The sequence below is a fragment of the Microbacterium sp. Ag1 genome (genome assembly GCF_001005635.1).
Taxonomy (GTDB): Bacteria; Actinomycetota; Actinomycetes; order Actinomycetales; family Microbacteriaceae; genus Microbacterium; species Microbacterium oxydans.
The window spans coordinates 55,240-111,274 of the sequence record NZ_LBCR01000022.1 but is presented as its reverse complement, the minus strand read 5'-3'; the positions used below and the strand labels follow the sequence as shown (position 1 = coordinate 111,274).

Genomic DNA, 56,035 nt, shown 5'->3' with positions numbered 1-56,035 from the left:
GGGTTGCAGACGACCAAGCCTGGTGGAGTCTTCGCGGAGAACGTACCCGTTGGAGGTGAACATGTGGATCATCCTGATAGATCGGAGTCTGCGGTGGAATAGACTCCAATGAGGAAGGACTTGGATTTTCGTGCAGAATTGGGCGCTGTACACACCTCCCCTCTCGCTCCTCGCCGATCATGGCCTGGCCTGTCTCGGCGGCGGGGAGTTCTCCGGCACGCCGACCGCCGTTCGCGGCCGAAAGCTCGACTCCTACGCGTTGGTATTCGTCAGCGCGGGTACTGGCCACTACGAGGATCCGACCGTCGGCACGATCGAGGTCACCGGCCCCGCGCTCATCAACGTATTCCCCGGACGCCCGCACGGCTATTGGACCACCTCCACGTGGAGCGAGCATTGGATTCTCTTCACGGGAGCTACGGTCAACGTCTTTGAAGGTATGGGGGTACTCGAGCGCACGGCTCCGGTGCGCGGTCTGCAGAAACCGCCGGGCACGCTGGACGAAGATTTCGCTCGGTTGCGTGCCGCGCTGGAGATGCCCGGCTGGCGCGGGCAATTGCGCGCCTCATCAGTCGCGCAGCAGATCATCGCCGCCGCGGCGGACAACCCCTTCACCGAGGATCGCTCATTGGCTAGCGCGCTGCAGGCGGATGCCGGACGCGACCTCAGTCTCGCCGACCGCGCGCGGCTCGTGGGACTGTCGGTGACAGAGGTGCGCGAGCGAGTGCGTCGCGAGACCGGAGTCACCCCGCACGAACTGATCATCAACACTCGGATAGAGCGAGCAGGCGACCTGCTCGCCACGACAGCACTGTCCGTCGAGGCGGTGGGGCGCAGCGTAGGCTACGACGACCCCGCATACTTCTCCCGGATCTTTCGTCGGCGCATCGGGGTCGCTCCGTCGGTTTTCCGGGCGCAACATGGGCGCGTGAGCTGATCGAGCGCATCACCAGCGCCCGTGCCGGCGCTCCCACTCGTCCTCGACCGTGCGCCGACGACCTGCGACGATGCCCGCGGGGATGGAGGCCACGAGCACTCCCGCGACGACCAGCAGCGGAACCTGCCAGCCCGCGGTGGTCTCGTGGAGGAGCCCGACGAGCAGCGGGAAGGTCGCCGCGATCCCGTAGCCGATGCTCTGCACGAAACCGCTCAGCGCCACTGCGCTCTCCGGAGTGCGGGCGCGGATGCTCAGCAGCACGAGACTGAGCGGGAACATGATGGCCGTGAGGCCGAAGATCGCCACCCAGAGCGGCAGAGCGACGGTCGGGAAGAGCAGCAGCCCGAGAAGGCCGACCAGTCCCGCGGCCACTGCCACGAAGAACAGGGGCCTGGTGGCCTGGAAACGCACCACGAGCACGGGGACGAGCATCGAACACGGCAGACCCACCAGAGCGAACAGCGACAGCAGGAACCCTGCCGTGGCCGGGGTGACGCCGCCGATGTCGACGAGCATGGTGGGCAGCCACGCGAAAGCGACGTACGCCATGGTGGACGAGGTGCCGAACACGAGAGCGAGCGACCAGGCCAGCGGCAGCCGCCACAGCCGCCCGAACGCCTTCGGGTTGGCGGACTGGGTCGTGATGGGTCCGGTGGATGCGGCCACCGCGTCGCGGACGTCGTCAACTCCGTCGGTCGGATCCGGGACCAGCAGCTCCGTGGTCATCGCGCGGTCGTCGGGCTCGGAGTGTGAACGCACCAGCAGCGTGATCCAGGGAACCAGAGCGAGAGCGGCCACCACCCCCCACATGCCGAGCGACACCCGCCAGCCGAGACTGTCGGCGACGGGAACCGCGACCAGAGGTGGCAGGAACGTCGAGACGGCGAGCGTGGTCGAGTAGGCCGTCATCATGACGCCGAGACGGTCCGCGAAGTACTTCTTGACCAACGGCGGCAGCAGCACGTTGCCGGAACCGACACCCGCGAACACGAGAGCGGTGGCCGCGAGCAGGCTCGTCGAGTCCTGCGCGACGCCGCGCAGGAGCATGCCGGCCGCCATCAGCGTGATCGCGGCGACGGCCATCCGCTCCAGACCGAACCGCCGCTCGAACAGGGGCGTGAGCAGACCGAAGATCGCGAAGCACACCGGAGGCGCGGCACCGATCAGACCGATCACGACGGGCGAGACCGGGAAGTCCGCGGCGACGTGATCGATGACCGGCGACAGGGAGGCGACCGCGGAACGCAACGAGAACGCCACCAGGACGATCCCCACGAGTGCGAGAGCCCGACCCTGCCACAGCGGTCGTGCGCTCGGCATCGTCATGAAGTCTGCGACCCCTCCACCCAGGCGAGATACTCGTCGGAGACCGTGCCGGTCACATATCGGCCGTCGAAGCAGCTCATGTCGAGATCCGTGAGCACGGAACCCTCGGTGATCGCGGCCTTGAGGTCTTCGACCTCCTGATACACGAGATGGTCGCAGCCGAGCTCGTCGGCGATCTCGGGGATCGTGCGTCCGTGGGCGATGAGCTCGTGACGGGACGGCATGTTGATCCCGTAGACGTGCGGGTGCCGCACGGGCGGTGCTGCCGACGCGAAGGTGACGGAGGCGGCTCCGGCATCCCGCGCCATCTGGATGATCTCCTTGGAGGTCGTTCCCCGCACGATCGAGTCGTCGATGAGGAGCACGTTCTTGCCCTGGAACTCGGTCGACATGGCGTTGAGCTTCTGGCGGACGCTCTTCTTGCGCACCGCCTGCCCCGGCATGATGAAGGTGCGGCCGACGTAGCGGTTCTTGTAGAAGCCCTCGCGGTACTCGATGCCGAGCTTGCGGGCGACCTCCATCGCGGCGGGGCGCGAGGAGTCGGGGATCGGCATGACCACGTCGATCTTGTCCATCGGCACATGCTTGGCGATCGTGTCGGCGAGCTTGTCGCCCATGCGCAGACGCGACTCGTAGACGGAGATGCCGTTCATGACGGAGTCGGGGCGGGCGAGGTAGACGTACTCGAACGCGCAGGGCGCGAGCGTCGCGGCGGTGGCGCACTGCTGGGAGAACAGCTCGCCGTCGTTGGTGATGAAGACGGCCTCACCGGGCTCGACCTCGCGCACGACCTCGTAGTCGCCGTTCTCGAGCACCAGCGACTCGCTCGCGACGACCCACTCGTCCTTGCCCTCGGCCCCTGGGACGGTCGAAGGACGACGGCCCAGGATCAGCGGGCGGATGCCGAAGGGGTCACGGAAGGCGAGCAGACCGTATCCGGCGATCACCGCGATCACCGCATAGGCGCCCTCGATGCGCTCGTGCGTGCGGGCGACGGCCTCGAACACCCGCTCGGGGTCGAGGTCGACGGTCGAGGTGGTGTTCTGCAGCTCACCCGCGAGCACGTTGAGCAGCAACTCGGTGTCGCTCGAGGAGTTCAGGTGGCGACGGTCGCGCTTGGCCATGTCGGCCGTGAGCTCACGCGTGTTGGTGAGGTTGCCGTTGTGGATGAGGATGATGCCGTACGGCGCGTTCACGTAGAACGGCTGCATCTCCTCCTCGTTCGAGGCCGTGCCCTTGGTGGCATAGCGCACATGACCCAGACCCACGTTGCCGAGCAGGGCGCGCATGTCTCGGGTGCGGAAGGCCTCGCGGACCATGCCCTGTGCCTTGGCGTTGTGCATCACGCCGTTCGCCTCGGCGGTCGCGATGCCCGTCGCATCCTGGCCGCGGTGCTGCAGCAGCAGGAGTGCGTCGTAGATGTCCTGATTGACCGGGGCAGAGCCCACCATTCCGACGATGCCGCACATGGGCTCTTACTTCGCTCCGTCCGCATAGGCGCCGACGAGGCGCACTGCTCCACCATCGACGCCCTTGGCGCCCTGTTCGAATTCACCGGCTGGACGCGGGCCGAAGCCCACGGTCCCGACCTGCCACGAGGGCATGCCCTCGGCGTTCAGAGCGGCGATCGCGGCGTCCTTCTTGTCCGCGGCGACCACCGCGAGGAATCCGATGCCGAGGTTCCAGGTGCCCTCGGCAGATTCCAGCGTGGAGCCGGCGATGTCGCTGAGCACACGGAAGACCGGACTCGGCGACCAGCTGCTGCGGTCGACCTCGGCCCAGCTGCCCTGCGGGAGCACGCGGGCGAGGTTCGCCGCGATGCCGCCGCCGGTGACATGGCTGAGCGCGTGGACGCCGCCGGACAGCTGCTCGATCAGGCGCAGCAGCGGAAGCGTGTACAGGCGGGTCGGCTCGAGGAGCGCCTCGCCCCACGTGGTTCCGAAGTCAGCGGCGTTGTCGCCGTAGGAGATGCCGGCACCGGTGATGATGTGCCGCACGAGGGAGTAGCCGTTGGAGTGCAGTCCGCTGGAAGCCACGGCGATGACCGCGTCGCCATCCTGCACGCGGTCGGCGCCCAGGATCGCATCCGCCTCGACCACACCCGTCGCCGCCCCCGCCACGTCGTAGTCGCGCGGTCCGAGCAGACCGGGGTGCTCCGCCGTCTCGCCGCCGACCAGAGCCGTGCCGGTCGCGGAGCATGCCTCGGCGATGCCGCGCACGATGTCGGCGATGCGCTGCGGATAGACCTTGCCGCACGCGATGTAGTCGGTCATGAAGAGAGGCTTCGCGCCCACCACCACGATGTCGTCGACGACCATGCCGACCAGGTCCTGGCCGATCGTGTCGTGCTTGTCGATGGCCTGCGCGATCGCGACCTTCGTGCCGACGCCGTCGGTACTGGTCGCGAGCAGCGGACGACGGAAGTCGCGCAGCGCGCTGGCGTCGAACAGGCCGGCGAATCCGCCGACACCGCCGAGCACTTCGGGGCCGTGCGTCGCGCGTACGGAGGACTTCATCAGCTCGACGGCGAGATCACCTGCAGCGGTATCGACGCCGGCTTCGGAATAGGGGTTGGTGGGGGAGGCAGCCACGCCCCCAGCCTACCGCCCGGAGCAGGCCACTCTCTCCGCGAAGTCCGACCCGGCCTCGCCAAGCGTCCACCCGAGTTCTCACCCGACGACATATGAACCCGGAGAGCCGCCGCCGTCGACCGTCCGCCTACGATGGGGCCATGGCAGACAAGCCGCAGTGGCTCATCCGCGAAGACGCGAGCGTTCCGGTGCTCGTCGCGCTCGCACTGCGGCAACAGCTCGGGATCCGGGTTCCCGAAGACCTTCCGAGTCTGCGGGAGCTCGCCGTCCGCGCCCCCGATGCCGCCGACGCCTCCCCCGATCTCGAAGCGCAGTGGCGCCATTACTGGGACATGACCGTGGAACCTCGCGCCCACCCCTCGGATGTACCGCTCGAACTCATCGACGGATTCGACACCCTGGTCGCGCTGCCCGCCCGCGGTGCGGAGGAGCTCATGGCGGCGATCGCGCCCCAGGCGACGTCGGCCCTGCTGTATGCGCGTGCCGCGCACGACAGGTACGTGACCTCGATGAAGAGCCATACCGGCGGCGATGCCTACCGCGCGTATGCGAGCGCGATCGCGGAGTTCGAGCGCGAGGTCGGCCGCCGGGCCCACTCGTTCGAGCTGAACGTGCAGGTGCTGCCGTTCTCGCAGCGCGGTATCTGGTGGATCGGCGCTCTCACGGTCGCCGTGACCGATGGACTGCGCCGCGATGTCGTGGCATTCGACGCTGCGATCCGTCCGGTGATCGCCGAGTTGGCGTAGCGGTCAGTCCTCGTCGACGACGGTCTCGCGGTCGACCCGCACGACCCGGTCATGGCGACGGGCGAGACGCTCCAGGATCAGGCCGACGACGCCCCCCAGGGCGATCCCGATCGGGACCGTCCACAGCAACAGGAAGCCGAACACCTGGCCGGGCGGGTAGACGATGTCGAGGGCCTGCGACTCGACGAAGCTGCCGGTCCAGGTGAGGATGCCGGCCGCGATCACACCGACCACGACGCCGATGCCCATGAGCACGCCGTACCGCGGCACGCGGCGCACGGTCGCTTCGACGGTCTGGTGCGAGTCGGTGGGGGTCATGTCTCCATTGTCCCACCGACGACGGCCGCCGTGCACCGGTGTCACGAGCGGCAGAACGGCCCTCCCCACGTCTGCTGCGGGGAGGGTCGTTCCGTGTCACCGCGATCAGACCTCGGTGGTCGTCTCGGCGGTCTCCGCCACCCGGTTGCGACGGGCGATGAGCACACCGCCGGTCGCAGCGAGGGCGACCACGACCAGACCACCGACGATCCACGGCCACACCGGAGCACCCTCGGCGTCGGCGGGCTCGTCCGCGGCAGTCACCACCGCAGTCGCCTCCGAGTCGGATTCCGGCTTCTCCGCCTCGACGCCGCAGTCCGCGCCGACCGGGATGACAGCCGTGACCGGATCGAGCTCCTCCCCCGCGGCGTAGGTGCCGAAGGCTGAGGCCCCGGCCTCGGTCAGCGTCGTGGGGATCGCGTCGAGCGTCAGCGCGCCATCGACGACTGCGGCATCACCGAGGGCGAACTCCGCGAGGCGGACCCCCTTCTGATCGATGCTCTCCCCGCCCTGCGTGGTGCCGGTCACGTCGAAGACGAGGTAGCCCTTGTCTCCCGCGAGTTCGACCGCCGCGTTCGCGAGTGTCGTGTTCAGCGCGCCGTCATGACCCGTGAAGGTGATGCTGCCGCCGAAGGTGATCAGGCCGGCGAGGCTCTCGTCGTCCAGGGATCCCGCCCCGTTCCCCCACACGTAGTCGGGGTACTCATAGGTCACGTCGGTCAGGGTCCAGCCCCCCTTCGCGATGCCCTCGATGTAGGTGCGGAACGACTCCTTGTAGCCCCACTTGAGCGTGGCGCCCTCCACCGTGCAGACGCCGATCGCCGCCGTCGCCCGGTTCAGGGTGAACACCAGACCACGGTTGACGGAGCCCTGGAACGTGAGCGTGTGCTCGCCGTCCTCGAGTGCGGCGGGAAGGGCACCCGACCAGGTCGCGACACCGTTCTCATCGGCCGCCACCGTGTCGAGGAGCACGGGGGTCGAGTACACGACGACCTTGATCCCCTGCTCGTTCGCCCGGAATCCGGATGCGGACACCGTCGCGGGCTGCCCCGCGGCGAGTGCGGCCAGAGCGGCCTCGTCGGCCTCGATTCCCGCGGTCGCCGGCGGGGTCGGCGGCAGCGTGACCTTCGGCTTCACGACCGCTACGGCGACCGTGCCGCTCGATCCGGCGGGCGCTGAGGCGACCGAGCCGATCGTGAAGGTCACCGGGTTCAGTGCCGTGCCGTAGCCCGAGAGCACCCGATCGCGTCCCTCAGCGGTCAGCGCCGCGGGAGCCGCCGTGTAGGTCACCGCGCCGTTGGCAGCGACGCGCGCCGCCCCGGACAGGTCGAGCGTCGCGAACGGCACCTGCGCGCCGCCACTGGTGACGTACAGAGTCGCGGCGTTCGTCGAGGTGATGCGGATCGACGGGTTCGAGACCGTCACGTCCAGCACGCCCTGGTGTCCGGTGAAGCGCACCGATCCGCGGTACACGACGCTGCCGAGACCGGTGTTCACGTCGAAGTCGCCCCCGACGGTCTGGCCGAACTGGAACTGACCGCCGGAACGGGTCGCGCCGTCGGAGACCGCGATGGACCCCTTCGCGATGTTGCCCGTGATGTAGTCGGTGAACGACGAGGAGATGGCCCAGCGGAGGGAGCCGCCCGGAACGCTCGCCGCCGGAGCGGTCGGCGTGACCGGTGTGCCCGGTGTCTCCGGTACTTCAGGGTTCTTCACGTCGAGCAGGGCATCCCACTGCGCCGGCGTGATGGTCACGGTGGAGCGCGCGTAGATCGTGCTCGCATCGGGCATCGAGTGCTGCTTCCACACGATCACCTCGTACGACTTCGTGCGGTCGAGGTTCTTCGCCGCGGTCGTGAGGTCGACCGCGAAGGCACCGAACGTGACCTTCTGCACATACTGCATCGCGAGGAAACCGCCGTCGGCGCTCACCTCCGCCTCGGTCCCGGCCTCGATCAGTGCGACGTAGGCGCCGGGGATCTCGCCGAGGTTCGTGGCTGCGGCGTTGACGGTCAGGCCGTCCTTCGCCGTCGCCGTCTTCACCGTCGTCGTCGTCGTCGGCCCCGCAGGGAACAGCGTGTCCCACTGCGCGCCGGTCACCGTGACGGTGCTCCGCCCGTAGATCGTGCTCGCATCGGGCATCGAGTGCTGCTTCCACACGATGACCTCGTACGACTTCGCGCGGTCGAGCGTGTCGGTGGCTGCGGTCAAGTCGACCGAGAGCGCGCCACCAGAGATGCTCCGCACGTACTGCATGGCCAGGAAGCCGCTGCTGCCGGTGACGTTCGCCTCGGTGCCCTTCTCGATCAGCGCGACGTAGGCGCCGGTGATCGCGCCGAGCTGGGAGGCGGAGGCGGTGACGGTGAGCCCGCCGCTCGCGCTCGCAGATTTCACCGTCGTGGTCACGCCCGACGCGACACCGTAGTTCAGGGCGACGCTGCGCTCCTGATCGGCGTTGACCACCCCACCGGCCGCGTACGTGTAGACACCGTACGACCCCGGCGTCGCCGCCGCATCCTTCAGCGTCAGCGTGGTCTGGAACGTGCCGTCGGCCGCGATGTCGACCCACTGCGCGCGGATCGCGCCCTGGTACTGGGCGGGGACCTGGTTCAGCACACCTTCGGCGAGTGCCCAGACCTGCGCGCCGGACGATCGCGTCGAGGAGGCGGCACCGGCGGACGGCTGCCACGTAGAGGCGAAGTTGCCGAAGACCACGTAGGTGCCCTGGGGGAGGTGCTTCGGGATCGGCACGCCACGCCCCTCGGTGCCGAGGTTCGCCGTCGGGTCGTAGCCGGATCCCTTCACCACGACCCTGTCGCCCGCCTTGAGCGGCACCCCGGCAGCCGGAGTCGTGCCATCGGCCAGGAACACCTCGATCGCGGCGGATACGGGGGCCGGCCGCAGAATCTCCCACTGCGCGTCGGAGATGGCGATGGTCGAACGCGCGGAGATGGTGCTCGCATCGGGGTTCGAGTGCTGCTTCCACACGATGACCTCGTACGACTTCGCGCGGTCGAGCGTGTCAGCGGCAGTGGTCAGGTCGATCGTGAAGACCCCGCCCGAGATCGGACGCACCCACTGCATGGCCAGGAAGCCGCTGCTGCCGGTGACGTTCGCCTCGGTGCCCTTCTCGATCAGCGCGACGTACGCGCCGGTGATCGCTCCCAGCTTCGAGCCGGATGCCGTGACGGTCAGGCCGTCCTTCGCAGTCGCTGACTTCACGACCGCGGAGACGGCCGGAGCCTCGGTGTAGTTCAGGGCGACGCTGCGCTCCTGATCGGCGTTGACCACCCCACCGGCCGCGTACGTGTAGACACCGTAGGAGCCCGGCGTCGCCGCCGCATCCTTCAAGGTGATGGTCGCCTGGAACGTGCCGTCGGCCGCGATGTCGACCCACTGCGCGCGGATCGCGCCCTGGTACTGGGCGGGGACCTGGTTCAGCACACCTTCGGCGAGTGCCCAGACCTGCGCGCCGGACGATCGCGTCGAGGAGGCGGCACCGGCGGACGGCTGCCACGTGGAGGCGAAGTTGCCGAAGACCACGTAGGTGCCCTGGGGGAGGTGCTTCGGGATCGGCACGCCACGCCCCTCGGTGCCGAGGTTCGCCGTCGGGTCGTAGCCGGATCCCTTCACCACGACCCTGTCGCCCGCCTTGAGAGCGGCGCCTGCGGCCGGCGTGGTGCCGTCGGCGAGGAAGACCTCGATCGCCGCAGACTTCGGCGAGGTGCCCGGATCGGTGCCGGGGCCCGTACCGGGGCCGGTACCGGGGTCGGCACCAGGATCCGTACCGGGGCCGGTGCCAGGATCCGTACCGGGGTCGGTACCAGGATCCGTACCGGGGTCGGTGCTGGGGTCCGTACCGGGATCGGTCGGCACGGGACCGAACACGGCGTCCCACTGTGCGGACGAGATGACGACATCGCCGCGACCGTAGATGGTGGCGTCGCTGGGGTTCGAGTGCTTCTGCCACACGAGCACCTCGTAGGACTTCGTCCGATCCAGCGATCCGGCCGGTGCATCGAGCGTGAACGAGCTCGCGCCGGCGGCGACGGTCGGCATCACGAACGCGGCATACCCGCCCCCGCCGCTGAGTCCCGACTCCGTGCCCTTGATGATCAGCGCGGCGTACGCGCCTTCGACCTCGGGCAGGCCGGCGGCCTGCACTTGCACGCTCACGCCGGAGGTGGCTGCCGACGCGACCGTGGCGGTGACCGCAGCGCCGGCCGCGTGCGCGGGCGGGACGATCACGGCGCCGGCGGCGACGAGGAGAAGAGAGACGAAAGCGGCGAGCAGCACGCGTATGCGGGTGCTCACCGAGGGTGCGGGGGCTGTGGTGTTCACGGTTCTCCACGGCTCCGGGCGCACCGAGAAGCAGGCGCGCCGGCGGTGCCGCAATGCAGTCGGGCGAGGAAGGAGTTTGGTTAGGCTTAGCTAAGCAAGCCGCCGGTCCCGAGCGTAGAGGTGCGGATCATCGCGCGTCAAGTTTTAGGATAGCCTTGCCTAATGCGTCGAGTTCCCGCCCTCCTCTTCGTCGCCGTTCTCGCCCTCGGGCTCACCGCCTGCGCAGAACCGGAGGCCACCGCGGCACCGGCCTCCGTCGCCGATGACGACTGCCCGCAGGCATCCGTCCCGCTCGCATCGCTCGACCTCATCGACGACGTGCGCACGCACGAAGGCCCCTCGACCGCCTGCCTGTCGAGCCACGCGATCGAGCCCGTCGACGACGACACCGCGCCGAAGCTGCCCGTGGCCGTGACTGACAGCGAGGGTCACGAGGTCGAGATCACCGCCGTCGACCGCATCCTCCCGATCGATATCTCCGGCACGATCGCATCGACCGTCTTCGCCCTGGGACTCGGCGACCAGGTCGTCGGTCGCGACGCCTCCACCGTCTTCGCCGGTACCGAAGACCTTCCCGTCGTGACGAAGACCGGTCACACGCTCAATGCCGAGGCGATCCTCGAGCTGGCCCCGACCGTGGTCCTCACCGACACCACGATCGGCCCGAAGGAGGTGCGTCAGCAGTTGCGCGACGCGGGAATCGCGGTCGTCGTGATCTCCAGCGACCGGCGACTCGACACCACCGACGAGCTGGTGACCGAGATCGCCGCCGCTCTCGGTGTGCCGAGCCGCGGTGAAGCACTCATCCAGCGGCTGGATGCATCGGTCGACGAGACGCTCGCGGAGATCGCAGAGGTCGTTCCCGCCGACGAAGCCGAACGCGCACGGATGCTGTTCCTGTACGTGCGCGGCAGCGCGAACGTCTACTACATCTTCGGCGAGGACTCCGGAGCCGATTCGCTGATCGATGCCGTCGGCGGTGTCGACGTGGCGGCCGAGATCGGCTGGGAGGGCATGAAGCCGATGACCGCGGAAGCCCTGGTCGCCGCACAGCCCGACGTCCTCGTGATGATGACCGACGGCCTGGAGTCGGTCGGCGGCATCGACGGACTGATCGAGCGGATCCCCGCCGTGGCAGAGACCCCCGCCGGAGCGAATCGCCGCGTGATCGACATGGCGGACAGCGAGATCCTCAGCTTCGGTCCACGTACCGCCGACGTGATCGGGGCCCTGGCTCGCGCCCTCTACGCCCCCGAGCCCGCGACGTGACCGGCGAGGTCGTCACCCCGACCCCTTCGAGGCACCGGGGTCTGCGCTTCGCGCTGGTGACGGTCGGCCTGATCGTCGCGCTCGCCGTCACCTGCATCGTGTCGATCACGAGCGGACAGTATGACCTCTCCCCCGCATCGCTGATCGGAGTGCTGCTGCGCGGTGTCGGCATCGACACCGCGTGGGCGCCGACGGCTTCCACCGACTACGGTGTGATCTTCAATCTGCGGATGCCGCGCATCGTGCTCGGGCTCCTCGTCGGCGCCGCTCTCGCCGTCTCGGGTGTGCTCATGCAGGCGATCTTCGGCAACCCCCTCGCGGACGCCGGTGTCGTGGGGGTCTCCTCGGGCGCAGCGCTCGGCGCGGCAGCGAGCATCACCTTCGGGCTCGCGACGTTCGGCATGTGGACCACGCCGACGTTCGCGTTCCTCGGGGGGCTGGTCGCAGTGTTCTCGGTGTACTTCATCAGTCGGTCCGGTGGTCGCACCGAGGTCGTGACCCTGCTGCTGACGGGCATCGCGATCAACGCGATCGCGGGCGCCGGTATGGCGTTCTTCACGTTCCTCGGCACCACGTCGACGCGCGAGCAGATCGTGTTCTGGCAGCTGGGATCGCTGAACGGCGCGTTGTGGTCGAACATCCAGCTGGTCGCACCCCTCGTGCTTATCGGCGTCGTCATCGCGCTGGTCGTGGCACCGAGCCTCGACCTCTTCGCCCTCGGCGAGCGCACCGCCAGGCACCTCGGCGTCAATGTCGAGCTGCTGCGGATCGTCGTCATCGTGACCGTCGCGCTGCTGGTGTGCGCGGCGGTCGCGTTCGCGGGGATCATCGGCTTCGCCGGGCTCGTGGTCCCGCACCTGATGCGCATGCTGATCGGGCCGGCCCACCTGCCGCTCGTGATCTCCTCGGCGCTCGGCGGCGCGCTGCTCATCGCCGTCGCCGACCTCGTCGCACGCACGGCCGTCCCGCTCGCCGACCTGCCGATCGGGATGATCACCTCGCTCGTGGGCGGCCCGTTCTTCCTGTGGCTGCTCGTGCGCACGCGCCGCCGCTCGGGAGGATGGGCATGAACGTGCGGCTCCGCGGCGCAGGGCTCACGGTTCGCGTGGGCGAAGGACGGATGATCCTCGACGACGCCTCCATCGAGATCCACCGCGGAGAGATCCACGCCCTGGTCGGGCCGAACGGGGCAGGCAAGTCCACCCTGTTCGGAGTGCTCGCCGGAGACGTGCCGGCTCACGCAGGGACGGTCGAGCTCGACGGGCGGTCGATCGACCGGATCAAGCCGCGCACGCTCGCCCAGCAGCGCGCTGTCCTCCTGCAGGAGAACACCGTCACGTTTCCCTTCAGCGCCGAACAGGTCGTGCGCATGGGGCGTACTCCGTGGGCACGCACACCCGCGGCCGACGAGGACGACGAGCTGGTGTCCGCAGCGATGACACAGACCGAGGTGACGGCGCTCGGATCGCGGGCCGTGCCCTCACTGTCCGGCGGCGAGCGCGCAAGGGTCGCCCTCGCCCGCGTGATCGCCCAGGCCACCGGCGTCCTGCTGCTCGACGAACCGACCGCTGCTCTCGACCTCAAGCACCACGAAGACGTCATGCGGTTGATCCGGGGACTCGCTGACACGGGGATCGCGGTGGCGATCGTGCTGCACGACCTCAACGCCGCACTCGCGCACGCCGACCGCGTCACCTTGCTCACGGGCGGCCGTGTCGCGGCGACAGGCACAGCGAGCGAGGTGCTCACTGCCGAGCGGATCGAGCAAGTGTACGGCCAGGCGGTCGACGTGTTCCCCCACCCCACGACCGGTGTGCCGCTCGTGGTCGCTCGGCACTGAACCCTGCGGGGCTAGGACTCTTCGCGAAGCGAGCGGATCATGCTTCTGAGGATCTTCCGCGCTCCCGTCTGCTCCTCCTGCGTCATGCCGGACAGCATCCGGACCTCGACGGAGCGGACGGCCGCGGTCGCCGTCGCGAGACTTTCACGGCCGCGCTCGGTGAGGCGGGCGGGGAGGGTCTTTCCGACAGGCGCTTCCGACGGCCTGGTGACGAACCCCTCGCGTTCGAGCGCCTGGAGCAGGACGTTCATCGACTGCCTCGTCACGAATGCGCCCCGTGCGAGATCGGAGTTCGACAGGCCGGGCCGCTGGGAGAGCAGTTCGAGACAGGAGTAGTGGGTGATGGTCATGCCGAGTGGACGCAGCACCTCTTCCATCGCGGTGCGGAGAGCGCTCGATGCCTCCTTCAGCAGGTAGCCCAACGACGTGTCGAGGTCGATGCCTGCGCGGTCTTGACTCATGTCAGTATTCTGACATACACTCGCCTATGTCAGAAAACTGACACAAAGCGAAGGATTCTCCCATGCCCGTCACCGGCCCCGACTTCATCTCCCTGCAGGCGCGCGACCTCGCAGCCTCCCAGGCGTTCTACGAGCGCTACCTCGGCCTCGTCCGCTCTCCCGCAGGCCCTCCCCACGCCGTGGTGTTCGACACAGCCCCGATCGCATTCGCGCTGCGTGACATCGCACCGGGCACCGACCTGACCGGCGTAGCCCAGCCCGGCATCGGCGCCGCCATCTGGCTGCACGCCACCGATGTCCAGGCCATCCACGATGCACTCCTCGCCGACGGACACACGATCGTCGCGGAGCCGATCGACGGCCCGTTCGGCCGGACCTTCACGTTCGCCGACCCCGACGGGTACCGGATCACCCTCCACGACCGCGCCTGACTCCCCGCCGCGTGCCTGCCCGCCGCTACGCTGGAGGATCGCCCACCGGAGGATCGATACGCCATGCCGTCTGCATCCGAACTGCTCGACATCGCCCTCTCCGCCGCCGCTGCCGGCGCCGCAGTCCTCGCCGAGGCGGCAGACGAGCGCGATGCATCGCCCGACGCACTCGGCCTTCGCACGAAGGGCACTTCCGGCGATGTGGTCACCGAGATCGACCTGCGCGCCGAACGCGCGATCCGCGCGGTGATCGCCGAACACCGCCCCGACGACGAGGTGTCGGGCGAGGAGTACGCGACTACCGGCACCGGCTCCGCGCTCCGCTGGTCGATCGACCCGCTCGACGGCACCTCGAACTTCGTGCGCGGACTGCCGCACTACGGGTCGTCGGTCGCGGTGCAGGACGTGCACTCCGGCGCCTGGCTCGCCGGCGTGGTGCACGCCCCCGAGCTCGAGCACGTCTACTCCGCCGGAGCGGGACTGGGGGCGTACCGCGAGTCCCGCGGCACGCGGCGAAGGCTTCACGGGCCGGCAGCAGACGCGACCCCTGTGCTGCTCGCAGTCGGCTTCTCGTACGACGCCGAGCAGCGGGCGCGGCAGCTCACCGACCTGCCGGCGAGGATGTCGGCGTTCACGGATCTCCGCAGCGTGGGCTCGGCAGCGCTCGGGCTGTGCCTCGTGGCAGAGGGCAGCGTCGACGCCTTCATCGAGACCGACCTGTACGAGTTCGACTGGGCGGCGGGCGCGCTGATCGCCGAAGAGGCCGGGCTCATCGTGAAGCGTCCGGCGACGATGCGCGGCGGCATCGTCGCTCACCCGCCGCATCTGCCGGTCCACTAGAGGATCTGGCAAAGCCCGGAGGGATCTGCCCGGCACCATACAATCGCGGTGAAGGCGACGCGCCAGGCCGGGATACCGGCAACGGCGAAGGGGTGCGAGGGAGGGCCAGGATGTTCGGTTCGAAGAAGAAGAAGCAGCGCCTCAACGATCTGATGGAGCAGCTCAGGCCCGATCTGAGTCGGGAATCGCTCGGCGTCGGACCCGACTTCCCCGGCGTCGCCCCGAACCCGCTCCTGAGCGGTGAGGCACGCACTCGCAATGCAGAACTGCGTACGGGCGAGCTTGCGCTCGGCGTTCTCGTCGACTGGCGAGAGGTCAACAGCAACCCCCGTGTGGTCCTGATGCTCGACGTGGAGACCGCCGACGGGATCTCGTTCCGCGGTATCGCCGACGAAGACCTCACCATCACCGACCTCACCCGGCTCGCGCCAGGACAGACGATGCCCGTGCGCTACCGGCCGGCCGTCATGGACCACTACGTCACCCTCGCCCGAGACGCGGACCCCGCCCTCGTGCAGCAGCTCGCTGACGAGATCGCGCGACGCAAACGGGCCTGACCCGCAGCCCTATGCGCCGGTCTGACCGGTCCCGTCCTGAGCCCGCACGATCTCCTCGACGAAGCGCGCGACGGCGACAGAACCGGGATCCGCGTGACCGACCGAGCGCTCCTGCTGCCATCCGGCGCGACCGCGTCGTGACTGCCATCCGGTGCTCTCGGTGACCGCGGCGAGCGCCGCCTTCGAAGCCGCGCCCGCATCCGCCCCGGCCTCCAGCGCCTCAGCGATCGGGAGGAGCACGTCGATCACGGTCTTGTCACCGGGCACGGCCCCGCCCTGTGCGCCGATCTTCGCCGCCGCAGTGCGCACGACGTCGATGAGACCCGCACGGTCGAGGTGTGCACCCACGGGCGTCTGCTCCGCCGCGGCGAGCAGACCGTTGCCGATCAGGGCCGCGAACGTCGACGGGTTCGCTGCGGCGAATGCGTCACCCGAAGCACGCAGCACGCTGCGGGCATCGAGGTCGTCCGGAAGCTGCTGCAGCATATCTGCGACCGCCGCGCTGCCCACCGCGACCGTGACGCCGAGGTCTCCGTCGCCGAGCGCGGCATCCAGGGCGCGCAGCTCTTCGCGGTGTCGCTCCATCCGCCGCAGCACGGTGAGGAGCAGGTCGCGCAGGTCGCTACGGGACCCGACCACCGTCGCCTCGACAGCGACTGCATCTTCGTCCACGGCCGCGCCTGCGGTGAACGCCTCCCCCACCGGAACAGTGCCCTGACGGAAGAACGGCGACCCCGCCGGGTCATGCAGGAGCTCCTCCAACTCATCATCGAGCTGCATGATCGAGAGCGACGCTCCGGCCATCTCCAGGCTCGTGACGTACTCCCCGATGAGCCGGTAGCCGATGGTGACCCCCGCGTCCGCGAGCGTGTGGTGCACTCGGCGGTAGATCACGTAGAGCTCTTCGAGCGGTGTCGATCCCAGACCGTTCACGAGCACGGCAACGCGCCGTCCCTCACTCAGGTCGAGTTCGGTACCGATCTCGACCAGGAACCGATCCGTGATGGCATCGGCCGTCTCGAGAGGGCCGCGGTGGCTGCCGCGCTCTCCGTGGATGCCGACGCCGATCTCCATCTCGCCCTCATCCAGCGTGAAGGTCTCCTCCCCCGCGGCCGGGAGAACGGTCGGCGAGAGGCCGACGCCCATCGTGCGAGTCGAATCGGCGGCCTTGCGGGTCACGCGCTCGACCTCGGCGAGAGAGGCGCCGCGATCGGCCATCGCTCCGGCGACCTTGTAGACGAGGACGAGCCCGGCCACCCCGCGGCGCGACTCCGCCCGCTCGCTCGGTGCGGACTGGATGTCGTCCGCCCCGAGCACCGTGCGCACCTCGATGCCCTCGGCACGGCAGCGCTCGGCCGCGATGTCGAAGTTCAGCACATCGCCGCCGTAGTTGCCGTAGAGATAGAGGAGTCCGGCGTCCGAGTGCACGGCCACCGAGGCCGCGTGGATCTGAGCGGAGCTCGGCGAGGAGAAGACGTTGCCCACGGCGACCGCCGAGCACAGCCCGCGGCCGACGTATCCGAGGAAGAACGGCAGGTGTCCCGAGCCGCCACCCGTGACGATGCCGACGCGCCCCGGTGCCGGAGCATCCGTCCGCGCCAGCGCGCGCCGGTCCGCGGTGACCGCCCGCAGCTCATCGGGGTGCGCGAGGAGGATGCCCTCCAGCGTCTCGTCGACGAACGTCTGAGGGTCGTTGATGATCTTGCGCATGTCAGTGCTCCTCTCCGGAGAGGATCGGATCGTACGTCGTGCGGTCGATGAGCACCCGACCATCCGCCTCGAGCCGTCCCGAGGCGCGGAGGTCCTTCACGATGTCCCAGTGGATCGCCGACTCGTTCGTGCCCCCGCACTGCGGGTACGAGCGGCCGAGAGCGATGTGGACGGTGCCGAGGATCTTCTCGTCGATCAGCAGGTCGCCGGTCATGGTCTGCACATGCGGGTTGGTGCCGATGCCGAGCTCTCCCACACGGCGAGCGCCGTCGGCGTCGAGGATGCGCTCCACCAGGTCGAGGCCACGGGTGGCCGACACCTTCTCCACCCGCCCTGCGACGAAGTCGAGTCGGAGGTCGGTGATGGTCGCGCCGCCGAACCAGAACGAGCCGGGGAAGGTGATGTGCCCCTCGACGCCGTCCTCAACCGGTGCGGTCGCGACCTCGCCGTCGGGCAGGTTCGCCTCCCCCGCGAACGGCACCCACGTGCGGCCGGCGCAGTTCAGGCGCAGATCGGTGTCGTCATCGAGGATGCGCACCAGCGAGGTGGTGTTCAACGCGGCGCACAGCCGATCGAGGTGGGCGCGGTGCGCGGTCCAGTCGGCGAGGGTGCCGGCGAAGAACTCCTGCTCCAGCTGTTCCCTCGGGACTCCGATGAGCGTCGCCCATTCGGGTGTGGGGATGCGCACGAGCGTCCACTTCGTTCCCTGCCACCGCGCGGTCGACACGAGGCCCTTGCCCTCCCGCTGCAGGCTGAGCCTGGCGCCGTCGATCTCATCCGCGGGCGGTTCCATGCCGCGGAACGAGACGTGCACGTCTGCCCACTCCATCGATGCCAGCTCGAGAGGTGCCGCCTCACGCAGCAGAGATTCGCTCGCGTGCTCCAGCGCGAAGCGGTCGTACTTCTCCTCTACGAGCAGCACCTGGGGCATCCCGCCACGGCGGTACACCTCTTCGACGAAGGCGTCGACCGCGTCGAGCACGGAAGCCGTGGTCGCGAACACCGAGACCCTCGTCCCCTGCCCGACCTCGTTCACCTCGGCCAGATGCACGGCCAGTTCCTGCCACCTGCTCATCAGTCCACCTCTCTCAGCGCGCGCAGCGCGCGGTACGTCTTCGGGAATCGTTCGTAAGCCGTCTGCAGCTGCGGGTTGGCGTCCTCGTCGGGCACGACCTCGCCCGAGAAGGCGACCCAGCTCGCGGCCTGCTCCTCGGTCACGATGCCGAGTCCGATCGCTGCGAGCATCGCATCGCCGTACGCGGCTCCGAGGGTTGCGGCCGTGCGCTGGTGAAGGCCCGTCAAGTCGCCGACCGTCTGCACCAGCACCTCGTTGTGCGTTCCGCCGCCGATCGCGACCACGCGCGGCGCTGCGGCACCGCCATCCAGCAACGCGGAGACGGCGAGCGCTATCGACTGCCCGACGCCCTCGACCACCGCGCGCGCGAGGTCGGCGCGGCCCGTCGACAGCGTGAGGCCGCTGAAGGATGCTCGCGCATCGGCGTCGTGCAGCGGTGTGCGCTCCCCGCTGAAGTGCGGCAGGTGCAGCACTCCGTTCGCGCCGGGCGGGGCCGAACGGACGAGTTCCATCAAGCGCCCGAACATCGCGGTGTCACCGTCGCCATGGTCGAGTCCGAGCAGGTCGGCGATCCACCGTGTCGCCGTGCCGGCCGTCGAGGTGCCGGCCGCGAGCACGTAGCGCCCACGGAGTGCGAACGGCGCCGCCCACAACCGCGGATCCGCATGCGGCTCATCGGTCACGCGGATGAAGTAGCCGCTCGATCCGTACATGAGCATCAGGTCGTCGGCCGCCATGACCGAGGCGCCGACCGCTTCTGCGACGGCATCCGTCGTGCCGACCAGCACCGGAGTTCCCTCGGGGATGCCGGTCGCCGCGGCAGCCGCGGCGGTGACGGCGCCGGCGACATCCGTCGACCACCCGAGCGAGGGCAGGGTCTCCGGGCGGATCAGGTCGTCGATCCCGTCGAGGTTCCACTCCAGCCGAGCGAGGTCGTAGCAGGGGTGGAAGTACCCGGCCGTCGCATGGTCGATCACGACCTGACCGGTCAGGCGCGCAACGAGGTAGCTCTGGCTCGTGAGGTACCACCGGGTTCGGGCGGCGACCTCGGGCTCGTTGCGCTCGATCCACAGGATCTTCGGCCCCGAGGACTGGCTCGTGAGGGCGTTGCCCGCCCGCCGGAAGATCTCCTCGCGCCCGAGACGCGTCTCGAGCAGATCGATCTCCTCGGTGGCTCTGGTGTCGACGCCGTAGAGGATCGCAGGGCGCAGTGGACGCAGCTCGGCATCGACCGGGAGCACGCACGGACCGATCGCACTGCACGCGACCGCGACGATCGCGGCATCCGGAACCGCCTGACGCAGAGTCGAGGCGACCTCGACGAGGTCATGCCACCACACCGCATCCGCGTCCTGCTCGACCATGCCGGGCGCCGGGGTGCTGATGCCGTGCCGAGAGCGCGCCTCGGCGTGCACGTGACCGGTGGCATCGACCAGCACGCCCTTGGTCTCGTATGTTCCGACATCAATGCCGAGGAACAGTTCCATCAGGATGCCTTTCGGATGCGGTTCAGGCGCGGGGGATCTCGGCGAGCGCGATCGTCTCGGTCTGGCTGCTCGGTGCGCGGCGTGGCCTTCGCCTCACCCTCACCTGATCGAACACCATCACGGCGATCAGGATCACCCCCTGCGCGATCGCGTATTCATATGCCGAGAGCCGGATGGCCGTGAAGCCGGACTGCACGACCTGCAGCACGAGCGTCGCGAGGACCACGCCGGTGATGGTCGCGAAGCCGCCGGTCGGGTTCGTGCCGCCGAGCACGGCGATCACGATCACGAGCAGCACGTACGACGTGCCGTAGTCGGCGCTCGCGGTGGGGTTGCGTGAGAGGAACACGAGCCCTGCAATGCCGCCGAGCAGCCCCGTCGTCACATACGTGCCGTAGAGCACGCTCGTGCTGCGGATACCCGAGTACATCGCCGCCGTCGGGTTCGCCCCCTGCAGCTGAGTGCGCCGTCCGAACGGCGTGCGCGTGATCAGCACCCCGATCAGAACAGCGACCACGAGGAATTCGAGGAACAGGACAGGGATGCCGCCGACCGTCGCCTGCCCGACCGAGGAGAGCACCGCCGGGGCGCCGTAGAGCGTGGTGCCCCCGGTCCAGACGATCGCGATGCCGTTGAAGATCTGCATCGTGGCGAGCGTCGCGAGGATGGGCGTGATGCCGACGGTCGCGATCAGGAAGCCGTTGACGGCTCCCGCGAGCGCGCCGACCAGGACGCCGACCAGGGCGATGAGGCCGCCCATCGACTCCGCCGTGGCCGGATCGCTGCTCGCGATCGCGGTGAACATCGTGCTGACGGTGATCGCCGAGAGGTTCGCGATCGCGACCAGGGACAGGTCGATCCCGCCGGTGAGCATCGCGAGGGCCATGGCGATCGCCAGGATGCCCACCTCCGGCGAGGCGACCATCATGTTCTGCAGGTTGATCGGATTGAGGAAGACCCTCGGGTTCAGGATCGCGAACAGCCCGAAGGCGAGCGCGAACAGCACCAGCATCCGACCGACGCCGCGGCCGACGTGGATACGGCCGAGCAGGGAGCGCACCGACCGATCGACCTGGTCGTTCATCCGGGCGAACTGCCCGGGAGGGGTCGACTGAGGCATGGTCATTCCTTCACCGTGTCGAGGACGAACGTCCGGCGAGAGGCGCGGCGGGCCATGACGGCCTGGATCCCCACGCCGATCACCAGCAGGAACCCGACGGCGGCGCGCTGCCAGGCCGTTGGCACGCCCATCAGGATGAGACTGTTGTTGATGATCTGTACCAGCAGCACGCCGAGCACTGTGCCGGTGACGGTACCGCGCCCGCCGAAGATCGAGGCGCCGCCGAGCACGACAGCCGCGATCACGTCGAGCTCGGTACCCACCAGGTCCTGCGGGTTCGCGCTGCGGCCCAGCACGACGTGGATGAGTCCGCCGATCGCGGCGACCGCCCCGACCAGCACGTAGAGCATGATCTGCAGGCGCACGACCGGGAATCCGGCACGTCGTGCCCCTTCAAGGTCACCACCCATCGCGTAGATGCCCCTGCCGAACATCGTGCGGCGCAGCAGGAACGCGGCCCCGAACACGAGCAGCACGACCGGCACGATCAGCATCGGCAGGTACGCGCGGGTTGATTCGACCGAGATCAGGTTCGCGGTCGACAGCCAGGAGATGCCGTCGGGCAGCTCGGCGATGTACTTGGAGCCGATGTAGGCGAGCAGCACGCCCTTGAAGATGCCCTGTGTCGCGAGAGTCACGATCAGGGTCGGGAGCCGGAACCGGGCGATCACGATGCCGTTGACGAACCCGAGGGCGCCGCCGATCACGATCGCGAAGGCGAGGATGCCGACGAGGCCGAAGTCCACGCCCCCGCCCTGGGCGAGCGACACCGTCGTGTATGCGGCGAAGATTCCGATCGCGGCGAACGACACGTCGATGCCGCCGGAGATGATCACGAAGAGCACCGCGAGCGCGAACACCATCGGGACCAGCGCCGAGCGCAGGATCGAGAACAGCGTGTGCACGCTGAAGAAAGCGGGGTTCACGGCACACATCACGATCACCAGGACGACGATGATGCTCGCGAGCACGAGCTCGTTCGACATGCGTCCGATGCGGGGAAGGCGGATGCGGGTGTCGGTGGCGCTCACGCGGCCATCACCTCCTGGATTCGGGGCGCTGCGATGTCGTCGCCCGCCAGTCGTGAGACGATCTCGCCGCGACGCACCACGAGCACCCGGTTGCAGAGCGAGACGAGCTCGGGAACGTCGTCGGAGATCATGATCACGCCCATCCCGTCGCTCGCTGCCTCGCGGAGGATCTGCAGGATCTCCTCCTTCGAGCCCACGTCGACGCCGACCGTCGGTCCGTTCAGGATCAGCACGCGCGGCTTGGTCGCGAGCCACTTCGCCAGCACGACCCGCTGCGCGTTTCCGCCGGAGAGCGACCGCACGGGTGCCTCGACGCTCGGCGCCTTGATGCGCAGGCGCGAGAAGAGACGGGAGATGGTCTCGGCGGTGCGCTTGCGACTCAGCAGCACCTTGCCGACAGCGTGCTCGCTCAGCGAGCCCGCGATGATGTTGTCGGAGATCGACTTGTCCAGGAACAGGCCCTGCGTGAGCCGGTCCTCCGGAACGTACCCGATGCCCGCCTCGACGGAGGCCCGGATGCTGCCGGGTCGCACGGCGCGGCCGCCGACGGTGACGGCTCCCGACTGGGGGGTCAACAGGCCGAACAACGCGTCGGCGATCTCGCCACGACCCGAGCCGAGCAGACCGGTGAGGCCGAGGATCTCGCCCGGCTGCAGGTCGAAGGAGACATCGGTGAAGGCACCGGGAAGATCGAGGTGCTCGACGCGCAGCAGCGGCTCGGCGTCGTCATCGACCTCGACCACGACGCGCGAGTCGTCGACGGCGCGGCCCGTCATCGCGTGGGTGAGGGAGGCGACGTCGAACTCGTCGGCCGGGCCGTTCGCGACCAGGCGCCCGGAGCGCAGCACCGTGATGTCCTGCGACACCTGCAGCACCTCGTCGAGCTTGTGGCTGACGAACACCAGGGCGACGCCGCGCTGCTGCAGCCGCCGCACGAGGGCGAAGAGCCGCTCGACCTCGGAGTGCGTGAGAGCGGTTGTCGGCTCGTCCATGAAGATGACCCGCGCGTCCTGCACGAGCGCCCGGCAGATCGCCGTGAGCTGTCGGTCGGCGACCGAGAGCCGTTCGACGTCGGCGTCGAGGTCGAGGGTGAGTCCCAGCTCCTCCACGATGCGCTGCGCCTCGGGACGGCGGTTCTTCGCGCTGTAGAGCTTGCGTCGCGCGGCGATCGCGGCCGGGAGCACGATGTTCTCCGCCACGGTCAGGTTGGGGAAGAGCGAGAAGTCCTGGTAGATGACCTGGATACCGGCTCGCAGGGCCTGGGTCGGCGAGAGGTGGGTGAGCGGTTCGCCGTCGAGCAGGATCTCGCCGGCCTCCGGCTTCTCGACCCCGCTGATGATCTTGATGAGCGTGGACTTGCCGCACCCGTTCTCGCCGGCCAGACAGTGCACCCGCCCGGGGTAGAGGGTGATGCCGACGTCGTCGAGCGCGACGACCCCGCCGAACACCTTCCGCACGCCTCTGACCTCGAGAACGGGTCCGGCATCGGGAGCGAGCCCGGCCTCGGATGCCGGCTGCGCCTGTTCTTCGTTCATGTTCTTCCTCCGAGGCGGGGCCGCGCGCTGGCGGCCCCGCCCTGAGTGGTGGTGGACGTCGGGATCAGAAGTCGTAGTCGTCGACGTTGTCCTTGTCGACGATGACCGCGGCGTCACCCACGTACACGTTGTCGAAGCCGTCGAGCTTCTTCAGGGAGTTGTAGCCCTCGATGCCGAGGTCGGTGCCGTCGGTGATCTTCTCTCCGTCGACGAGCAGCTGAGCGATCTTGAGCTGCGCCTTGCCGGCCATCGCCGGGTCCCAGAAGAAGATCTTGTCGATCGAGCCGTCGACGATGTACTTCTTCGCCACCGACGGGATGCTGGTGCCCATCACGCAGACCTGATCCTCCAGGCCCGCCTCCTGCACCGCCCGGGCGATACCGGCGACATCCGTGCCGGCCGAGCCCTGGAAGCCCTTGATGTCGGGGTACTTCGCGAGCAGCTCCTTCGCGCGCTGGTAGGCGACGTTCTCGTCTTCCTTGCTCTCGACCGGCTCCTCGACGCGAGTCAGGTCGGGGTACTCCGCCTGCTGCTGGTCGTAGGCGCCGCCGACCCAGTCCATGTGGGTCTTGGCCGTGAGGCCACCGACGAACGAGACGTACTGTCCCGAGTCGCCCATGCACTCGGCGAGGTTGTCCATGATCTTCGCGCCGTAGGCCCGGTTGTCGAACGCCTCGATGTCGATGTCGGCGTTCTTGATGCCCGCCGCCTCGTGAGCGACGACGATGATCCCCTGGTCCCTGGCCTGCTTGAGCACGGATTCCAGCGCCTCGGGCGAGTTGGGGACGACCGTGATCGCGGCGGGCGACTGCGCGATCAGGTCCTGGATGATCTGGATCTGCTTCTCGGGGCTGGCGTCATCCGCACCCTCCTGGCGGGCGTCGATCCCGGTCTCCTCGGCGAACTCCTTGACGCCGACCTCCATACGGTCGAACCAGCCGACACCCGAGATCTTGACCACGGTGACCATCGCGCCGTCTTCGGTGCTTCCGCCGGTCTCGCCACCACCGGTGGTGCCGCCGACCTGACCGCAGCCGGCGAGGGCGAGCATCGCCACGGCACCGAATCCGACACCTGCAAGCAACTTCGTCTTACGCATGTTCCACTCCTTCGTGTGTGAGTCAGTGTTAGTTTCCACCACCCCCAGGGAGGAATGGGAAGAAATCTCATCGCTGTGGAACAGTAAAACGTGATCCTGCCGCTTGTCAATGCGAAATCTCACACCCGTTGCGCAACCGTTGCGCAACGGGGAGGCCGAAGGAGCGACGCGGCTAGAGCGCGGCGACGGCCTCGATCTGCACGCCGGCAGCCCGCAGGCCGACAAGCGCGGGATGATCCACCGCGCCGTCGGTCACCAGCAGATCGATCTCGCCTGGACCTGCGACATTCGTCAGGTGCACCCGACCGAGTTTCGATGCGTCGGCGACGACGATGACCCGGTCGCACGCATCGATCGCCGCGCGCTTCACCGCACCCTCTTCATTGCTGTAGTCCGAGAGGCCGCGCTTGCCGTCGACACCCGAGACGCCCATCACGTACACGTCGCAGTTGTAGCGCTTGAACGCCTCGATCGACTCGGCCCCGACCAGGCTGAGCTCGCCGGGGCGCACACGCCCACCCGTGACGAGGATCGTGGTGTTGGGCTCGTCGTGGAGCTCGAGGGCGACGAGGATGCTGGGCGTGACGACGGTGAGCCCGAGGCCCTTGCCGACGATCGCGCGGGCCACCGCGAGGGCGGTGCTGCCGCTGTCGAGCACGACGGTCTCGCCGTGGTCGAGGTGAGCGACGGCCGCTGCGGCGATGTTGATCTTCTCGCGCGCCCCCATCAGCGCCCGGGAGTTGAATCCCGGCTCCACGGCGGTCCCGTGGGCTGCGATCACACCACCCGTCACCCGACGTACGCTGCCGCGCTCCTCGAGGAGTTCCAGGTCGCGCCTGATGGTCATCTCGGAGACGTCGAACTCCAGGGCGAGGGCCTTGAACTCGGCCTCGCCGTCAGAGAGGACCCGCTGTTCGATCAGCGCGCGGCGCTCGTGGGCTTCCATCCCTACCTCCTCGTGTGGCAGATCCCACCTTAGGCGACCCGCTTGTGTGAATGAGTAACTTGTGCTTTGCTCATCGTGAATCTTTCACAGTGCTTGTGATCCATTCCGAAGAAACGAGGAAAGACATGCCCAACTGGCTCCCCGAGGTGTTCGGCACGCAGAAGCCGATCGTGGCGATGCTGCACCTGGCCCCGCTCCCCGGCGACCCCGGCTACGACACCGCTGCCGGAGTGGCTGCGATCGTGAACCGCGCCAAGGGCGAACTCGACGCGCTGCAGAGCGGTGGAGTGGATGCCGTGCTCATCTCGAACGAGTTCAGCCTCCCGTACCTGACGAAGACCGAGCCGATCACCGCGATCACTATGGCCCGCATCATCGGCGAACTGCAGGGCGAGCTCGCCGTGCCGTTCGGCGTGAACGTGCTGTGGGACGGCCGTGCCTCCATCGACCTCGCCACCGCCACCGACGCCGCGTTCGTCCGCGAGATCTTCACGGGCGTCTACGCCAGCGACTTCGGGCTGTGGAACACGAACGTCGGCGAGGTGGCCCGTCATCGGCACCGCATCGGTGCGGCGAACGTGAAGCTGCTCTTCAACATCGTGCCGGAGTCTGCCGCCTACCTCGCCGAGCGCGACCTCGGCGCGATCGCCCGCTCCACGGTGTTCGCGACCAACCCCGATGCCCTCTGCGTCTCCGGACTCACCGCCGGCGCCCCCACCGACACGCAGTCCTTGGCCATCGTGAAGGAGAACGCCGGAGATGTGCCGGTGTTCGTCAACACCGGCGTGCGGGCCTCCAACGTCGCCGACCAGCTGGCGGTGGCCGACGGCGCGGTCGTCGGCACCTACTTCAAGCAGGACGGCAAGTTCGAGAACCGTGCCGACCGCGCACGGGTGGAAGAGCTCATGGGCGCCGCGAAGGCGTTCCGCTCGCAGCTCGTCTGACCGCGAGCTCCCGCTACGCGCAGAGCCGCTCCCGATCCTGGTGGTCGCGGGGCGGCTCCGTGCGTCTCGGGCCGAGTGGCCCGATCACGGTCGTACCGGCAGGACATCACTCAGATCGGCGCGCGTGCCGGAGGCGTGGATACGACCGGATGCTGCGGCATCCGCCCAGGCCTCCGTGCCGGTGGAGACGGCGATCCAGGTCGTTGCATCCATCTCGACCACGTTCGGCGGGGTGCCACGCGTGTGCCGCGGCCCCTGGATGACCTGCACAGCGCCGAACGGCGGCACCCGCACCTCGACGCTGTTGCCCGGCGCCTTCTCATCGAGCAGCTGCAGCAGGTAGCGAACGGCAGTGGCGAGATCGGTGCGCTGCGGCTTCGCACCGGAGGCCTCCGCGGTGCGGACAGCGTCGAGCGCCGCGCGTCCGTCCACGATGTCGATCTTCCTGGCCATCGCTCCAGACTACGACCGACCGCACCACGCCGAGTCCTATGCTCGAACGCATGAGCATGCATCCCCAGGGCGCCCGCGCCGAGCTGCTCGCGGCGGTCGCCGACCACTCGTGGGGCGTGCGCATTCCCCCGCTGGCCGACCCGCAGAGCGCCCACGACGCGGCTGTCCTCATTCTGTTCGGTGTGCTCGACAGCGTCCCGGCCTCCACGACCGTTGCGGCCGTCGCCCGAGACCTCGACGTGTTGCTGCAGCGGCGCGCCCCCACGCTCTCGTCTCACCCCGGACAGGTCTCCTTCCCCGGCGGGAGGGTGGAACCGGAAGATGCCGACGTCGTCGCCACGGCCCTGCGCGAGGCGGAAGAGGAGACCGGACTGGACCCGGCCGGTGTCGAGATCCTGGCCACCCTGCCCGAGATCCCGCTCGCCGCGAGCAACCATCTCGTGACCCCCGTGCTGGCGTGGTGGCAGTCGCCGTCCCGGGTCGTGGCGGTCGATCATGCGGAGACGGTCGAGGTGTTCCGAGTCCCTGTCGCGCAGTTGCTCGATCCGGAGACCAGGTTCACCTCGACGATCACCCGCATGGGCCACACCTTCCGCGGCCCGGCGTTCGATGTCGACGGCACGATCGTCTGGGGCTTCACCGCGATGGTGCTCGACGCGCTCTTCGACGCGGCCGGCTGGACGGTGCCGTGGGACTCCACGGTAGAGCGCCCCGTAGAGCTCTGAACGTCGCCAGAGGGCCGCACGCCACAGACCGCCGAAACCCGGTCCACGACCCTCGGTAGTCTGGACGGGTGAAGATTCTCGTCCTCGGTTCCGGTGCCCGTGAGCACGCGATCATCCTCGCCCTGCGGGCAGAGCAGACGGAGCATGAGATCTTCGTCGCGCCGGGCAACGCCGGCATCGCTCAGGATGCCACCCCGGTCTCGGTCGATCCGCTCGATGGTGGGGCGGTCACCGCCTTCGCCCATGAGCACGCGATCGACCTGGTCGTGGTCGGCCCGGAGGCCCCGCTCGTCGCCGGAGTCGCCGACGCCCTGCGTGTGCGCGGCATCCCCGTGTTCGGACCAGGCAAGGCGGCAGCACAGCTGGAGGGCTCGAAGTCGTTCGCGAAGCGCGTTATGGATGCCGCCGGCGTCCCCACCGGCCGCGCTGTCCGCGCCGCCACCACGGCCGATGTCGAGTCGGCGTTCGACGACCTCGGCGCCCCCTACGTGGTCAAGGCCGATGGACTCGCTGCGGGCAAGGGCGTCATCGTCACGTCCGACCGCGCGCACGCCCTCGCACACGCCGAGCAGTATCTTCCCGCAGGCCCCGTGCTGATCGAGGAATTCCTCTCCGGCCCCGAGGTCTCCCTGTTCTTCCTGAGCGACGGCGACACCGTGCGCGCACTCAGCCCCGCACAGGACTTCAAGCGTGCGCTCGACGGCGACGAAGGGCCCAACACGGGCGGCATGGGCGCCTACTCGCCGCTCCCGTGGCTCGACGAGCAGTTCGGCAGCGAGCGGGCCTTCGTCGAAGAGGTCACCCGCGACGTGGCACTTCCCGTCGTGCGGCAGCTCGACGCGGAGGGCACCCCGTTCATCGGACTCCTCTACGCGGGCCTGATCCTCACCCCCGCCGGCGTACGCGTGATCGAGTTCAACGCCCGCTTCGGAGACCCCGAGACGCAGATCGTGCTTCCGCGCCTGGTCACCCCGCTGTCGGAACTGCTGTTCGCCGCGGCATCCGGCACCCTCGAGGATCAGCCGGAGCCCGTGTTCAGCGACGACGTCGCGATCACGGTCGTGCTGGCCAGCGAGGGGTACCCCGAGTCGCCGCAGACCGGCCGCCCGATCGAGGGCCTGGCCGACGCCGCAGCCGTCGAGGGCGTCCGAATCGTGCACGCCGCCACTGCGAGCCCCGATGCCCCGGGCGGATCGCTCATCGCCACGGGCGGTCGGGTGCTGAACGTGGTGGCTGTCGCCTCCGACTTCCGCACCGCGCGGGACCGCGCCTACGACGCGATCGCCCGTATCCGCCTCGACGGCTCCCACTACCGCACCGACATCGCCGCCCGCGTCGCCGAGTAACCGGCGCCGCCCGCGTCGTCACGCCCGCCGCGTCGTCGCGCTTGCCGTGCCGCGGAGCGCACGGCTCCTTCCCGAACGCACGGCTTCCCCACACCGACTGCCCGTGCGCTCGGCGAGTGCACGGGGAGTCGGCGAGGCCCGAGGAGTCCGTGAGCGCACGAGGCGTAGGGCATGAAATCTGCCGAATACGGGGCGGATGACTGCCAACGTGCGTGAACGCGATTGACACTCGAAGCTTTCTTCAAGAAAGTTATCGCATGCCGCTCCGCTCCGACTGGTCGTCTGCGACCTGCCCCATCGCGCGCTCCGCCGACATCCTCGCCGACCCCTGGGTGCTGCTCATCCTGCGTGAGCTCTTCTCCGGACGCACTCGGTTCGACCAGCTGCGCGAAGCCACCGGCGCGGCCGACTCCGTGCTGTCCCGGCGACTCACGGCGATGAGCGAGGCAGGACTCGTCGAGCGTGAAGACCCCGCCGATGCGCGCAGCGGTTACCGCGTGACGGCCGCGGGGCATCAGACACTCCCGATCCTGCACGCCTACGCCCGGTTCTCCCGCGTCACCGACCCGGACGGCCCCTGGGGTCTTACGGTGAGCTGCGGTCGATGCGGCGAGATCTCGGATTCGGTCGATTGGTGCGTCACGTGCGCGGCACCCCTCGACGTCGACAGCACCCGCTGGGCGCGACGCAGCATGGGCGAGGAGCCGTTCGCCCTCCTCACCGGACGCGCGGCGTGACCGCCGAATCGCTCGACGGGCCGATCGAGGAACCCCTCGGCACTCGGCAGCGTCGATTCCACCCCGCGTGGACCGTGGCCCTCGTGGCTCTCATCGCCCTGATCGGCGCCGCCGGTTTCCGCGCAGCTCCCGGCGTGCTCATGGTGCCACTCGAGGAGGAGTTCGGCTGGAGCACCGCGGAGTTGTCGCTCGCCGTCTCCATCAATCTGCTGCTCTACGGACTCATCGCCCCGTTCGCCGCCGCCCTCATGCAGCGCTTCGGCATCCGCGCCGTCACGGTCGTCGCTCTCTTCGTGATCGGGGCGGGCTCAGCGCTGAGCATGTTCGTGGCGACCCCCGGCCAGCTCATCCTGACCTGGGGTGTGCTGATCGGACTCGGCACGGGCTCGATGGCGCTCGTGTTCGCGGCGACCATCACCGACACCTGGTTCGCCACCCGGCGCGGACTCGTCTCGGGCGTTCTGACCGCAGGCAGCGCGACAGGTCAGCTCATCTTCCTCCCCGTGATCGCGGCCGCTGCCGAGGACGTCGGTTGGCGCGGGGCGTCACTCATCATCGCGGGCGGAGCTCTCGCCGTCGTGCCCCTGGTCTGGATCTTCCTGCGCAACAGGCCGAGCGACCTCGGCGTCGCCCGCTACGGCGAGACCTCACTCGCGCCCTCCCCTGCACCCGTCCGTCGCGGCTCTGCCTGGGGCGCAGCGAAGCTCGCCCTCTCGACGCTGAGAGAAGCCGCGCGCACCAAGACCTTCTGGGCGCTGGCGATCGGCTTCGCGATCTGCGGAGCGACGACCAACGGACTGATCGGCACGCATTTCATCCCGAGCGCGCATGATCACGGGATGGCGACGACGACCGCAGCCGGGCTGCTGGCCGTCGTCGGCGTCTTCGACATCGTCGGCACCGTGTTCTCCGGCTGGCTGACCGACCGGGTGAACCCGCGCATCCTGCTCGCCGCCTACTACGCGCTGCGCGGGGTGAGCCTGCTCTTCCTGCCGAGCCTGCTCTCGGCGGAGGTGCAGCCGAGCATCATCGTCTTCATCGTGATCTACGGGCTCGACTGGGTCGCCACAGTGCCGCCGACGATCGCGCTCTGCCGCGAGGTCTTCGGCGACAAGGGTCCGCTCGTGTTCGGCTGGGTGTTCGCAGCGCACCAGATCGGCGCCGGCATCGCCTCGATCCTCGCCGGTGTCGTGCGCGACCACACCGGCCAGTACACGGTCGCGTGGTTCGCCGCCGCGGGTCTCTGCGCGGTCGCCGCCCTGGTCAGCGCGACCATCCGCAGGCATCCCGCACCCTGACCCTCGTTCGAATCGCGCAAATGGTTGCATCCCGGGGCGGAATGCAACCATTTGCGCGATTGGTGACGAGGAAGGGCGTCAGAGCACCTTGGAGAGGAAGTCCTTCAGACGCTCGTTCTTGGGGGCACCGAACAGCTCGGCGGGCGGGGCCTCCTCCACCACGACGCCGCCGTCCAGGAAGACCGTGCGGCCGGAGACCTCACGCGCGAAGCCCATCTCGTGCGTCACCAGCACCATGGTCATGCCGCCGGAGGCGAGGTCGCGGATGACCTGGAGCACCTCGCCGACCATCTCCGGGTCGAGCGCGCTCGTCGCCTCGTCGAACAGCATGATCTCGGGGTCCATCGCCAGCGCACGGGCGATCGCCACGCGCTGCTTCTGACCGCCGGAGAGGGATGCCGGCTTCGCGCCCGCCTTCTCCGACAGGCCGACACGCTCGAGGAGCGAGAGCGCCCGCTCCTTCGCCTCGGCCTTGGTCAGCTTGCCGCACTCGACCGGGGCGAGAGTGATGTTCTCGAGCACGGTCATGTGCGGGAAGAGGTTGAAGTGCTGGAACACCATGCCGATGCGCTGGCGCACCTCATCGAGCTTCACGCTCTTGTCCGTCAGGTCGACGCCATCGATGATGACGTGCCCCGACGTGGGCTCCTCGAGCTTGTTCAGGCAGCGCAGCAGCGTGGACTTCCCCGAGCCGGACGGGCCGATGACCGCGACGACCTCGCCATCCTCCACGGCCAGATCGATGCCCTTGAGCACCTCGTTGTCACCGAACGACTTGTGCAGGTCCTGCACCAGGATCTTGCTCATGCGTTGAACGTCCTCTCCAGGCGGTTCGCGAGCAGCGTCAGCAGCGTGATCACGACGAAGTAGATGATGGCGACGATCGTCAGCACCTGCGCCGACAGATACGTCGAGGCGATGATCTGGCGGGAGACGAACGTCAGCTCGGCGAGGCCGATGACGCTGATCAGCGACGTGTCCTTGAGGGTGATGATGCCCTGGTTGACGAACGAGGGCACCATGATGCGGAACGCCTGCGGGAGCACGACCTTCTGCATGGTCTTCCAGTGGCTCAGACCCAGCGAACGCGAGGCCTCGTTCTGGCCGGGGTCGACCGCCTGGATGCCACCGCGGATGATCTCGGTCATGTAGGCACCCGTGTTGAGCGAGAGCGTGATCGCTCCGGCGACGAACGGGTTGAAGGTGAGGCCGGGGAACAGCTGCGGGATCGCGAAGAACACGAAGAAGGCCTGGATGAGGATCGGAGTGCCGCGGAAGACGTACACGTAGGCGGTCGCGACCCAGCGGAACGGCGCGAACTTCGAGACCCGTCCGAAGCCGAAGATGAGCCCCAGGATGAACGCGGCCACGATGGCGACGATCGTCGCGAGGATCGTGAGCCACAGGCCCTCCATGAGAGCCGGCCAGTACTTCACCGCGACGGAGAAGATGTCGGTCGGCTGGGTGGACTCCTCGCCACCCGACAGGTAGGTGTCGACGATCTTGTCGTACTCCCCTGAAGCCTTCAGGTTCGCGAGCCCGGCGTTGAACATCTCGATCAGCTCGGGCTTCTGCCCCTTGTTGACCGCGAATCCGTACTCGCCGCCGAGCTCGGGCTCACCCACGAGGCGGAAGCCGGAGCCCTGCTGGATGCCGTAGGCCAGCACCGGGAAGTCCTCGAAGTAGCCGACCGCCTGGCCGGCCTTCACCGCGTCGACCATGTCGGTCGTGTCCTGGTAGGGGGTGACCTTGAACCCGTACTCGTCCTTGTTCTCGTCGGCGAAGGTCTGCCCCTGCGTACCGGTCTTGACCGCGACGGCCTTGCCGTCGAGGTCGTCGAGCGACGTGATGTCGCTCGACTCGAGCACGCCGAGCTGGATGCCGCTGGTGAAGTAGGGCTCGCTGAAGTCGAACGTCTTCTGCCGCTCCTCGGTGATCGACATGCCGGCCATGACCGCATCGACCTGGTTCGACTGCAGCGCCTGGACGGCGGCGTCGAATCCGAGCTGGCGGATCTCGACCTCGAAACCCTGGTCCTTCGCGATCGCTCGGAGCAGGTCCATGTCGATGCCGACGAGGTCGCCGTCGGCATTCGTGAACTCGAACGGCGCGAACGTCGTGTCGGTGCCGATGACGTACTTGTCGCCGTCATTCGCTGCGGCGGCGGGGGCGGCACCGGCGAGGAGCGCCCCGACGCCGACGAAGGCGACGAGTGCGGCTGCGCCGGCGGTGCGCACCGATCGGCGCAGACGGCCAGCCGCGGTGGATGGATTTCGGATCACGACGTGTGCTCCTCGGGTCGACAGCAGCGACCGGACGACCGCCGAGGAACTACCCTAGCTCGCGGCGAGTCGGGTGCCCGAAACGTCGATCCAATACCGGCGGACGAGCGGCTGCCCCGCCTGCGGTGCCTCGATCACGTCTTCGAGCTCGCCACCGGCTCCCTCGATGGTGCGGATGGACCCGACGTTGTCGTCGTCACAGGTGAGCATGACCCGTTCGTAGCCCTCCTCCTTCGCCTGGCGGAGCACCTGCCGCATCGCCTCGCGGACGATCCCTTCGCGGCGACGGGAAGGGATCACCGAATAACCGATGTGGCCGCCGAAACGGCGCAGGTAGTCGTTGAGCTCTCGGCGGAAGGAGAGGAAGCCGACCACCTGATCGCCCTCGGTGATCCAGTAGTAGTCGCAGGGCACGTGCCCCTCCGGGAGCACCGCGCCAGGTGTGGCGTAGAGCTCTGCACGCTCGACGAACGCCTCGAAAGCGGCCCGGTCCGGCACGAAGCCCTTCTCGAGACCGCCCCCGTCGACGTGTCCACCCTCGAACTCGGCCACTGCGGCGGCCCAGGAGTCGAAGAGGTCGATGTTCGGTCGAGAGAGTGCGATCGTCATCGCCCGATGACACCAGAAAGGGGCCGCGTCCGCAAACCGACGGACACGGCCCCTCCCCTGGTTCGACTACTCGGTGCGCGCGGATGCGGGCGCTGCCGCCTCCGTCTTGTCGTACCGACCGAGGAACAGCGAGGCGATGAGCGCGACCGCCATGACGCACGCCGGCAGCAGGATCGCCTGCGACATCCCCGCAGCGAACCCGTCCGCCACCTGCGGCGGCAGTGCACCCCCGGTGGAGATGCCCGCCGGTGCGTCAGCGAGCCCCGGAAGGTTCGCTTCGAGACGGGACTGCATGAACGCGGCGATGGAGGCCGACCCGATCACCGATCCGATGGTCCTGGTGGTGTTGTAGATGCCGGCACCTGCACCCGCCTGGCGCGGGGGCAGCTTGCGCGTCGCGGTAGTGGCGAGCGGACCCCACATGCCGGCGTTGCCGATACCCATCAGCGCCGAGGGCAGCAGGAACATCCAGATCGGGGTGTCCATGTTGATCAGAGCGGAGTACCAGATCAACGCGGCGGCGACGCAGAGCAGCCCGGGGATGAGGATGATGCGCGGGTCCACGCGGTCGAGGATCTTGCCCGCGACCGGAGCGAGCACTCCCGACAGCACCGCCATCGGGATGAGGAGCAGCGCCGCCTCCGTCGGGGTGAGCCCCCGCGCGGTCTGCAGGAAGAACATCATCGGCAGCGACATGCTCGTCACCGTGAAGCCCACGGCGGCGATGGCCACGTTCGCCCCGGAGAAGTTGCGGTCGCGGAACAGTTCGAGCGGAACGAGAGGTTCACTGCGTGTCTTCGCCTGCTGGAAGATGAACAACCCGAGCACGACGAGTCCGGCGATGATCAGACTCCACACCGAGATCGGGCCCCAGATCACGCCCCAGTCGAATTTCTCGCCTTCCTGGAGTCCGAACACGATGAGGAACAGCGCCACGGCGCTGAGCACCACACCCACGATGTCGAAGCGGTGCGGGTGCGTGGCCAGCTTCGGGACCAGACGCCAAGCGAGCACGAAGGCGACGATGCCGACCGGGATGTTCACGAAGAAGATCCACTCCCAGCCGAAGCCGTCCACGAGCAGACCACCCACGAGCGGACCGACGAGCGTGGCGACACCGGCGGTCGCACCCCACAGGCCCATCGCCGCGCCTCGACGTTCGGGCGGGAAGGTGCGGGTGATCACGGCCATGGTCTGCGGGGTCATGAACGCGGCGCCGAGACCCTGCACGGCACGTGCGGCGATGAGCATCTCGAGCGAATCGGACAGCCCGCACCACAGCGAGGCGAGGGTGAACACCGCGAGGCCGATGAGGTAGATGTTCTTCGGGCCGAAGCGGTCACCCAGGCGCCCGGTGATCAACAGCGGCACCGCATACGCGAGCAGGTAGGCGCTCGTGACCCACACGACGTTGTCGAGGTTGTTCGTGTTGGGGTCGAGGGCGGCCTTGATCGCCGGGTTCGCGACCGAGACGATCGTGGTGTCGACCAGGATCATGAAGAAGCCGATGACCAGCGCCCAGAGGGCGGGCCAGGGGCTCGCGGGCTTGTGCCCGACCGAGTAGGTACCGGTCGACGGACCGGAGGTGGAGGGCGCGGAGACCGGCGGGCGGTCTCCGTCGCGAGGGATATCTGTCATTGCTGTGCAGCCTTTCGCTGAGCGCGGTAGCGGTCTGAGTTCTGGAATGCCGTGGGACCCCACGGCAGGACGCGGGCTTCGAGACGATCGAGGAGGGAGTCGAGCCAGCGGAGCTCGGCCGCCAGCAGAGCTTCCTGACGCTCGATCTCGACCAGCACCTGCTCGGGCACGTGCTTCTCCCTCGCGTTGCCGAGCCCGTCGCGGTGGCGAGCGTGATCCTCGACGAGCGCGACGCGCCTCGCGCGCAGGAGGTCCATGACCTCCGGGCGCTCGAGGTTGTGCGCCTCGGCGAGCGCGATGCGGAAGTCGGCCGGGTGATCGATGCGGGGCAGCTCACGCTGCACCCACGTCACGACGGCCTCACGTCCGGTCTCCGTCAAGGAGTAGGTCGTCCGCTCGGGCCGATTTCCCTCGCGGTCGATGCCGAGTTCGTCGATCAGGCCGGCGCGGTGCAGCCGGGACACCGTGTGGTACAGCGTCCCGTTGGTGATCGTGAGCAGGCGATCGTCATGGCGCGCCCGCATGAGACGCACCATCTCATAGGGGTGCATGTCGCCTTCGCGCAGCAGCGCGAGCACCATCACCCCCATGGGAGTGAGCCGGTCGACCGCATCCTTCTTCATGTCCCACCTCAAATAGTCCATGTGGACTATACGCCCATTTCCGCCCCTTGAACAGACGGGGTCGAACTTCTCACCGAGACCCATGCTCTCCGTCGAGACCCATGCTCTCCGTCGAGACCCACGCCCCCCGGCGTGTGCGGGGATGGGTGTCGGCGCGGAGCATGGGTCGCGAAGGAGCGCGGGCGAGAGCATCGCGAGGGAACCGGGATAATGGGCGGGTGAGCACACCTTCAGAAGGCACGGCACAGAGCATTCCCGGCTGGCGGCACATCTACTCGGGCAAGGTCCGCGACCTGTACGCCTCCGAGGATCCGGCGGATACGCGCATCCTCGTCGTCGCCTCCGACCGGGTGAGCGCCTTCGACTTCGTCCTCTCCCCCGGTATCACCGACAAGGGCGCCCTGCTGACGCGACTGAGCCGCTGGTGGTTCGCGCAGCTCTCCGACTTCCCCAACCACATCGCCGAGGGCGAGCTGCCAGAGGCCGTGGCGGATCGCGCGATGCTCGCCCAGTCGCTCGAGATGCTGCCGATCGAGTGCGTCGTACGCGGTTACATCACCGGTTCCGGATGGGCGGAGTATCGGGAGAGCGGGACGGTGTGCGGCATCCCGCTGCCGGCCGGCCTGCAGAACGGCGACCGACTGCCCGAACCTCTCTTCACTCCGGCCTACAAGGCCCCGATGGGCGAACACGATGAGAACATCACGTTCGAGCGCGCGGTCGAGCTCGTCGGCCCCGAGCGCGCGGCCGACCTGCGCGACATCTCCCTTGCCATCTACACGGCTGCGGCCGCCATCGCCGAGGAGAAGGGTCTGATCCTCGCCGACACCAAGTTCGAGTTCGGCACGGACGCCGACGGCACGCTGCGCCTGGCCGACGAGGTGCTCACGAGCGATTCGTCCCGCTACTGGGATGCCGAGGCCTGGCGCACCGGCACGACACCGAGCGCGCGGATGGCGAGCTTCGACAAGCAGATCGTGCGCGACTGGCTCGCCGCCAACTGGGACCAGGAGGGCGAGCCACCCCTGCTCCCGGACGACGTGGTCGAGCGCACCGCCGACCGCTACCGCGAGCTGATCGAGCGCCTCGGCGCCTGACGCTTCAGGCCTGACGACTCAGCTCAGCTCCACCCGGCGCACGTCTGTGTGGATGAAGTCGTCACCCTTGAAGAGCAGAGGCTCGTCGCGACTGATCGCGAGCGCATAAGAGAAGCAGTCGCCGTAGTTCAGCCGAGCCGCGCTCCCGGAACCGCGTCCGAATCTGACGTACGCCCTGGCCGCCAGACGCGCCTGGGCCTCGTCGAGCGGAACGACGGTCGCACCCGTCGCTTCCAGAAGCTCGTCCAGCGCGAGCACCTTCGCCTCGCCTCCCTTGCCGCGGAGCACGATCATGCACTCCGTGAGCGTGGCCGCGGACAGTGAGAAGGGGCCCTCCTCCAACAGTTCGCTCATCTCGGCAGCTTCGGGCTCAGCCATCAAGACAGCCACGAGGGCCGAGGAATCGACGATCAACGCGGCATACCCGTCTCGTCGTAGAGCTCGTCCATGATCTCCTCGGTCGTGCGTCCGGTGGAGGGAATCTGCTGCGCCCGGCGGATCACCGCACGGATACGGCGACGGCGCTCCTCTTCTTCGCCCGAGCGTTGCTCCTCCAACTCGGCGAGGCGCCGCCGAACGGCATCTTCCACCGCACTGGTCTGACTCTGCCCGGTGAGCGCCGCGAGCCGGCGCACCAGCTCATGCGTCGTCTCGTTCTTGATGTTCAGACTCATGTCTACCATTCTACCTCGCCGTCTACCATGGTAGAAGACGTTCAGTGAAAACTCAGGAATCGGTAGTGTTGCTCCGGCACTCCTGCCATCCCCCGAACCTGAGGAGCCCGCATGGCCCTGTGGAAGCTGCACGGAAACGGCCGCACGGTCGAGCCCGGCGCCGTCGTCCGTCCCGACGAGCGCCTGAACTGGCCCGCGACGATCGCGATCGGACTCCAGCATGTCGTGGCGATGTTCGGGGCCACGTTCCTGGTGCCGATCATCACCGGGTTCCCGGTCGCCACCACGCTTCTCTTCAGCGGTGTGGGAACGATCCTGTTCCTGCTGGTCACACGCAACAAGCTGCCCAGCTACCTCGGTTCGTCGTTCGCCTTCATCGCGCCCGTGACCGCCGCCACCGCCTCCGCGAACATGGGCACGGCCCTGGCCGGGATCGTCGCGGTCGGCATACTGCTGGCGATCATCGGGGTCGTGGTGCACACGGTCGGGGTGAAGTGGGTCGACCGCTTCCTGCCGCCGGTCCTCGCCGGCACGATCGTCGCCCTCATCGGGTTCAACCTCGCCGGTGCCGCGCACAACAACTACGCGGCAGCGCCCGTGACGGCGACTTTCACGCTCGCCATCACCATCCTCTTCGCCGTCGTCTTCCGCGGCTTCCTCGGCCGCATCTCGATCTTCCTCGGCGTCATCGCGGGGTACATCTTCGCGGCGTTCCGGGGAGAACTCGACTTCTCGGCCGTCGAGAAGGCCGACTGGGTGGGACTTCCCACCTTCCACTTCCCGAACTTCACCGAGCCCGGCACTCTCACTGCGCTCGCGATGTTCCTTCCCGTGGTCCTGGTCCTGATCGCCGAGAACGTCGGACACGTGCGCGGCGTCGCGACCATGACGGGTGACACGACCGTGAACCAGCAGACCGGCAAGGCCCTGATCGCAGACGGCGTCTCCACCACGCTCGCGGGATTCTTCGGCGGTTCGGGCACGACGACCTACGGCGAGAACATCGGCGTGATGGCATCCACCCGCGTCTACTCGACCGCCGCGTACTGGGTGGCCGGCGCGGCCGCGATCCTCCTCAGCCTCTCCCCCAAGTTCGGCGAGGTCATCAACTCGGTGCCCGCGGGAGTGCTCGGCGGCGTGACCACGGCGCTCTACGGCCTGATCGGCGTCATCGGCATCAAGATCTGGGTCGACAACCGGGTCGACTTCTCGCGCCCGGTCAACCAGTACACGGCAGCTGTCGCGCTGATCATGGCCGTCGGAGGCTTCATGATCAAGGACGAGGCATCCGGCTTCGAGTTGGGCGGCATCGTCATCGCCACCGTCGCTGCGATCCTGATCTACCACCTGGGCAACCTCATCGCCCGCCTGCGCAAGACAGGCGCCGACGACCCCAAGCCCTTGGAGGCGGTCGGTCCGCTCGGCGGCGATCCCGAGTAAGCCAGCCCCACAGACGACGATCCCGGATGCCTCTCCTGAGGCATCCGGGATCTCTGCGTTCGCCGTGGAGCGCTCAGCCGATGGCCCCGAGAACCTGATCCGCCGACACCATCTCCGCGACCTCAGCTCGGTAGGAAAGGGTCCCGGTCCGATGCGCGGTCACCGTGGTCTCCATCTTCATGGCGTCGAGCACCGCGACGGGTTCGCCCTCCGTGACCTCGGCGCCGTCGTCGACGAGCCACCGCACGAGAGTGCCGGGAACCGGCGAGCGCAGCTCACTCGGATCGGTCGTGGGTGCTGCGGCCGCAGGGTCGACGGGACGACCGAGGCCCGACAACAATCCGGCGGGGATCCCGAGCATCACACGTCGACCGTCGATCTCGACCGGGAAGCGCTGCAGCACGTCGTCCGGCACCGCTGCAGGTCGCGACTGAGTCTCGAGCTTCGGCAGCAGCGCCTTCTCGATCCACTGGGTGTGCACCGCGAAGGTCGCCGTGGCGAACGCCTGCTCGTCGAGCGCCATCACGTCGAACGGGATGACGGTGGCCGGTCCATCGACCGTGAGCTCCCGCAGCGCCCGCCGCGCGCGCACGATGGCGGCATCGCGGGAGTCGGCATGCACGATCAGCTTGGCGATCATCGAGTCGAAGGCCGATTGCACGACGTCGCCCTCCTCGATGCCGCTGTCCCAGCGCACGCCAGGGCCGCCGGGGATCCGCAGCCTCTCGACACGACCGGGGCTCGGCAGGAATCCGCGCCCGGGGTCTTCGGCGTTGATGCGGAACTCGAAGGCATGCCCGACGGGTGTGGGCGTCTCGACGAACGACGGTCCCTCCCCGAAGGCGATGCGGAACTGCTCGCACACGAGGTCGGTTCCGGTGACCTCTTCGGTGACCGGATGCTCCACTTGGAGCCGGGTGTTCACCTCGAGGAACGAGATGGTGCCGTCGGCCGCGAGCAGGAACTCCACGGTGCCGGCCCCGCGGTAGTTCACCTCAGCGCAGATCGACCGTGCCGCGTCGTGGAACCGCGCGCGCTGCTCGACGGAGAGCCCGGGAGCAGGCGCCTCCTCGATCAGCTTCTGATTGCGGCGCTGCATCGAGCAGTCGCGGTCGCCGACCACCACGACACCGCCGAGTCCGTCGCCGAGCACCTGCACCTCGATGTGGCGCGGGCTCTCGAGGAAGCGCTCCACGAAGCACTCTCCTCGGCCGAAAGCCGCGACCGCCTCGCGAGTGGCCGCGTCGAAGGCCTCCGCGACCTCGGAAAGCTCACGCACCACCTTGAGCCCGCGTCCGCCGCCGCCGAACGCGGCCTTGATCGCGATCGGGAGGCCATGTTCCTCGGCGAACGCCACCGCCTCCGCGGGCCCTGCCAGAGGCTCGTCGGTGCCGGCGGCGAGCGGTGCGCCGACCTGCTGGGCGATGCGGCGGGCCGTCATCTTGTCGCCGAGCGCGTCGATGCTCTCGGGGGTCGGTCCGATCCAGACCAGCCCCGCATCCTCCACGGCACGGGCGAAGCCCGCGCTCTCCGACCGGAATCCGTATCCGGGGTGCACGGCAGTCGCCCCTGACTGCCGCGCGGCCGCGAGCAGCGCGTCGACGGACAGGTACGTCTCGGCCGCCGTGGAGCCGCCCAGCCCCACGGCCTCGTCGGCCAGGCGCACGTGCAGGGCATCGACATCCTGATCCGCATAGACCGCGACCGAGGTGTATCCGGCTTCAGCGCAGGCACGGATCACACGAACCGCGATCTCTCCGCGATTCGCGATCAGCACCTTCTGCGTGGGTGACGCCGTGGTCATGAGGGCTCCTTGACGGTGAGACGAAGACGCACTCCCGGAGCCAGCTGACCCGCGAGGTCGAGGCTGCGATCCGTGAGCGCACCGATGATGGGGTATCCCCCGGTGAGCGGATGGTCGGGGAGGAACAGGACCGGCTGTCCGTCGGGCGGCACCTGGATCGCACCGGTGACGGCACCCTCGCTGGCGAGTTCGCCCACGCGCGCACGTTCCAGAGGCACCTCACCGTGCAGGCGGATGCCGACGCGATCGGACCGTGGCGTGACCGTCCACTCCTGGTCGGTGAGGGTGGCGAGTGCCGACGGCGTGAACCAGTCGTCGCGCGGACCGAGCGTGATCTCGAGCTCGATGAGTTCGCCGGGGGCCGGCAGATCGCGCGGAAGGGCATCGGGCTCGACGGGATGCACGCCGGCATCGCCGACCCGGATGACGGCACCGGCTCCGAGCCTTTCCGGGCCGAGACCGGCGAGCGTGTCCGCCGCGCGACTTCCCAGCGCCGGCGCCGCGTCCAGGCCCCCACGGACGGCGACGACGTAGCGCAGTCCGCGTTCGGGGTGCCCGAGAGTGAGGTGATCGCCGTCGACCGTGGCGAAGGGTTCACCGTGTGCGACAGAGCGCTCGCGCCCCTCGGCGTCCTGCAGGGTGAGCGCACCGAGAGCACCGGTGACCGCCGCGACACCGGCACCCCGGAACCGCAGGACCGTTCCCCCGACGCTCTCAAGCACCGCGGCATCGGTCGCGTTGCCCACAGCCCGGTTGGCATCGCGCATCGCCCGACGGTCGGCCACCCCCGATGCCGAGACCCCGAGCGCCGCATAGCCGGGGCGACCGGCATCCTGCACCAGCAGCTGCAGCGACGGGCGGACCACCTCGACCGCGGCATCAGTGCCGAAACCCAGACCGTCCGCAGCCGACGCCGCGTGTTGCGCCGCGACGCGCCCAGGCCGCGCCGGGTCATCTCCGTTTCGGCCTGGATGACCTTCTGCCAGCCGAGCGGTTTCCCGCACGGGCTCGAAGCGCACGGTCGCGCCGGGCGCCAGCAGCGCAGGCGGCGTGCGGTCGATGTCCCACATCACGGCATCCGTGCGACCGATCAGCTGCCATCCGCCCGGGCTCTCGCGGGGGTACACCCCGGTGAACTGTCCGGCGAGCGCGACCGAGCCGGCGGGCACGCGCGTACGCGGCGACGATCGGCGCGGCACGTCGAACAGCGGATCGCTGCTCACCACGTATCCGAAGCCGGGGGCGAACCCGGAGAACGCGACCCGCCAATCGGCAGCGAGATGCCTGTTGACGAGCTCTTCCGCCGACACGCCCAGCAGCGACGCCGCCTCGTCGAGGTCTTCACCGTCGTACCGCACGGGGATGACGGCATCGCCGGTCGCCGGGAGGTGCGCCGCATCGACCTCCGTCGCCTCCAGCACGGTGCTCAGATCATCCGCGGAGATGCGGACGGGGTCGAAACGCACCAGGACGGTCCTGGCGCCGGGGATGCGCTCGAGGACTCCGGGCAGTCCGTCCCAGGCGAGGTTCAGGCGCATCGCCTCGTCGAGGTCGGCCGCCTCGACGAGCAGGGCGTGATCGGATGCGGTGAGGATGCGCATCAGACGAGATACTCCGCATCGGGGACATCGGTGATGAACATGTAGCCCGGAGCGTGCGTGATGGCGAACGGCGGCTTCGAGGCCATGATCGCCGCCTGCGGAGTGACACCGCACGCCCAGAACACCGGGACCTCGCCGTCGCGCACCTCGGGGGCGTCACCGAAGTCCGGATGCGCCAGGTCGTCGATGCCGAGCGAGGCCGGGTCGCCGATGTGGACGGGAGCACCGTGCACAGCGGGAGTCCGCCCGGAGATCTGCACCGCGTCCGCCACCCGGGACGCGGGGATGGGGCGCATCGACACGACCATCTCGCCGCGCAGTCGTCCCGCGGGAGCGCACGCCGCATCGGTGCGGTACATCGGCACGTTGCGTCCGAGCTCCTGATGCCGGATCGGGATGCCGGCCTGCACGAGCCCGGATTCGAAGGTGAAGCTGCATCCGATGAGGAAGGCGACCAGATCAGGGTGCTCGGCCCAGGCCGCTCTCGCGTCGCCGACCTCCTCCGCCAGCTCGCCGTCGCGCCAGACGCGATACCGGCCGATGTCGGTGCGGATGTCGCTGCCGGGCGCGAGCCGAGACTCCACCTGACCCTGCTCGATGACCTCCAGCACGGGGCACGGCTTCGGGTTGCGCTGGGCGAACAGCAGCGTCTCGAAAGCCCAGTCGGCCGGCACCGCGATCAGGTTCGCCTGCGTCAGCCCGACCGCGACGCCACTGGTCGGCTCGGCATGCCCGGCACGGATGGCGGCCCGAGCTCTGCGAGCATCGGCGAGCTGAGCGGCGGAGGCGAGGACGGACACGTCAGGCTCCCGCGAACGGGGCGATCGTGATGCCCGCATCCTGCAGCATCCGTCTGGTCTCCGCCGCCATGGCCACCGAGCCGGGACTGTCGCCGTGCACGCAGATCGACTGCGCGACCACGGGTACATCGGTGCCGTCGATCGCGCGGATCACGCCGTCGGCGGCGAGGCGCACCATGCGCTCGGCGACTTCGGCGGGGTCGTGCAGCACGGCCCCCTCCTCGGCGCGGGAGACGAGCTGGCCGTCCGGCTGATAGGCGCGATCGGCGAAGGCCTCGGCCGCGACCTCGAGTCCTGCACGCTGGGCGACGCCGAGCACGACACCACCGGAGAGCCCCAGCAGCACGAGCTTCGGGTCGATCGCCCTGATGGCCGCGACGACATCCTTCGCCTGCCGTTCGTCACGCGCGATCGTGTTGTACAGCGCGCCGTGAGGCTTGACGTACGACACCCTGCCGCCGACCGCCGAGGCCAGACCCATGAGCGCACCGAGCTGGTACTCGACGTGCGCCTGCAGCGCGGCCGAGTCGATGTCGACCTTCGTCCGTCCGAAGTTCTCGTAGTCACGGTAGCCGGGGTGCGCACCGATCACGACGCCGCCCTGCACCGCGGCCGCGAGCGTCTCTCGGATGCCCTCCGGGCTCCCGGCGTGGAAGCCGCACGACACGTTCGCGCTCGTGACCAGCCGCAGCATGCTCTCGTCGTCGCTGACGATCCGGTCGGCGACGTTCTCGCCGAGGTCCGAGTTCAGGTCGATCGACGTCATGCGATCACGCTCCGATTCCGAGGAAGGCGAAGATGGGACCGATCGACACGATCCCCATGTACCAGGTGAGCAGCGTCACGAGCGTACCGGCGACGAGCAGCCACATCGGGTACTTCTTCGAGCCGAGCAGATCGCGCCGGAACCAGCCGATGTACATGAACACCGTGAGTCCGATCGGCAGGATCAGGCCGTTGAAGCCGCCGACGAAGACGAGGATCGCCGCCGGGGCCGTGCCGATCGACAGGTACACCGCCAGAGACACGACGATGAACGCGACGGTCGCGAGCTGCAGCGGCCATCCGCCCTTGAGCTTCTTCGTGAACGTGGAGAGGAAGGTCGCAGAGGTGTACGCGGCGCCGATGACCGAGCTGATCGCCGCGGCCCAGAAGATCGCACCGAAGATGCGCAGGCCTGCGTCGCCGAGCACCGCGCCGAACGCCTGACCGGCCGGGTTCGCACCCTGACCAGAGAGGTCGAGGGTGACGCCGGAGGCCACGACGCCGAGGATCGCGAGGAACAGCACGTAGCGCATGATGCCCGTCACGAGGATGCCGTTGGTCGCCGCGCGCATCACGGGGCCGGCGTGCTCCGGACCCGTGTGACCCGAGTCGAGGTAGCGGTGGGCGCCGGAGTAGGTGATGTATCCGCCGACGGTTCCGCCGACGATCGTGGTGATGGTGGCGAAGTTGAGCTCATCGGGCACGAAGGTCTGACGCAGCGCCTCGCCGATCGGCGGCTGCGCGATCACGGCCACGACCACGGTCATGACGATCATGCCGATGCCGAGCACCACGAGCACGACGTCCATCACGGGGCCGGCCTTCTTCACGAGGAAGATGATGATCGCGAGGACTGCGGTGATGATCCCGCCGAGCTTCGCGTCGATCCCGAGCAGCGCGTTCAGGCCGAGACCTCCACCGGCGATGTTCCCGATGTTGAAGGCCAACCCGCCGATCACGACGAGCACCGCGATCAGATGCCCGGAGAACGGGATGGCGCTGTTGGCGAGTTCACCCGCGCGCTTTCCGGAAGAGGTGATCATGCGCCAGATGTTCAGCTGCACCGCGATGTCGACGAGGATCGAGACGAGGATCGCGAACGCGAACGCCGCGCCCATCGTCGCCGTGAACGTGGCGGTCTGCGTGATGAAGCCGGGACCGATGGCACTGGTGGCCATGAGGAAGATCGCGCCGATGACGGCGCTGCGCCCGGCGCGCTTCTTCGCGGAGGAGAGGCGGGCTTCGTCTTCCGGCGAGAGGGAGGCAGTGGTCTGCTCAGACATGGAGGGGGATTCCCATCGTCGTTGGTGGGTGTCGGGTGACCCCCAGTGTAGAACGGATAGAACCCGATTGTTCAACAATCATGTTACGGCCGCGCTACAGAACGGTTGCCGTCGTGTGATTTCCGGCACCCGATCGGCGACGACCCCCGTGAACCGACGCCTACGATGAAGGCATGAACCAGCAGGGTCCGCTCGCCGACGTGCTCCGTCAGCGCATCATCGACGGCGACTTCGCGCCGGGGTCCCGCCTTTCGGAGTCTGCCCTCGCCGAGCAGTTCGACGTCTCGCGCAACACCCTTCGCGAAGCGTTCCGCGTCCTCGCGGAGCAGGGCCTCGTCGAGCACATCCCGCACCGTGGCGTCTCGGTGGCCTCCCCCACCATCGCCGACGTGATCGACATCTACCGCGCCCGCCGCGTGATCGAATGCACGGCCCTGCGCCAGTCGGAGCCGGAGCACCCCGCCGTACAGCTCATGCACGACGCCCTCGCCGAGGCCGAGGAGCAGCTGCCGCACGAGGACTGGCGGCGCATCGGCAGCGCCAACATGGCCTTCCATGATGCGATCGTGGCCCTCGCCGACAGCGCGCGCCTGGCCCGCACCTACCGCGACGTCGCCGCCGAACTGCGGCTCGTCTTCCTCGAGATCGACGAGCCGCGGTCCCTGCATGAGCCATTCGTCCGTCGGAACCGTGCGGTGCTCACAACCCTCCTCGAGAGGGGTCCCGAGGCGGCCGCGGAAGAGCTGGAGCGATACCTCACGGCATCCGAACGGAGCGTGCTCGGCGCCTTCGCCCGCATGGGTCATGCCTGACCCCTGACCTCTCGCGGCTCCTGGCAGCACCTTCGACCAGAACAGTGTTCGGTATTTCTGACCTGAGTGCATAAATCTGTGAACGTGCCGGGAAATGTCTTGCCATCCCGTGAAAGCGGTGCTTACCGTGAGCGGACTTCGGCGGATCGGGACGCAGAGCTGCTCCCCTGTCCACCCGGAGGCCGCGTACCGAGGGGGTGCGCGGAATCGTTCAGATCGAAAAGGACCACTACTTTGCGACTCACGAGAAAACTGGCGTTCGCCGCTACCGCGGCTGCTGCGCTCTGCCTCGGCACGGTCATCCCCGCTGCCGCCAACTCCACGCCCGACGCCGACGACATCCCCACCTTCCAGGAGTTCGAGGCGTCGACCTACCGAGACGTCGACGGCGCCTACGTCGTCAACGGAGACGAGGTGATCTCCAACCAGGGCGAGCTGCGATCGTTCTACGAGCAGCTCCTCGGCGCCGACCCCGTGACCAACGGCCTGATCGTGAACACGGTCAACAACATCGACGACAAGTGGTCGAACACCCAGGTGGGCAACCTCACCTACTGCGTCAGCACCGCTTTCGGTGCTCGTCACGCCGACGTGGTCAACGCGATGGAGAGCGGCGCCGCGCTCTGGGAGGCCGCGTCGTCGAAGGTGGACTTCATCTACGACAGCAGCGCCGACGCCAACTGCACGACGCGTAACAACGCCGTCCTGTTCTCGGTCGAGCCGGTGCAGACGACGCAGTACATCGCCAGGGCGTTCTTCCCGAGCACGGCACCGCGTCTGCAGAACGTGCTCATCGACGACTCGATCTGGACCCCCGGGTCGTCCTGGACCCCGACGAACGTCCTCGGACATGAGCTCGGCCACGTTCTCGGCTTCCGCCACGAGCACACCCGCCCGGAGGCCGGCACCTGCTTCGAGGACAACAACTGGCGTCCGCTGACGCCGTACGACTCCTCGTCGATCATGCACTACCCGCAGTGCAACGGCTCCTCTGACGACCTGTCCATGACGAGCGTCGACACCGCCGGCGTCGTCTCCCTCTACGGCAACTGACACGCTCCGCACCGCCGGAGACAGCGGGGCCCGGTCGTTCTCGACCGGGCCCCGCTGGCTGCCGCGGCATCAGAGGCGCGGGTTCGGCACAGCTTCATCCGGACGCAGAGCCGCTGTCGCCCGCGGCCGCGGTTCGCCGTCGCGGAGCGGAGCCGGGGGCGCGATGGGAGCGGTGGGCTCCGGCAGTCCGTATCGACGGAACATCCACCGTCGCGCCTCTTCGAGCGGATAGGTCTCGCCGAAGACGGCGGACTTCACGAAGACGCCCTCGATGGTGCTGCGCAGCATGACCTCTTCCAGCGCCGGGTCCTCAGCCCCGCGCGCGCGGAACAGGTCGCGGACCGCGTCCTCCGCCGCAGTGGCGCCCGCCTCGTGCCGCGCCTCCGACTCCGCGAAGAGCCGATGCGTGGCCGGCTGCTGCTGCATCGCGAGCACGGCCCGCTGCAGGGGTATGGCATACGCCGTCGCGGTGAGGGCGCCGTCGATCACCGCGGCGAGCATCTCATCTGGCGTGCCTTCGACACGGGCGAACCCGAGCACGGTCTCGAACCACCGGTCGATCACGGCGGCGACGAGCTGCTCCTTGCCGCCGAAGTGATAGTTCACGAGGCCCTGCGCGACGCCGGCCCGCTTCGTGATCTCGGCGATGCTCGCCCCCGCGACGCCTCGCTCGCTGAACGCCTCGATCGCCGCCTGCAGGATGTTCTCCCTGGCGCGCTCCCTGGCCACCCTGTTCTGCTCGTCGGAGCGTGCCATCGGCATCCACCTCCTGAGTCCCGCCGGCCTGTCTTTCCGAATCGCCCCCCGCCGTATAGATTACTCACTGAATGTTTGTTCAATCTATGAGCAGGCGCGGATTCACCCCCTCCCAGGAGCCTCAATGCACTCTTTCGCGAGCGTCGACTTCAACAGCATCACCTCGATCTTCGAGTGGCTCGTCGGTCAGTGGTGGGCCTGGGCGATCGTCGGCGTCATCGTGCTGTTCTTCCTCGTGACCTGGATCCTCCCCGACGCGAAGGTCAAGGCGTCGCCGGAGTATTCCACCACCGGCGCGGAGGCCGACGAGATCGCGCTCGGCTTCCTGCAGATCGTCAACCTCCCCTCCGGGCACTGGAACGATCCGACGGCCTCGCTCCTCGGCGACCGCGACAAGAAGGTGCTCGTCGACCAGTGGGGTGTGCACACGCGCGAGGAGTGGCTGGCCAACATCGAGCGCCTCAGCACCGTGCGTCGACGCCGCGAGGTGTGGGTGCTCTACCTCGCCGTGCGCACCGAACTCGCTCAGCGTCTGGGCCGCGCCCCGAAGGCGAAGGAATGGCTCGCCGCGATCGTGCAGGAGGGCGGCGACAAGCGCGACGCCCGCACCTTCGTCACCTCGATCGAGTACGCGGAGGCACAGGTGCGCAAGCGCGTCGGCAAGGACATCGTCACGCCCGACCTGTTCGTGAAGACCCTCGACGGCTACGGGATCGGCCAGGCCGTGGCGATGGCCACATGGGGCGTCGCGCTCGGGCACGCCGATGTCGCCGAAGCGCGGGCGATCATCCACCGCATCAACGTCGACGGCCGCCCGGCCTTCGAGTCCTGGGCCGACTTCGGGCTGAGCTACATCGTGGGTCGAGTCATGCACTGGTCGGACGGCAACGTCGACGAGAAGTCGTTCGAGAAGTTCGGAGACGGCTGGTCCGACTTCAAGGCCGCTGCGACGGAGAAGCGCAACGGGCCGTGGGCGACGCTGTCATGGAGCCTGTAGCCGTCGACCTGGAACCGCTGCGACGAAGCGCCGGCCTCCGCGATATCCTGACCTACGAGCGCATCTGCGGGATCCCGCCGCACCGCCGATTCCTCGTGATCCTGGTGGCCGTGCTGCTGTTCGCCGCCGCGATGCTGACAGGGCTGTGGTTCCTCGGGCGCGGCGACATCCTCACGGTCGCGCCGATCCTCGGGATCTTCGTCATCGGGTACACGGTGCTCGCCGCCGTCGGCTTCCTCTGGTGGGCGGTGGGCCTGAGTCGTCGGGTGAAGATCGCCGCATTCGCGTGGCAGAACGGCTGGGCGTACGCCGACCTGCTCGAGCGCACCCGCCGCCCCGGCTCGGCTTTCACCAGAGTCGTGCACGGTCGCGAACGAGCGGTCATCGCCTGCGATGACGCGCGGATGCCGTTCGAGCTGGGCATGCACCATTCGGTCTCGCGTGGGCAGGAGCGCGCGACGATCCAGCGCCCGTTCGCCTTCATCGAGCTGCCGCTGCCCGCATCCGTCCCACACATCGTGCTGGCGAACCGGAAGCACAGCATCGTCCCCACGCTCGGGCTCGGACGCGGAGCAGCCCGCATGGAGTTGGAGGGGGATTTCGCGAAGACGTTCCGTCTCATCGTTCCCGAGGGGTATCAGCAGGACGCCCTGTACATCTTCACCCCCGACCTGATGGCCCGGGTGCTCGACCTCGGTTCCGGTGCCGAGATCGAGCTCGTCTCCGATCGCCTGTACGTCTACCTGCCGTCGCGCACACGGTTCGATCGGGCCGAGACCATGGCGGCCGCCGTCACCCTGGCCGAGGATTTCCACCGGCGCTTCACCGCACGCACCGAGCTGTATCGCGACGACGACGCCGGGGGCCTCGCCGCCAGGGCCGGCGTCTCGATCGGCCTCCGCGGTCAGCGGCTGGGAGGTCGCGGGATCTCCGTCTTCGCCGTGGCCGGCACCGCCGCGGTGCTGCTGCTCTCGGCCGGCATCACCGCCTTCTCCCTGTTCGGCGGTGATCTGCTCAGTTCGCTCGTCGACTGAGCCCTCAGACGCACGGCTGTGGGCCTGGCCCGGAGGGGGCGCCAGGGCCGCAGCCGTGTCCTTCCCCTCATTGACGGCCGCGCGGCGCTCAGGCGGAGCCGCGGACGACCAGCTCGGTCGGAAGGATCGTCGTGGTCGGCGGATTCTCGCCCGCGAGACGTGACAGCAGCACCCGCGCCATGGCCTCACCCTGCGCGTACATCGGCTGGCGCATCGTGGTGAGCGGCGGGTCCGTCGTGACGGCGACCGAAGAGTCGTCGAAGCCGACCAGCGCGATGTCCTCCGGCACCCGCAGTCCGGCCGCGCGCAGGGCTGTCAGCGCACCGCGGGCCATCAGGTCGCTCGCGACGAAGATCGCATCAGGTCGGCCCCCGTCGAGCAAGCGCCTCGCGGCCTCTGCCCCGCTGCTCTCGCTGTAGTCGCCCTCTTCCTCCGCGTACGGGGTGAGCCCCGCACCGGTGAGAGCGGCCCGGAAGCCCTGTACGCGATCCTCGGAGGCGACCATCGTGAGCGGACCCGAGATCGTGGCGATGCGCGTGCGACCGATGTCGATCAATCGCTGGGTGGCATTCCTCGCCCCCGCGACGTTGTCGACGTCGACGACGTAGTCGCCTTCGTTTCGACGCACAGGGCGTCCGCCGAACACGACGGGCACCGCATCCGCTATCCGATCGACGAACGCATCGCTCGTGTGGTGCGACACGATGAGCGCGCCGTCGACTCCGCCGTTGCGCACGAAGCTGGTCATCTTGTCGCCGGGGTCATCGCTCGCGATCAGCAGGTTGAGCAGGTAGTCCGAGCCGCCCAGCGCCCCGGTGATGCCCGCGACGATCGCAGCGAAGAACGGGTCCCCGAAGAACCGCGTGGTGTCCTCCGGAACGATCAGCGCGATGGCGTGCGTCTGACGCGACGCGAGTGAGCGTGCCGCACGGTTGGGCACGTAGTTGAGCTCGTCGATGGCTGCGCGCACGGCGGCGAGGGCCTCGGGACTCACGGCCGTCGACCCGTTCACGACCCGCGACACAGTGGACCGGGAGACACCGGCAGCCGACGCCACCTCTTCGATGGTCGCTCGGGGCGACATCAACGCACGTCCTCTTCCATCGCCCTATTCTCACCGGTCACGCGGCCATCTCGCTTCGAATCGCGCAAATGGTCGCATCTCGACCGCGGATCGAACCATTCACGCGATTCGAAAGCCAGAACGGTGCTCAGAGCGCGCGAGCGGCGATGATGCGGGTGTACTCGTGGGCGGAGTCCTTGAGGGTGCGCTCCTGCGTGTCATAGTCGACGCGCACGATGCCGAAGCGCTTGTCGTAGCCCCAGGCCCACTCGAAGTTGTCGAAAAGCGACCAGTAGAAGTAGCCGCGCACGTCGACACCCGCCTCGGCCGCGTCGAGCACGGCCCCCAGGTGCAGCCGGAGGAACTCGGCCCGGTCGGCATCGTGCACGCGTGGCTCGCCGTCTTCGACCACCACGACGTCGTCGTAGGCCGCGCCGTTCTCGGTCATGTAGAGCACCGTTCCCGCGGGCTCGGCGTACTCCGTCCAGACCCGCTGCAGCACACGGGTGAGCCCCTCGGGCTGCACCTCCCAGTTCTGCGCTGTGCGGGGCAGACCTCGCTCGACCGCGTGGATGCCCTCACTCGACGGATACGGGCTGCGGCGCACGCGCTCGGTGTCGGGCTCGGCCGAGACGGGTTCCTCGGTCGGTGCCGTGCCCGAGACGAAGTCGCCGTGGTAGTAGTTCACGCCCTGGGTGTCGATGGGCTGCGCGATCGTATCGAGGTCGCCGTCGTGCACGGCCGCTTCGAACGTCGCGACGGCTTCAACGTCCACCGCACGGATGTCCTCGACGATGTCGGCCGGATAGCTGCCGCGGTAGATCGGGTCGAGGAACCAGCGGTTGAACTGTCCGTCCACGCGGCGGGCGGCGTCGACGTCGGCCGGGTTCTGCGGGTCGGCAGGATCGGCGACCGTGTGGTTGAGCGTGATGCCGAGATTGAGCGAGGCATCGCGCCCCCGCAGCTCCTGCACCGTCTTGCCGTGTGCGAGCAGCAGGTGGTGCGCGGCGAGCAGCCCCTCCGCGATGCTGGTGTGCCCCGGCGCGTGCTCACCCGCCGTGTAGGAGAGGAACGATGAGCACCACGGCTCGTTCAGCGTGGTCCAGACGTTCACCCGGTCGCCGAGCGCATCGTGCATGGTCCCCGCGTACTCCAGGAAGCGGTCGACGGTGTCGCGGTTCGTCCATCCCCCGACCTCCTGCAGCGCCTGCGGCATGTCCCAGTGGTACAGCGTCAGCCAGGGCAGGATGTCGGCGGCGAGCAGTTCGTCGACCAGGCGCTCGTAGAAGTCGACGCCCGTGGCGTTCACCGCTCCGCCGTCAGGACGCACCCGGGACCACGAGGTGGAGAACCGGTAGGTCTGCAGGCCGAGCCGCTTCATGAGCGCGACATCCTGCGGGTACCGATGGTAGTGATCGCACGCGACGTCGCCGTTCTCCGCTCCGATCACGGCGCCCGGCTCACGCGAGAACGCATCCCAGATCGATGCGGTGCGCCCGTCCTCGAACGCCGCCCCTTCGATCTGGTACGCGGCCGTGGCTGCGCCGAAGAGGAAGTTCTCGGGGAAGGAGCGGGTCATAGGGGTCATCCTTTCACCGCGCCAGCCATGATGCCACTGACCAGCTGCCGACCCGCGACCACGAAGAGCACGAGCAGCGGAAGGGTCGCGAGCACCGCTCCGGCGAGCACGATCGAGTAGTCGATGTAATACCCCGACTGCAGCTGGCTGAGCGCCGTCTGCAGGGTCGGGTTCTGGGGGGAGAGCACGATCAGCGGCCACAGGTAGTCGGTCCACGCCGTCATGAAGGTGAAGAGGCCGAGGATCGCCATGGCGGGCCGGGCCGCGGGGAGCCCGACGGTCAGGAACGTGCGGAACTGGTTCGCGCCGTCCATGCGCGCAGCCTCGATCAGCTCGTCGGGGATCACGTCCACCAGGTACTGGCGCATGAAGAAGACACCGAATGCCGTGACGAGAGTCGGCACGATGACGGCGCCGATCGAGCCGGTCCAGCCCAGCTCGCGCATCAGCATGAACAGCGGGATGATGCCCAGCTGCGTCGGGATGGCCATCGTCGCGATCACGAAGACCATGAGTCCGTCGCGCCCCTTGAAGCGCAGTTTGGCGAACGCGTATCCGGCGAGCGTCGAGAACGTGACCACCGAGACGGTGATGATGCCCGAGATGAGGAACGAATTGCCCAGCGCCAGCCAGAACGGGATCGCGTCGAACACCTTGGCGGCGTTGGTGAAGAAGTTGCCGCCGGGGATGAGGGGCAGCGTCTCCCCGCGCGTCGCGTTGGTGCCGCTCGCGACCACGACCGACCACCACAGCGGATACACGCTGCCGATGATGAAGGCAGCGAGGAGGCCATAGGTGAGGAAGCCGGGGCGGCTGCCGATGCCGGCCGTGCCTCCGGTGGCGGCACGGCGCCGGCGGATCTTCTCGGGGACGCTCAGCGCCTGCGTGGCGGTCATCGCGCGTTCTCCTCGGTCGTTATGGCGATCGTCGTGCCGGCTGCGGCTGCGGCTGCGCTCGCAGCCGCGCCGGCGGTGCGCGCGCTGCGGCGGGCGGCGCGGCCCTTCGGTGCATCCCCGGTGGAGATGCGTCGGGAGATGAGGAAGTTGATCACACCGATGAGCACGATCAGCAGGAACAGCAGGATCGCGACCGCCGACGCTTCACCCAGGTTGCGCCGGAAGAACGCCAGCTCCCACAGGAACAGCACCGTCGTCTGGAACTGGCGGTCGCTGCCGCCGATGCCCCCGGCCGTCGACACGTCGAACAGACGCGGCTCTGCGAAGATCTGCAAGCCGCCGATCGTCGCGGTGATGATCACGAATATCAGGGTGGGACGGATCGTGGGAATCGTGATGGAGAAGAAGCGGCGAGCGGCACCGGCCCCGTCGAGGGCGGCGGACTCGTACAGGTCGCGCGGCACGGCCTGCATCGCGGCGAGCAGGATGAGGGCGTTGTAGCCCGTCCAGCGGAAGTTCACCATCACGGCGATCGCGATGTGCGACAGGGCGGTGTTGTGCTTCCACTCCTGGTCTGCGATGCCGATGAGGTTGAGCAGGTTGTTCGCCAGGCCGTCGGCCTCGTTGAAGATGCTCGAGAAGATGATGGCGACCGCGACAGGGGTGACCACGAACGGGATGAGCACGCTCATGCGCCAGAACGTCGGGGCGCGCAGCCCGCGGTCGAGGAGGTAGGCGATCACCAGCGCGATCGCGAGCTGGGGGATCGCGGAGAGCAGGAAGATGCTCAGGGTGTTGCCGATCGAGTTCCAGAACATGGCATCGCCGAGGATCTTGGCGAAGTTGCCGGCGCCGACGAACTCCCCCTCGCCCTTGAGCAGGTCCCACTCGTGCACGGCCACCCAGACCGTGTAGAGCAGCGGGAACAGGCCGACCAGCCCGAACAGCAGGAAGAACGGCGAGATGTAGAAGTACGGCGAGGCGTTCTGGTCGAACCGGGAGAGGCGGTGGCGCCAGGAGCGTTTCGGCGGAGCATCCGAGGTCGCGGATGCGGTGAGCTGCTGCTGCGCCGGCGGTGCGGTGAGAGTCATGAGGGTCCTTTGCCGGGGCTCCGACAGGCTCAGCCCCCCGATCTGCGGGGGCGCTGAGCCTGTCGGAGCGGAGATGATCAGCCGACGAGGTCGTTCAGCAGGCCGATGGCCTGGTCCCAGGCGCCCTGGGTGTCGGTGTCACCGCGGTCGAGGCTGCTGAGCGCCGGCCCGAAGACGTTCTCCTGGATGACCGAGTCGTCGGCGCCCTTGAACTGCGCGACGACTCCCTTGGCACGCTCGGCGAGGATCGCGCCGGTGGGAGCATCGTTGAAGAACGCGTTCGGCGTCGCGTCGGCCGCGAGAGTCTCCTGCGCCTTGATCGTCGAGGGGAAGTTACCCGCAGCAGCCGACTGCTTCACCTGCTGCTCGGGCTGGGTCAGCCAGTCGGCCAGCTCGGCCGCCGCCTCCTTGTGCTGCGACGACTCCGGGATCGACAGGAACGCGCCGCCCCAGTTGGCCGCACCTCCGGGGAACACGTCGGCGAAGTCCCATCCGGTCGATGCGTCACCGCCGCCGGCCTCGACCTGACCCTGCACCACACCGAGCATCCAGCCCGGGCAGACGAAGGTGGCGAAGGTGCCGTCGACGAACGACTTGCCGCCGTTCCAGTCCCAGGCCGTCTGCGCGGCCGACTGGCCGCCCTCGGTCGCGGCCCCGAGCTGGTCGAAGCGCTCTTTGAGCTCGGCGTTGTCCTCGACGTTCAGCTTGCCGTCGCTCGTGTAGTAGCCCTCGTCGAGCTGGTTCACCATGGCGTTCCAGACGAAGCCGGAGTGGTCGTACCAGGCCTTGCCGGTCTTCGCGGTGTAGTCGGCTCCGACCTTGAAGTAGTTCGCCCAGTCGCCGTTCAGCAGCTCGGCCACCGACTCGCGGTCGCTCGGGAGGCCGGCGGCCTCGAATGCGGCGCCGTTGTAGCAGATGCCGCTCGGGCCGATGTCGGTGCCGTAGCCGATCACGCGGCCCTCGGCGTCGGTGGCC

Annotated in this window: 53 protein-coding genes (2 of these 53 running past the window's edge); 19 read left to right on the top strand and 34 right to left on the bottom strand. The window is 68.6% G+C overall.

The genetic code is table 11. From position 1 onward, the window contains the following. Positions 1–63: the 5' portion of a phytanoyl-CoA dioxygenase family protein gene (locus AAY78_RS02925; RefSeq protein WP_231589644.1), read on the bottom strand. Its footprint begins 813 nt before the window's first position; 63 of the gene's 876 nt are visible here — the first part of the coding sequence; the start codon lies at positions 61–63; its stop codon lies off the left edge, out of view. A gap of 67 nt (positions 64–130) precedes the next feature. Here AAY78_RS02925 and AAY78_RS02920 point away from each other — a divergent pair, with 67 nt between their 5' ends. Then, positions 131–937 carry a helix-turn-helix domain-containing protein gene (locus AAY78_RS02920; protein ID WP_046746862.1) on the top strand — a complete coding sequence of 269 codons (807 nt, stop codon included), beginning with the start codon at positions 131–133 and terminating at the stop codon, positions 935–937. Between the two features lie 9 nt (positions 938–946). Here AAY78_RS02920 and AAY78_RS02915 read toward each other — a convergent pair whose 3' ends face one another. From AAY78_RS02915 to purM, 3 genes are read right to left on the bottom strand one after another with little or no spacing between them, the layout of a single operon-like run. Continuing rightward, positions 947–2,263: an MFS transporter gene (locus AAY78_RS02915; RefSeq protein WP_046746861.1), complete on the bottom strand. Its 1,317-nt coding sequence runs from the start codon at positions 2,261–2,263 to the stop codon at positions 947–949. Further along, on the bottom strand, positions 2,260–3,732 hold the full coding sequence (purF, locus tag AAY78_RS02910; protein ID WP_046746860.1) for an amidophosphoribosyltransferase: 1,473 nt from the start codon (positions 3,730–3,732) through the stop codon (positions 2,260–2,262). Before purF ends, AAY78_RS02915 begins: the two co-directional genes overlap by 4 nt. 6 nt (positions 3,733–3,738) lie before the next feature. Then, on the bottom strand, positions 3,739–4,854 hold the full coding sequence (gene purM / locus AAY78_RS02905) for a phosphoribosylformylglycinamidine cyclo-ligase (RefSeq protein WP_046746859.1): 1,116 nt from the start codon (positions 4,852–4,854) through the stop codon (positions 3,739–3,741). A gap of 140 nt (positions 4,855–4,994) precedes the next feature. Between purM and AAY78_RS02900 the strand changes: the two genes are divergently transcribed. Continuing rightward, positions 4,995–5,600, top strand: a complete 606-nt coding sequence (locus tag AAY78_RS02900) for a zinc-binding alcohol dehydrogenase (protein WP_082108549.1) — start codon at positions 4,995–4,997, stop codon at positions 5,598–5,600. Between the two features lie 3 nt (positions 5,601–5,603). Here AAY78_RS02900 and AAY78_RS02895 read toward each other — a convergent pair whose 3' ends face one another. Together AAY78_RS02895 and AAY78_RS19145 are read right to left on the bottom strand one after the other, a co-directional pair. After that, entirely contained in the window at positions 5,604–5,918 is a 315-nt protein-coding gene (locus AAY78_RS02895; RefSeq protein ID WP_046746857.1) for a hypothetical protein, read from the bottom strand. 105 nt (positions 5,919–6,023) lie between these two features. After that, entirely contained in the window at positions 6,024–10,259 is a 4,236-nt protein-coding gene (locus AAY78_RS19145; RefSeq protein ID WP_052748620.1) for an HtaA domain-containing protein, read from the bottom strand. Between the two features lie 162 nt (positions 10,260–10,421). Between AAY78_RS19145 and AAY78_RS02880 the strand changes: the two genes are divergently transcribed. Genes AAY78_RS02880 through AAY78_RS02870 form a run of 3 tightly spaced genes read left to right on the top strand, consistent with a single transcriptional unit; the run spans position 10,422 to position 13,368 of the window. Further along, positions 10,422–11,528 (top strand): heme/hemin ABC transporter substrate-binding protein, encoded by a 1,107-nt coding sequence (locus AAY78_RS02880; protein ID WP_046746856.1) that lies wholly within the window; start codon positions 10,422–10,424, stop codon positions 11,526–11,528. After that, positions 11,525–12,598: a FecCD family ABC transporter permease gene (locus tag AAY78_RS02875; protein WP_046746855.1), complete on the top strand. Its 1,074-nt coding sequence runs from the start codon at positions 11,525–11,527 to the stop codon at positions 12,596–12,598. Before AAY78_RS02880 ends, AAY78_RS02875 begins: the two co-directional genes overlap by 4 nt. Beyond that, positions 12,595–13,368 carry a heme ABC transporter ATP-binding protein gene (locus AAY78_RS02870; protein ID WP_082108546.1) on the top strand — a complete coding sequence of 258 codons (774 nt, stop codon included), beginning with the start codon at positions 12,595–12,597 and terminating at the stop codon, positions 13,366–13,368. Before AAY78_RS02875 ends, AAY78_RS02870 begins: the two co-directional genes overlap by 4 nt. An 11-nt stretch (positions 13,369–13,379) precedes the next feature. On the opposite strand, the gene AAY78_RS02865 is transcribed toward AAY78_RS02870, so the two are convergent. Next, on the bottom strand, positions 13,380–13,829 hold the full coding sequence (locus tag AAY78_RS02865; RefSeq protein WP_046746853.1) for a MarR family winged helix-turn-helix transcriptional regulator: 450 nt from the start codon (positions 13,827–13,829) through the stop codon (positions 13,380–13,382). A gap of 62 nt (positions 13,830–13,891) precedes the next feature. Between AAY78_RS02865 and AAY78_RS02860 the strand changes: the two genes are divergently transcribed. The 3 genes from AAY78_RS02860 (at position 13,892) to AAY78_RS02850 (ending at position 15,657) form a co-directional block, all read left to right on the top strand. Then, a complete protein-coding gene (locus AAY78_RS02860; protein ID WP_046746852.1) occupies positions 13,892–14,260 on the top strand; it encodes a VOC family protein in 369 nt (122 codons plus the stop codon). Between the two features lie 63 nt (positions 14,261–14,323). Beyond that, positions 14,324–15,100 (top strand): inositol monophosphatase family protein, encoded by a 777-nt coding sequence (locus AAY78_RS02855; RefSeq protein WP_046746851.1) that lies wholly within the window; start codon positions 14,324–14,326, stop codon positions 15,098–15,100. 110 nt (positions 15,101–15,210) lie between these two features. Then, positions 15,211–15,657, top strand: coding sequence for a hypothetical protein (locus tag AAY78_RS02850; protein ID WP_046746850.1), 447 nt, complete (start codon positions 15,211–15,213; stop codon positions 15,655–15,657). A gap of 9 nt (positions 15,658–15,666) precedes the next feature. Here AAY78_RS02850 and AAY78_RS02845 read toward each other — a convergent pair whose 3' ends face one another. From AAY78_RS02845 to AAY78_RS02810, 8 genes are all read right to left on the bottom strand, one after another. Then, the gene (locus tag AAY78_RS02845) at positions 15,667–17,367 is read right to left on the bottom strand and encodes a dihydroxyacetone kinase family protein (RefSeq protein ID WP_046746849.1); all 1,701 of its coding nucleotides are present in this window, start codon (positions 17,365–17,367) and stop codon (positions 15,667–15,669) included. Position 17,368: 1 nt separating this feature from the next. Next, entirely contained in the window at positions 17,369–18,442 is a 1,074-nt protein-coding gene (locus AAY78_RS02840) for an aminopeptidase (protein WP_052748619.1), read from the bottom strand. Next, positions 18,442–19,929 carry an FGGY-family carbohydrate kinase gene (locus AAY78_RS02835; protein ID WP_052748618.1) on the bottom strand — a complete coding sequence of 496 codons (1,488 nt, stop codon included), beginning with the start codon at positions 19,927–19,929 and terminating at the stop codon, positions 18,442–18,444. The genes AAY78_RS02840 and AAY78_RS02835 overlap by 1 nt, the downstream gene beginning before the upstream one ends. Before the next feature lie 22 nt (positions 19,930–19,951). After that, the gene (locus tag AAY78_RS02830) at positions 19,952–21,049 is read right to left on the bottom strand and encodes an ABC transporter permease (RefSeq protein ID WP_082108545.1); all 1,098 of its coding nucleotides are present in this window, start codon (positions 21,047–21,049) and stop codon (positions 19,952–19,954) included. Positions 21,050–21,051: 2 nt separating this feature from the next. Then, positions 21,052–22,080, bottom strand: coding sequence for an ABC transporter permease (locus AAY78_RS02825; protein ID WP_231589643.1), 1,029 nt, complete (start codon positions 22,078–22,080; stop codon positions 21,052–21,054). Then, complete coding sequence (locus AAY78_RS02820) at positions 22,077–23,615, bottom strand: sugar ABC transporter ATP-binding protein (protein ID WP_046746848.1); 1,539 nt, start codon at positions 23,613–23,615, stop codon at positions 22,077–22,079. The genes AAY78_RS02825 and AAY78_RS02820 overlap by 4 nt, the downstream gene beginning before the upstream one ends. Before the next feature lie 64 nt (positions 23,616–23,679). After that, positions 23,680–24,714: an autoinducer 2 ABC transporter substrate-binding protein gene (locus AAY78_RS02815; RefSeq protein WP_046746847.1), complete on the bottom strand. Its 1,035-nt coding sequence runs from the start codon at positions 24,712–24,714 to the stop codon at positions 23,680–23,682. A 172-nt stretch (positions 24,715–24,886) separates the two neighbouring features. After that, positions 24,887–25,660 carry a DeoR/GlpR family DNA-binding transcription regulator gene (locus AAY78_RS02810; RefSeq protein WP_046746846.1) on the bottom strand — a complete coding sequence of 258 codons (774 nt, stop codon included), beginning with the start codon at positions 25,658–25,660 and terminating at the stop codon, positions 24,887–24,889. A 125-nt stretch (positions 25,661–25,785) separates the two neighbouring features. Here AAY78_RS02810 and AAY78_RS02805 point away from each other — a divergent pair, with 125 nt between their 5' ends. Then, a complete protein-coding gene (locus AAY78_RS02805; protein ID WP_046746845.1) occupies positions 25,786–26,604 on the top strand; it encodes a BtpA/SgcQ family protein in 819 nt (272 codons plus the stop codon). A gap of 84 nt (positions 26,605–26,688) precedes the next feature. On the opposite strand, the gene AAY78_RS02800 is transcribed toward AAY78_RS02805, so the two are convergent. Continuing rightward, positions 26,689–27,057, bottom strand: a complete 369-nt coding sequence (locus AAY78_RS02800) for a sterol carrier family protein (RefSeq protein WP_046746844.1) — start codon at positions 27,055–27,057, stop codon at positions 26,689–26,691. Between the two features lie 50 nt (positions 27,058–27,107). On the opposite strand from AAY78_RS02800, the gene AAY78_RS02795 reads away from it, so the two are divergent. The 4 genes from AAY78_RS02795 to AAY78_RS02780 all read left to right on the top strand — a co-directional run bounded on the left by AAY78_RS02795 (position 27,108) and on the right by AAY78_RS02780 (position 31,163). Further along, positions 27,108–27,782, top strand: coding sequence for an NUDIX hydrolase (locus AAY78_RS02795; RefSeq protein WP_127011696.1), 675 nt, complete (start codon positions 27,108–27,110; stop codon positions 27,780–27,782). 68 nt (positions 27,783–27,850) lie between these two features. Continuing rightward, entirely contained in the window at positions 27,851–29,128 is a 1,278-nt protein-coding gene (gene purD / locus AAY78_RS02790; RefSeq protein ID WP_046746842.1) for a phosphoribosylamine--glycine ligase, read from the top strand. A gap of 257 nt (positions 29,129–29,385) precedes the next feature. Then, the gene (locus AAY78_RS02785) at positions 29,386–29,865 is read left to right on the top strand and encodes a winged helix-turn-helix transcriptional regulator (protein WP_046746841.1); all 480 of its coding nucleotides are present in this window, start codon (positions 29,386–29,388) and stop codon (positions 29,863–29,865) included. Next, positions 29,862–31,163 (top strand): MFS transporter, encoded by a 1,302-nt coding sequence (locus AAY78_RS02780; RefSeq protein ID WP_046746840.1) that lies wholly within the window; start codon positions 29,862–29,864, stop codon positions 31,161–31,163. The genes AAY78_RS02785 and AAY78_RS02780 overlap by 4 nt, the downstream gene beginning before the upstream one ends. A gap of 78 nt (positions 31,164–31,241) precedes the next feature. Here the strand turns inward: AAY78_RS02780 and AAY78_RS02775 are convergent, their stop codons facing one another. The 5 genes from AAY78_RS02775 to AAY78_RS02755 all read right to left on the bottom strand — a co-directional run bounded on the left by AAY78_RS02775 (position 31,242) and on the right by AAY78_RS02755 (position 36,315). After that, positions 31,242–31,970: an amino acid ABC transporter ATP-binding protein gene (locus AAY78_RS02775; protein WP_046746839.1), complete on the bottom strand. Its 729-nt coding sequence runs from the start codon at positions 31,968–31,970 to the stop codon at positions 31,242–31,244. Then, positions 31,967–33,445: an amino acid ABC transporter substrate-binding protein/permease gene (locus AAY78_RS02770; RefSeq protein ID WP_052748617.1), complete on the bottom strand. Its 1,479-nt coding sequence runs from the start codon at positions 33,443–33,445 to the stop codon at positions 31,967–31,969. The genes AAY78_RS02775 and AAY78_RS02770 overlap by 4 nt, the downstream gene beginning before the upstream one ends. A 54-nt stretch (positions 33,446–33,499) precedes the next feature. After that, a complete protein-coding gene (locus tag AAY78_RS02765) occupies positions 33,500–34,054 on the bottom strand; it encodes a GNAT family N-acetyltransferase (RefSeq protein WP_046746838.1) in 555 nt (184 codons plus the stop codon). A gap of 66 nt (positions 34,055–34,120) precedes the next feature. Then, positions 34,121–35,692 carry an MFS transporter gene (locus tag AAY78_RS02760; RefSeq protein WP_046746837.1) on the bottom strand — a complete coding sequence of 524 codons (1,572 nt, stop codon included), beginning with the start codon at positions 35,690–35,692 and terminating at the stop codon, positions 34,121–34,123. Beyond that, positions 35,689–36,315 (bottom strand): PadR family transcriptional regulator, encoded by a 627-nt coding sequence (locus AAY78_RS02755; protein WP_046746836.1) that lies wholly within the window; start codon positions 36,313–36,315, stop codon positions 35,689–35,691. Before AAY78_RS02755 ends, AAY78_RS02760 begins: the two co-directional genes overlap by 4 nt. Before the next feature lie 218 nt (positions 36,316–36,533). Between AAY78_RS02755 and AAY78_RS02750 the strand changes: the two genes are divergently transcribed. Next, positions 36,534–37,412: a phosphoribosylaminoimidazolesuccinocarboxamide synthase gene (locus AAY78_RS02750; RefSeq protein ID WP_046746835.1), complete on the top strand. Its 879-nt coding sequence runs from the start codon at positions 36,534–36,536 to the stop codon at positions 37,410–37,412. Between the two features lie 18 nt (positions 37,413–37,430). Here AAY78_RS02750 and AAY78_RS02745 read toward each other — a convergent pair whose 3' ends face one another. Next, positions 37,431–37,826, bottom strand: a complete 396-nt coding sequence (locus AAY78_RS02745; protein WP_046746834.1) for a type II toxin-antitoxin system VapC family toxin — start codon at positions 37,824–37,826, stop codon at positions 37,431–37,433. Further along, positions 37,823–38,086: a type II toxin-antitoxin system VapB family antitoxin gene (locus tag AAY78_RS19865; protein WP_045262550.1), complete on the bottom strand. Its 264-nt coding sequence runs from the start codon at positions 38,084–38,086 to the stop codon at positions 37,823–37,825. Before AAY78_RS19865 ends, AAY78_RS02745 begins: the two co-directional genes overlap by 4 nt. Before the next feature lie 111 nt (positions 38,087–38,197). Between AAY78_RS19865 and AAY78_RS02735 the strand changes: the two genes are divergently transcribed. Then, on the top strand, positions 38,198–39,526 hold the full coding sequence (locus AAY78_RS02735; protein WP_046746833.1) for a uracil-xanthine permease family protein: 1,329 nt from the start codon (positions 38,198–38,200) through the stop codon (positions 39,524–39,526). 73 nt (positions 39,527–39,599) lie between these two features. On the opposite strand, the gene AAY78_RS02730 is transcribed toward AAY78_RS02735, so the two are convergent. The 5 genes from AAY78_RS02730 to AAY78_RS02710 are packed head-to-tail and all read right to left on the bottom strand — an operon-like array spanning position 39,600 to position 45,779. Next, on the bottom strand, positions 39,600–41,330 hold the full coding sequence (locus AAY78_RS02730) for an acetyl/propionyl/methylcrotonyl-CoA carboxylase subunit alpha (protein WP_046746832.1): 1,731 nt from the start codon (positions 41,328–41,330) through the stop codon (positions 39,600–39,602). Next, entirely contained in the window at positions 41,327–42,931 is a 1,605-nt protein-coding gene (locus AAY78_RS02725) for an urea amidolyase family protein (protein WP_046746831.1), read from the bottom strand. Before AAY78_RS02725 ends, AAY78_RS02730 begins: the two co-directional genes overlap by 4 nt. Next, positions 42,931–43,731 (bottom strand): putative hydro-lyase, encoded by an 801-nt coding sequence (locus AAY78_RS02720; RefSeq protein WP_046746830.1) that lies wholly within the window; start codon positions 43,729–43,731, stop codon positions 42,931–42,933. Before AAY78_RS02720 ends, AAY78_RS02725 begins: the two co-directional genes overlap by 1 nt. Before the next feature lies 1 nt (position 43,732). Beyond that, positions 43,733–44,497, bottom strand: coding sequence for a LamB/YcsF family protein (locus AAY78_RS02715; protein ID WP_046746829.1), 765 nt, complete (start codon positions 44,495–44,497; stop codon positions 43,733–43,735). Between the two features lie 4 nt (positions 44,498–44,501). Continuing rightward, positions 44,502–45,779, bottom strand: coding sequence for an NRAMP family divalent metal transporter (locus tag AAY78_RS02710; RefSeq protein ID WP_046746828.1), 1,278 nt, complete (start codon positions 45,777–45,779; stop codon positions 44,502–44,504). 173 nt (positions 45,780–45,952) lie between these two features. Between AAY78_RS02710 and AAY78_RS02705 the strand changes: the two genes are divergently transcribed. Together AAY78_RS02705 and AAY78_RS02700 are read left to right on the top strand one after the other, a co-directional pair. Further along, positions 45,953–46,591, top strand: coding sequence for a GntR family transcriptional regulator (locus tag AAY78_RS02705; protein ID WP_046746827.1), 639 nt, complete (start codon positions 45,953–45,955; stop codon positions 46,589–46,591). A gap of 234 nt (positions 46,592–46,825) precedes the next feature. After that, positions 46,826–47,644 (top strand): matrixin family metalloprotease, encoded by an 819-nt coding sequence (locus AAY78_RS02700; protein ID WP_046746826.1) that lies wholly within the window; start codon positions 46,826–46,828, stop codon positions 47,642–47,644. Between the two features lie 69 nt (positions 47,645–47,713). Here AAY78_RS02700 and AAY78_RS02695 read toward each other — a convergent pair whose 3' ends face one another. Next, positions 47,714–48,400, bottom strand: a complete 687-nt coding sequence (locus tag AAY78_RS02695; protein WP_046746825.1) for a TetR/AcrR family transcriptional regulator — start codon at positions 48,398–48,400, stop codon at positions 47,714–47,716. 124 nt (positions 48,401–48,524) lie between these two features. On the opposite strand from AAY78_RS02695, the gene AAY78_RS02690 reads away from it, so the two are divergent. Both AAY78_RS02690 and AAY78_RS02685 read left to right on the top strand, forming a co-directional pair. Beyond that, a complete protein-coding gene (locus AAY78_RS02690; protein WP_046746824.1) occupies positions 48,525–49,397 on the top strand; it encodes a DUF1266 domain-containing protein in 873 nt (290 codons plus the stop codon). Further along, positions 49,370–50,431 carry a hypothetical protein gene (locus tag AAY78_RS02685; protein ID WP_156172601.1) on the top strand — a complete coding sequence of 354 codons (1,062 nt, stop codon included), beginning with the start codon at positions 49,370–49,372 and terminating at the stop codon, positions 50,429–50,431. Before AAY78_RS02690 ends, AAY78_RS02685 begins: the two co-directional genes overlap by 28 nt. 88 nt (positions 50,432–50,519) lie before the next feature. Here AAY78_RS02685 and AAY78_RS02680 read toward each other — a convergent pair whose 3' ends face one another. From AAY78_RS02680 to AAY78_RS02660, 5 genes are all read right to left on the bottom strand, one after another. Beyond that, on the bottom strand, positions 50,520–51,515 hold the full coding sequence (locus tag AAY78_RS02680) for a LacI family DNA-binding transcriptional regulator (RefSeq protein ID WP_046746822.1): 996 nt from the start codon (positions 51,513–51,515) through the stop codon (positions 50,520–50,522). Positions 51,516–51,642: 127 nt separating this feature from the next. After that, on the bottom strand, positions 51,643–53,073 hold the full coding sequence (locus AAY78_RS02675; protein ID WP_197077664.1) for a GH1 family beta-glucosidase: 1,431 nt from the start codon (positions 53,071–53,073) through the stop codon (positions 51,643–51,645). Positions 53,074–53,078: 5 nt separating this feature from the next. After that, on the bottom strand, positions 53,079–53,969 hold the full coding sequence (locus AAY78_RS02670) for a carbohydrate ABC transporter permease (RefSeq protein ID WP_046746820.1): 891 nt from the start codon (positions 53,967–53,969) through the stop codon (positions 53,079–53,081). Beyond that, entirely contained in the window at positions 53,966–55,060 is a 1,095-nt protein-coding gene (locus AAY78_RS02665; RefSeq protein ID WP_046746819.1) for a carbohydrate ABC transporter permease, read from the bottom strand. The genes AAY78_RS02670 and AAY78_RS02665 overlap by 4 nt, the downstream gene beginning before the upstream one ends. A gap of 77 nt (positions 55,061–55,137) precedes the next feature. After that, positions 55,138–56,035, bottom strand: the 3' portion of a protein-coding gene (locus AAY78_RS02660) for an ABC transporter substrate-binding protein (protein WP_046746818.1). 413 nt of this gene lie beyond the right edge of the window; only the last 898 of its 1,311 coding nucleotides appear in the window; its start codon lies beyond the right edge, outside the window; the stop codon is at positions 55,138–55,140.

What these genes read in the sequence shown, in the direction of transcription:
- AAY78_RS02915 (WP_046746861.1), bottom strand. Translation starts at nt 2,263, where the DNA reads ATGACGATGCCGAGCGCACGACCGCTGTGGCAGGGTCGGGCTCTCGCA.
- purF (WP_046746860.1), bottom strand. Translation starts at nt 3,732, where the DNA reads ATGTGCGGCATCGTCGGAATGGTGGGCTCTGCCCCGGTCAATCAGGAC.
- AAY78_RS02900 (WP_082108549.1), top strand. Translation starts at nt 4,995, where the DNA reads ATGGCAGACAAGCCGCAGTGGCTCATCCGCGAAGACGCGAGCGTTCCG.
- AAY78_RS02895 (WP_046746857.1), bottom strand. Translation starts at nt 5,918, where the DNA reads ATGACCCCCACCGACTCGCACCAGACCGTCGAAGCGACCGTGCGCCGC.
- AAY78_RS02880 (WP_046746856.1), top strand. Translation starts at nt 10,422, where the DNA reads ATGCGTCGAGTTCCCGCCCTCCTCTTCGTCGCCGTTCTCGCCCTCGGG.
- AAY78_RS02870 (WP_082108546.1), top strand. Translation starts at nt 12,595, where the DNA reads ATGAACGTGCGGCTCCGCGGCGCAGGGCTCACGGTTCGCGTGGGCGAA.
- AAY78_RS02865 (WP_046746853.1), bottom strand. Translation starts at nt 13,829, where the DNA reads ATGAGTCAAGACCGCGCAGGCATCGACCTCGACACGTCGTTGGGCTAC.
- AAY78_RS02860 (WP_046746852.1), top strand. Translation starts at nt 13,892, where the DNA reads ATGCCCGTCACCGGCCCCGACTTCATCTCCCTGCAGGCGCGCGACCTC.
- AAY78_RS02855 (WP_046746851.1), top strand. Translation starts at nt 14,324, where the DNA reads ATGCCGTCTGCATCCGAACTGCTCGACATCGCCCTCTCCGCCGCCGCT.
- AAY78_RS02850 (WP_046746850.1), top strand. Translation starts at nt 15,211, where the DNA reads ATGTTCGGTTCGAAGAAGAAGAAGCAGCGCCTCAACGATCTGATGGAG.
- AAY78_RS02845 (WP_046746849.1), bottom strand. Translation starts at nt 17,367, where the DNA reads ATGCGCAAGATCATCAACGACCCTCAGACGTTCGTCGACGAGACGCTG.
- AAY78_RS02840 (WP_052748619.1), bottom strand. Translation starts at nt 18,442, where the DNA reads ATGAGCAGGTGGCAGGAACTGGCCGTGCATCTGGCCGAGGTGAACGAG.
- AAY78_RS02835 (WP_052748618.1), bottom strand. Translation starts at nt 19,929, where the DNA reads ATGGAACTGTTCCTCGGCATTGATGTCGGAACATACGAGACCAAGGGC.
- AAY78_RS02830 (WP_082108545.1), bottom strand. Translation starts at nt 21,049, where the DNA reads ATGCCTCAGTCGACCCCTCCCGGGCAGTTCGCCCGGATGAACGACCAG.
- AAY78_RS02820 (WP_046746848.1), bottom strand. Translation starts at nt 23,615, where the DNA reads ATGAACGAAGAACAGGCGCAGCCGGCATCCGAGGCCGGGCTCGCTCCC.
- AAY78_RS02815 (WP_046746847.1), bottom strand. Translation starts at nt 24,714, where the DNA reads ATGCGTAAGACGAAGTTGCTTGCAGGTGTCGGATTCGGTGCCGTGGCG.
- AAY78_RS02810 (WP_046746846.1), bottom strand. Translation starts at nt 25,660, where the DNA reads ATGGAAGCCCACGAGCGCCGCGCGCTGATCGAACAGCGGGTCCTCTCT.
- AAY78_RS02805 (WP_046746845.1), top strand. Translation starts at nt 25,786, where the DNA reads ATGCCCAACTGGCTCCCCGAGGTGTTCGGCACGCAGAAGCCGATCGTG.
- AAY78_RS02800 (WP_046746844.1), bottom strand. Translation starts at nt 27,057, where the DNA reads ATGGCCAGGAAGATCGACATCGTGGACGGACGCGCGGCGCTCGACGCT.
- AAY78_RS02795 (WP_127011696.1), top strand. Translation starts at nt 27,108, where the DNA reads ATGAGCATGCATCCCCAGGGCGCCCGCGCCGAGCTGCTCGCGGCGGTC.
- AAY78_RS02785 (WP_046746841.1), top strand. Translation starts at nt 29,386, where the DNA reads ATGCCGCTCCGCTCCGACTGGTCGTCTGCGACCTGCCCCATCGCGCGC.
- AAY78_RS02775 (WP_046746839.1), bottom strand. Translation starts at nt 31,970, where the DNA reads ATGAGCAAGATCCTGGTGCAGGACCTGCACAAGTCGTTCGGTGACAAC.
- AAY78_RS02765 (WP_046746838.1), bottom strand. Translation starts at nt 34,054, where the DNA reads ATGACGATCGCACTCTCTCGACCGAACATCGACCTCTTCGACTCCTGG.
- AAY78_RS02760 (WP_046746837.1), bottom strand. Translation starts at nt 35,692, where the DNA reads ATGACAGATATCCCTCGCGACGGAGACCGCCCGCCGGTCTCCGCGCCC.
- AAY78_RS02755 (WP_046746836.1), bottom strand. Translation starts at nt 36,315, where the DNA reads ATGAAGAAGGATGCGGTCGACCGGCTCACTCCCATGGGGGTGATGGTG.
- AAY78_RS19865 (WP_045262550.1), bottom strand. Translation starts at nt 38,086, where the DNA reads ATGAGTCTGAACATCAAGAACGAGACGACGCATGAGCTGGTGCGCCGG.
- AAY78_RS02735 (WP_046746833.1), top strand. Translation starts at nt 38,198, where the DNA reads ATGGCCCTGTGGAAGCTGCACGGAAACGGCCGCACGGTCGAGCCCGGC.
- AAY78_RS02730 (WP_046746832.1), bottom strand. Translation starts at nt 41,330, where the DNA reads ATGACCACGGCGTCACCCACGCAGAAGGTGCTGATCGCGAATCGCGGA.
- AAY78_RS02725 (WP_046746831.1), bottom strand. Translation starts at nt 42,931, where the DNA reads ATGCGCATCCTCACCGCATCCGATCACGCCCTGCTCGTCGAGGCGGCC.
- AAY78_RS02715 (WP_046746829.1), bottom strand. Translation starts at nt 44,497, where the DNA reads ATGACGTCGATCGACCTGAACTCGGACCTCGGCGAGAACGTCGCCGAC.
- AAY78_RS02710 (WP_046746828.1), bottom strand. Translation starts at nt 45,779, where the DNA reads ATGTCTGAGCAGACCACTGCCTCCCTCTCGCCGGAAGACGAAGCCCGC.
- AAY78_RS02705 (WP_046746827.1), top strand. Translation starts at nt 45,953, where the DNA reads ATGAACCAGCAGGGTCCGCTCGCCGACGTGCTCCGTCAGCGCATCATC.
- AAY78_RS02695 (WP_046746825.1), bottom strand. Translation starts at nt 48,400, where the DNA reads ATGGCACGCTCCGACGAGCAGAACAGGGTGGCCAGGGAGCGCGCCAGG.
- AAY78_RS02690 (WP_046746824.1), top strand. Translation starts at nt 48,525, where the DNA reads ATGCACTCTTTCGCGAGCGTCGACTTCAACAGCATCACCTCGATCTTC.
- AAY78_RS02680 (WP_046746822.1), bottom strand. Translation starts at nt 51,515, where the DNA reads ATGTCGCCCCGAGCGACCATCGAAGAGGTGGCGTCGGCTGCCGGTGTC.
- AAY78_RS02675 (WP_197077664.1), bottom strand. Translation starts at nt 53,073, where the DNA reads ATGACCCGCTCCTTCCCCGAGAACTTCCTCTTCGGCGCAGCCACGGCC.
- AAY78_RS02670 (WP_046746820.1), bottom strand. Translation starts at nt 53,969, where the DNA reads ATGACCGCCACGCAGGCGCTGAGCGTCCCCGAGAAGATCCGCCGGCGC.
- AAY78_RS02665 (WP_046746819.1), bottom strand. Translation starts at nt 55,060, where the DNA reads ATGACTCTCACCGCACCGCCGGCGCAGCAGCAGCTCACCGCATCCGCG.